Genomic DNA, 56,212 nt, shown 5'->3' with positions numbered 1-56,212 from the left:
CCCCGTCCCCCGTGCCCCCTCTCCGCCCGCTCGCCCCGTTCCCCCTTCGCCGAGATCGCACTTTCGCGGCCTTCGTCGGCGCGGTGGGGCGCCGAAGTGCGATCTCACTGCCGGGGTTGGGCGCCGAAGTGCGATCTCGGCGTGCGGCGTGCGGCGGGGACGTCGTCCCAGACACGGACCGACGTCGGGTCGCCGAGATCGCACTTTCGCGGCGTTCACCGCAGGGGTGGCGCGCCGAAGTGCGATCTCACCGTCGTGGTTGCGCGCCGGAGTGCGATCTCGGCGTGCGGCGTGCGGCGTGCGGCGGGCGCCGGAGGACGTCGTCTGCGCCAGACGTGAACCGACGCCGGGTCGCCGAGATCGCACTTTCGCGGCCTTCGTCGGCGCGTTGGCGCGCCGAAGTGCGATCTCACCGCCGGGGTGGCGCGCCGAAGTGCGATCTCACCGCCGGGGTTGCGCGCCGGAGTGCGATCTCGGCAGCGAGACACGCCGGGCGCCGAGAGCGCGCGGCAGCGACGAGCCCGCGCTACTCCGTACCCGGGTCGTGCGCGCCCATGCCGGTCAGGAGCGCCCGGAACGAGTCGAGGCGCTCGACCCCGGTCGCGCCGAGCTCCCCGGCCTGCACCCGGTCGACGATCTCCCAGTCGTGCGCCTGGTCGAGCGCGATGCCGTCGGCCGGCTCCCGGACGGGGATCGCGTGCGAGGCGAACGCCCGGAACACGTTCGCGGGGTCGACGTGCCCGAGGCCGAACGACCGGACGCCGGGGGTGTCGATGATCCAGCCGCCGTCCCGCACCTCCAGTGCGATCGACGACGACGAGGTGTGACGCCCGCGCCCGGTGACGGAGTTCACGACCCCGGTCGCTCGCGACGACCCGGTCAGCGCGTTCACGAGGGTCGACTTGCCGACGCCCGAGTGGCCCACGGTGACGGTGACCTTGTCGTCGAGGACCTCGTGCAGGGCCTCGAACGGCACGTCGTCGGCCCGGCTCGTCACGATGCGGAGGTCGAGGCAGGCGAAGTGCGCGAGGAACGGCGCCGGGTCGGCGAGGTCGGTCTTCGTGATGCAGAGGACCGGGTCGAGCCCGGCGTCGAAGGCCGCGACGAGGTACCGGTCGATGAGCCGGGTGCGGGGCTCCGGGTCGGCGGCGGCCACCACGATGAGCATCTGGTCGGCGTTCGCCACGATCACGCGCTCGACGTCGTCGGTGTCGTCGGCACTCCGGCGGAGGAGGGTCGTGCGCTCGCTCACCTTCACGATGCGCGCGAGGGAGCCGGCGTCGCCGGAGACGTCACCGGCGAGCGAGACGTGGTCGCCCGTGACGACCGACTTCTTGCCGAGCTCCCTGGCCTTCGTCGCGGTGATCACGTGCTCGTCCGGTGTCCCGGAGCCCACCAGCACGCCGAACCGGCCGCGGTCGACGTTCGTCACCCAGCCGATCGGCGCGTCGTCGTACGTCGGCCGGGTCTTCGTGCGCGGCCGGTTCCCCTTCGGGTTCGGCCGGACCCGCACGCTCGACTCGTCGAACTGCCCGTACGGCTCGTCCTCGTCCCCGTCGTCACCGTCGACGTCGTCCCACCAGCTCATGCGCTCAGTCCTCGCTCGATGCCGAAGCGGCCGCCGGTGCCGAAGCAACCGGTGCCGAACCAGCCGGCGTCGTGGCGGTCGCGACCAGGTCCGCCCACAGTTCGGGGAACTGCGGCAGGGTCTTCGCCGTCGACCCGATGTCGTCGACGGCGACGCCGTCGACGACGAGGCCCACGATCGCGCCTGCCGTCGCCATCCGGTGGTCGTCGTACGCGGCCCAGGGGCCGCCGTGCAGGGCGACCGGCTCGATCCGGAGGCCGTCGTCGAGTTCGTGCACCGCGCCTCCAGACCGGTTGACGTCCGCCGCCAGCGCGGCGAGCCGGTCCGTCTCGTGCCCACGCAGGTGGCCGATCCCGGTGATCTCCGTCGGGCTGTCGGCCAGCGCTGCGAGCGCGACCAGTGCCGGTGCGAGTTCGCCGCCGCGGCTCAGGTCCAGTTCGAGACCCGGAAGGGAGGCCCCACCCCGGATCCCGACGCCGCCGTCGAAGACGAGGGCGTCGCCTTCTCGGGCCACGGTCGCGCCCCACAGGGGGAGGAGCGTCTCGAGGTCGGCGCCGACCTGCGTCGTCGCCGTCGGCCAGGTCCGGATGCGGACGGTGCCGCCCGCGACGAGCGCGGCCACGGCGAACGGTGCGGCGTTCGACAGGTCCGGTTCGATGGTGACGTCGCGCGCGGCGATCGGCCCCGGGTGCACGACCCACTCGCCGACGGCCGGTTCGTCGACCCGCACCCCGCGGGCACGGAGGGCTGCGACGGTCATGTCGATGTGCGGCATGCTCGGCAGTCGTTCGCCGACGTGGGTGAGGTGGAGGCCCTCGTCGAAGCGCGGCGCGGAGAGCAGCAGCCCGGACACGAACTGCGACGAGGCCGAGGCGTCGATCGTCAGCGCTCCGCCGCGGACCGCGCCGGTGCCGGTGAGGGCGAACGGCATCGCGCCGTCGCCGTCGTCCGTCACGTCGACACCGAGGTCGACGAGCGCACGGATGATCGCGTCCATCGGGCGCTTCCGGGCGTAGGGGTCGCCGTCGACCGTGACCGGTCCGACCGCCAGCGCGGCGAGCGGGGGCAGGAACCGCATCACGGTGCCGGCGAGGCCGCAGTCGAGCCGGACGTCGCCGTGCATCGGGGCGGGGGTGATCCGGAGGTCCGGGCCGTACGGGTTCGGGGTCTCGCCCGGCGCCGGGACGACCTCGTCGATGCCCACGCCGAGCTGCCGGAGCCCCTCGATCATGAGCGTGGAGTCGCGGGAGTGCAGCGGCAGGTGGATCGTGGACGGGCCGTCGGCGAGGGCGGCGAGCACGAGCTCGCGGTTCGTCAGCGACTTGGACCCGGGCAGCGACACGTCGCCGCGCAGGGGACCGCGCGCGACCGGTGCGGTCCAGGGGTCGGTCCGGGGCTGGGAATGCGTCGAGGCTGCCATCGGTTCACAAGGGTACTGAACGCACCGGGAGGATCAGTGGCGACAGCAACACTCGCACGAGAGCGGACCGGCACGAGGACCGTGCTGACCGCCGTGCCGACCGTGCTCGGCCTAGACTCGACGGCGATGACGACCGACGAACCGCACGCCGCAGTACCGAACGACCTGGTCGACGAGACCGAGGCGCAGCTCGACGCGGTTGAGGAGGAACACGAGGCGCTCGACGCCGAGGACTCCGACACCGAGGGCTCCGACACCGAGGACTTGGAACCCGACGTCGACGCGGCCGAGCCCGAGTTCGTCGACGCGAAGACCGTGTCCGAGGGCGAGCTCCGGTCGCTCTTCGAGGACCAGGCCCTGCCCTTCATGGACCAGCTGTACGGCGCGGCGATGCGGATGACCCGCAACCCCGCCGACGCGTCGGACCTCGTGCAGGAGACCTTCGTCAAGGCGTTCGCCGCGTTCCGCCAGTTCAAGCAGGGCACGAACCTCAAGGCCTGGCTGTACCGGATCCTCACGAACACGTTCATCAACACGTACCGCAAGAACCAGCGGAACCCGTACCAGGGCACGATCGACGAGCTCGAGGACTGGCAGCTGGGCGGCGCGGAGAGCGTGACGCAGTCGATCTCGGCGCGCTCCGCCGAGGCCGACGCCATCGACCACCTGCCGTCCTCCGCCGTGAAGGACGCGCTCCAGGCCATCCCCGAGGACTTCCGGATGGCCGTCTACTTCGCCGATGTCGAGGGGTTCTCCTACCAGGAGATCGCCGACATCATGAAGACCCCCGTGGGGACGGTCATGAGCCGCCTCCACCGTGGTCGCCGGCTCCTCCGGGGGCTCCTGGCGGACCATGCACGTGAAACCGGCATCGTCCCGGACGCAGCGTCGACGGCGACGATGCGCGGACGTGGCCGGAAGGTTGCCGCGACCTCGGGTCGCGTCGAAGGGAAGGAAGCACGATGAGCGGCTGCGACTGCTCGAAGGCGAAGGCCGAGCTCGAGGAGTTCCTCCACGACGAGCTCCGCCACGAGGACGCCGCGGACATCCGCGAGCACATGGACGGGTGCGAGGACTGCACCACCGAACACCGGGTCGGTGTCGTGCTCATGGAGACGGTCCGTCGTGCGTGCAAGGAGACCGCTCCTGACCAGCTGCGCGGCGAGATCCTCGCCCGCATCCGGCTCGAGCAGGCAACACACTAGGCAACCCGCTGAGCGTCCTGCCAGCACGGTCGTCACACGTCCGTGCCGGTCGGTAGTGTCGCGGGCATGACCCTCTCCGTCGAGTCGATCACCAGCTGGTCCGACCCGGACGTCGCCGACGTCACCGCCCTCGTCCGCCTGCTCGGCCATGTGGTCGACGAGTCCGCGATGCGGGCCCGGCTCGAACGGCTCACGCCCGCGGCCGGTCACCGCACGTGGCTCATCCGCGGCGACGACGGTCACGCGGTCGCGGTCGCCGGCGCGCAGGTCACGTGGGCGTACGCGAGCGACGAACCGACGGCGCAGCTGCTCCTGCTGGTGGTCGACCCGTCAGCCAGGAGGCTCGGCACCGGTTCCGCACTCATCGGCACCTTCGAGACGTGGGCGGTCGAGCAGGGCGCTCGTCGCCTCAGTGCCGTCAGTGCGGCCGCGACGGACAGCGCGCACCGCTTCTACCAGAAGCGCGGGTACCACGACGCCGGGGTGCGTTACACGAAGATCGCGTAGCGCACCCCGGCGGCGTCCCGGTCTCAGCGACGTTCCGGTCTCAGCCCAGTGCCTTGGCGATGACCTCGGCGGCCTCCTGCGCGGAGCGCTTCGACGAGCCCGTCGCCGGCGCGGCACTCGCTGCCCGGGCGGAGACCGACAGCGGCCGTCCGCCGAGGTGCGGCGAGAGGTTCATGCACACGAACGGCCAGGCGCCCTGGTTCTCCGGCTCTTCCTGTGCCCAGACGACGTCCGCCTCCGGGTAGCCCTCGAGCACCTCGAGGATGCGGTCGAGCGGGAGCGGCGCGAGCTGCTCGAGCCGGACGAGGGCGACGTCGGTGACCCCGCGCTTCTCGACCTCGGCGCGCAGGTCGTGGTGGACCTTGCCCGAGTGCAGAACGACGCGGCGCACGGAGGACCTGTCGGTGATGCGGTCGTCGTCGAGGACCTCCTGGAAGGTCCCCTGCGTCAGGGCGTCCACCGAGCTCGTCGCCTGCCGGAGGCGCAGCATGGCCTTCGGGGAGAACACCACGAGCGGCTTCTGCGGCTTCGCCCACGCCTGACGACGGAGCAGGTGGAAGTACGACGCCGGGGTCGACGGCCGTGCCACCACCATGTTGTCCTCGGCGCACAGCTGCAGGTAGCGCTCGATGCGGGCGGACGAGTGATCCGGCCCCTGGCCCTCGTAGCCGTGGGGGAGCAGGAGCACGAGCCCCGATCGCTGTCCCCACTTCTGCTCGGCGGACGAGATGAACTCGTCGATGACCGTCTGGGCGCCGTTCGCGAAGTCGCCGAACTGCGCTTCCCAGAGCACGAGGGCCTCGGGGCGTTCGACCGAGTAGCCGTACTCGAACGCCATCGCCGCGTACTCGCTGAGGAGCGAGTCGTAGATGTAGAGCCGTGCCTGGTCCTCGGTGAGGTTCGCGAGCGGCAGCCACTCCTGGCCGTTGACCCGGTCGTGGAAGACCGCCTGGCGCTGCACGAACGTGCCACGGCGGGCGTCCTGGCCGGCGAGGCGGACGGGCTTGCCCTCGACGAGCAGCGAACCGATCGCCATGAGCTCGGCCATCGCCCAGTCGATGCCGCCGTTGCGCGTCATGTCGGTGCGCTTCGACAGCAGCTGCTGCAGCTTCGGGTGGATCGAGAAGCCCACCGGCGGGTTGCTGTGCGCGTCGCCGATCGCCCGGACGAGCTCCTCGGACACCGCGGTGTCGTGCACCTCGTGCTCGGAGTCGTCACGCTGCGCCGCCGGTCGCTCGAGGCCCTGCACGGCACCGTCGTCGTCGACCTGGATCACCGGGATGGTGCCGGTCTGCGCCTCGTGCGTCTCGGCGAAGGCACGCTCGAGACGGTCCTGGAAGTCGCGGTGCGCCTCGTCGTACTCCTCTTGGGTGATGTCGCCGCGGCCGACGAGGGCCTCGGTGTAGAGGGTGCGGACGGAGCGCTTCGCCTCGATGAGGTTGTACATCATCGGCTGCGTCATCGAGGGGTCGTCGCCCTCGTTGTGGCCCCGTCGGCGGTAGCAGATGAGGTCGATGACGACGTCGCGGTGGAATTCTTCTCGGTACGCGAAGGCGAGCTCCGCGACCCGGGCAACGGCTTCGGGGTCGTCGCCGTTCACGTGGAAGATCGGCGCCTGGATGGTCTTCGCGACGTCGGTCGAGTACACCGAGCTGCGGGCCGACTCCGGCGGGGTGGTGAACCCGACCTGGTTGTTGATGACGAGGTGCACGGTGCCGCCGGTGCGGTAGCCGCGCAGCTGCGACATCTGCAGCGTCTCGACCACGACGCCCTGTCCGGCCATCGCCGCGTCGCCGTGGACGAGCACGGGCAGCACGCCGAACACGCCGGGCGCCTCCCTGTCCTGCTTGGCGCGGACGATGCCCTCGAGCACGCCGTCGACGGCTTCGAGGTGCGACGGGTTCGCGGCGATCGTCACCGGGATGGCCGTGCCGTCGCTGGCGCGGAACACCCCTTCGGTGCCGACGTGGTACTTCACGTCGCCCGAGCCCTGGCCGGAGACGGCCCCGGGGAGCGACGAGCCCTCGAACTCGCGGAAGATCTGGCCGTACGTCTTGCCGGCGATGTTCGTCAGCACGTTGAGGCGACCACGGTGCGCCATGCCGATCGCGACCTCGCTGAGGCCGGAGGTGGCGGCGTGCTGGATGAGCGTGTCGAGGAACGCGATGGTGGACTCGCCGCCCTCGAGCGAGAAGCGCTTCTGGCCGACGTACTTCGTCTGCAGGAAGGTCTCGAACGCCTCGGCCTCGTTGAGCTTGCCGAGGACGCGGAGCTGCTCGTCCTTCGACGGCTTCGAGTAGGGGACCTCGATGCGCGCCTGCACCCAGCGACGCTGTTCCGGGTCCTGGATGTGCATGTACTCGATGCCGACGGTGCGGCAGTAGGCGTCACGGAGGATCCCGAGGACGTCGCGGAGCGGCGCGTTCGTGGTGCCGGCGAGACCGCCGGTGACGAACTCGCGGTCGAGGTCCCAGAAGGTCAGCCCGTGGCTCTCGATCTCGAGGTCCGGGTGGGTGCGCTGCCGGTACTCGAGCGGGTCGATGTCCGCCATCAGGTGCCCGCGGACACGGAAGCTGTTGATGAGCTCCTGCACGCGCGCGGTCTTGTTGACCCGGTGCGCCAGGTCGACGTTGATGTCGTTCGCCCACTGGATCGGCTTGTACGGGATCCGGAGCGCCGAGAAGATGCCCTCGTAGAAGCCGTGGTCGCCGGTGAGTCGCTCGTGCACCTTCTTGAGGTACTCGCCCGACCCGGCGCCCTGGATGACCCGGTGGTCGTAGGTGCTCGTCAGCGTGATCGTCTTGCCGATGCCGAGCTCGACGAGGGTCTTCGCCGCGGAGCCCTGGAACTGCGCCGGGTACTCGAGCGCGCCGGCGCCGATGATGGCGCCCTGCCCCTTGGTGAGCCGCGGGACGGAGTGCACCGTGCCGATGCCGCCCGGGTTCGTCAGCGAGATCGTCGTTCCCTGGAAGTCGGCCGGCGTGAGCTTGTTGTCGCGAGCACGCTTGACGAGGTCTTCGTAGGCGGAGAGGAACTGGCCGAAGGTCAGGGTCTCGGCGCGCTTGATGCTCGGGACGAGCAGGGAGCGCGAGCCGTCCTTCTTCGGGACGTCGATCGCGATGCCGAGGCCGACGTGCGCGGGCTGCACCACGAACGGCTTGCCGTCGCGCTCCTCGTAGAAGACGTTCTGGCTCGGGAAGTCCTTCAGCGCCTGGACCATCGCCCAGCCGATGAGGTGCGTGAACGAGATCTTGCCGCCGCGGGCACGGCGCAGGTGGTTGTTGACGACGATGCGGTTGTCGATCATCAGCTTCGCCGGGATCGTGCGCACGCTGGTCGCGGTCGGGACGGTGAGCGAGGCGTCCATGTTCGACGCCAGGGTCTTCGCCATGCCCCGGAGCGGGGTGGCGACGTCCTCGTGGGTCTCGTCGTGGTCGTCGGCCTCGTCGTTCGCCTCGGCCGGGATCGGCTGCGGGGTGGGCTGGCGCGACGTGGTCTTCGCCTGGATGGGGCCGGCCTTGGCCTCGCCCGGGACGTCACCGGTCGCGGGCTGCTGCGTCGACGACTGCTGCTGCGCGGCGGCGGGAGCTGGGGCATCGGCGGACGGAGCCGTTGCGGGAGCCGGGGTCGTGGCAGGAGCCGGAGCGTCACCAGCCTGCGTGCGGTGGTAGCTCTCGAGGACCGGCCACCAGGACTTGTCGACCGACTCCTTGTCCGCGACGAACTGCTCGTAGAGCTCGTCGACGAGCCACTCGTTCGCCCCGAATTCGCCCGCGGTCTCGTCCGTTCCGGTCAGATGGCTCGACACAGCCGATCGCCCACTCTCCGTCGATAGATGCTCGTGTGTGTCGTGCGCGGCAACCCTGCCCCGCACAGGTCCCCAGCCTAGCCGCTCGCAGATGACCGTTCGGTGTCAGGCACGACGCGAGTCGGGCCTCCAGGACAGGGGTCGGCATGTCCCGACGGACCCGCGCCGGGTCGCCCGCCGGACCCGCGCCGGGCCGCCCAGACCGGCCGCCCTGCGGAGCCGTACAGTGGGGCGCATGAGGTTCTACGAGACGCGGCCGACACACGACCTGACCTACTCCGACGTCTTCCTCGTGCCCAGCCGATCCGCGGTCACGAGCCGCTTCGACGTGGACCTCCGGGCGAACGACGGCTCCGGCGCGACGATCCCGATCGTCAGCGCCAACATGAACTCGGTGACGGGCCCGCGCCTCGCGGCGACCCTCGCCCGTCGCGGCGGCCTCGGTGTGCTGCCGCAGGACATGCACCTGCAGGACCTCGACGCGGCGATCCGCTGGGTGAAGGACCAGCCGGTCGACTTCGACACCGCCTACGACATGGGTGCGGACACCACGGTGTCCGAGGCCCTCGAGCACCTCCTGCCGGTCGCCGGCCGCGGGGTCGTCGTGCGGGACGCGTCGGGGGAGTACCTCGGCTGCGTGCCCGCCGGACGCCTCGGCACCGCCGGCCCGGACGCGACGCTCGGGGACCTGCTGCACGGCGCCTCGACGGCGATCGACGCCGAGGACGCCGGCACGCCCCGCCACGTGTACGACGTGCTCAGCGCCGCCGAGGTCGACTTCGCGCCGGTGGTGCGGCACGGCCGGGTCGTCGGCACGACCAGCCAGACGAGCGCGATCCGCTCGGACATCTACACGCCCGCCGTCGACGCCTCCGGACGGCTCCGGGTCGCCGCCGCGATCGGCATCAACGGCGACGTCGCCGCGAAGGCCCAGGCCCTCGCGGCCGCCGGGGTCGACGTGCTCGTCCTCGACACCGCGCACGGCCACCAGGAGAGCATGCTCCGTGCGCTCCGCACCGTCGCAGCGCTCGGGCTCGACATCCCGCTCGTCGCCGGGAACGTCGTCACCGCCGACGCGGTCGCGCACCTCGTCGACGCCGGCGCGAGCATCATCAAGGTCGGTGTCGGCCCCGGCGCCATGTGCACCACGCGCATGATGACCGCCGTCGGCCGCCCGCAGTTCTCCGCCGTGCTCGAGACCGCCGCGGCGGCCCGCTCGCTCGGCGCGCACGTCTGGGCGGACGGCGGCGTCCGGTACCCGCGCGACGTCGCGCTCGCGCTGGCCGCGGGTGCGTCCGCGGTGATGATCGGCTCGTGGTTCGCGGGCACGCTCGAGGCCCCGGGGCTGCTCCGCCGCGACGCCGCGGGCAAGGCCTACAAGGAGAGCTGGGGCATGGCGTCGGCGAAGGCCGTGCGGGAGCGCTTCGAACGCCTCGACCCGTACGAGCGCGCACGGAAGGCGCTCTTCGCCGAGGGGATCTCGTCGTCGACGATCTACCTCGACCCGGAGCGCCCCTCGGTCGAGGACCTGCTCGACATGATCACGACCGGTGTGCGGAGCTCGGCGACCTACGCCGGTGCGGCCTCGCTCGCCGAGTTCTCGGAGCGCGCGCTCGTCGGCATCCAGTCGGCCGCCGGCTACGAGGAGGGCAAGCCGCTCCCCGTCAGCTGGTAGCGGGCGCAGCGGCGCCGCCTGCCGGTCTTTCGGGCTCAGCGACACCTCACGCGGTCCGCGGCCCGTGACGTGTCGGTGAGCGCGAAACGAGTGGCGACCACCGACGGCCTGGAGGCGCGGTGCCAGCTGGCACCGCGCCTCCAGTCCGTACCGGGGTGCGTCACGGGCACGTGCCGCGTCAGCGACGTCGGGTCGCGTCCTCGACCTCGCCGACGAGCTCCTCGAGGATGTCCTCGAGGAACAGCACGCCGAGCGTCCGGCCCTCGGCGTCGAAGGCCCGTGCCACGTGACGACCGGCGGCCCGCATCGTCGCGAGGGCGTCCTCGAGGTCCATCTCCGTGTACAGCGAGATGAGCTGGCGGATGCGCTTCGGCGGCACCGGCTCGTCGTACTCGTCCGGGCGCAGGTCGATGACGTCCTTCACGTGCACGTAGCCCGTCGGGTCACCGTCGTCGCCGACGAGCACGTACCGCGAGAAGCCGCGCTGGGCCACCGCCCGCTCGACGTCGCCGGGGGTGGCGTCGTCGGGCAGGGTGACGAGCTCGGCCATCGGCACGGCGACGTCCTTCACCTTCTTCTCGGTGAACTCGAACGCCATCGCGAGCTTGCCGTCGTCGGTGAGGGTGCCCTCGCGGCGGGACTGCTCGACGATCGTCTGGACCTCTTCGACGGTGAACGCGCTCACCGCCTCGTCCTTCGGCTCGACGCGGAAGACCCGGAGCACGCCGTTCGCGACCTCGTTGAGCCCGACGACGACCCAGTGCAGGCCGTGGCCGATGTACCAGAGCGTCGGCACGAGGAGCAGCGCCGCACGGTCCGGCATCGAGAACGAGATGTTCTTCGGCACCATCTCGCCGAACACCACGTGCAGGAACGACACGAGCAGCAGCGTGAAGACGAACGCCACGATGCCGATGACCTCGGCGCTCCACCCGGTGAGGTGCAGCGGGACCTCGAGCAGGTGGTGGATCGCCGGCTCGGACACGTTGAGGATGAGCAGCGAGCACACCGTGATGCCGAGCTGCGTGGTCGCGAGCATCCGGGTGGCGTGCTCCATCGCCCACAGGGTCATCTGCGCGGCGCGGGAGCCCTCTTCGGCGCGGGGCTCGATCTGGGACCGGCGCGCGGAGATGACCGCGAACTCGGCGGCGACGAAGAACGCGTTGCCCATCAGCAGGACGACGAGCCAGAAGATGCCCCACCAGTCGGAGCTCATCGGATGCTGCCCTTCGTCGTGGTCTTCGTGGCCTTCGGGCCGGCCTTCGTGGCCGGGATGATGATGCCCGTGGCGGGCGAGCTGTCCTCGGTCGGCGGCGGCGCCGTCGGGGTCCAGCGGATCCGGTCGATCCGCCGCCCGTCGAGCCGCTCGACCCGGAACACGCCGTCGTCGAGGGGGACCTCGTCCCCGACGACCGGCAGCCGGCCGAGGGTCGACATGACGAACCCGCCGACGGTCTCGTACGGGCCTTCCTCCGGCACCTTCACGCCGGCACGGTCCTCGAGCTCGTCCGGACGGAGGAGCCCGGGGAACGTCAGCCAGTTGCGGGAGCGCACCACGTCGATGCGCGCGCGGTCGTGTTCGTCGGAGACCTCGCCGACGAGTTCCTCGACGAGGTCCTCGAGCGTCACGACACCCGCGGTCCCGCCGTACTCGTCGACGACGATCACCATCTGGTAGCCGCGGCCGCGGACCTCGGCGAGCAGGCTGTCGCCCGGCATCGTCTCCGGCACGCGTTCGGCGTCGGTCATGAGCGCCCCGACGGGCACCTCCGGGCGCTTCTCGCGCGGCACGGCGACGGCCTGCTTGACGTGCACGATGCCGACGACGTCGTCCGCGTCCTCCTCGATGACGGGGAAGCGGCTGAACCCGGTGCGGCGGGCGAGGGCGATGACGTCCTCCGCCGACTCGGACACGCGGATCGTCGAGACCCGTGGCCGTGGGGTCATCACGTCACTGGCGCTCAGCTCGGAGAACGAGATGGTCCGTTGCAGGAGCGTCGCGGTGTCCTGTTCGAGGGAACCCTCGGACGCGGACCGGCGGAGCAGCGAGGTGAGTTCCTCGGCACTCCGCGCACCGGACAGTTCCTCCTGCGGCTCGATGCCCATCGACCGGAGCACGGCGTTCGCGGTGCCGTTCAGCACCGCGACGGCCGGCTTGAACACGGTCGTGAAGGCCACCTGCAGCGGGACCACCAGCCGCGCGGTCTGCAGCGGCAGCGCGAGCGCGAAGTTCTTCGGCACGAGCTCGCCGAGGATCATCGACAGCAGCGTCGCGATGACGAGCGCCACGATGGACCCGACGGTCTCGACGATCGCCTCCGGCAGCCGCATCGCCAGGAACGGGGCCTCGAGCAGCGTCGCGATCGACGGCTCGAGCAGGTACCCGGTCAGCAGCGTCGTCAGGGTGATGCCGAGCTGGGCGCTGGACAGGTGCGTCGAGGTGACCTTCAACGCACCGATGACGGTCGCGAGGCCGGGCTCACCGCGGTCCCGCCGTGCCTCGACGTCGGCGCGGTCGAGGTTGACGAGCGCGAACTCGGACGCGACGAAGACACCGGTGCCGAGTGTCAGCAGGATGCCGCCGACCAGCATGACGATGTCGATCGGACTCATGATTCACCTCCCGCAGGGCGCGAGGGGGTGCAGCTCACCGAGTGAGCGGCGGATGAGTGAGGCGAAGAACTATTCGGGGGATCGTCCACAGTGCTGTCAATCGTACTGCCTGGCCCGCGACCAAGCCGAGAATCTGTACAGAAGGCGGGTCGCGCCTCCAGGCCGGCTGGTGACCGTCCTGGAGGCGCGACGTGCGTCACGCAGACCGGCTCACGCCGTGACGCGCGCGCGGTGGTACTGCTGCGGCTCGTAGTCGACGCTCACGCCGAGCTCGACCGCGGCGCGCAGCGGGAACGCCGGGTCGCGGAGGAACTCGCGACCCACCATCACGACGTCCGCCTGCCCGGTGGCGACGATCTGCTCGGCCTGGAACGCCTCCGAGATCATGCCGACCGCGACCGTCCCGAGACCGGAGTCGCGCTTGATCGCCGCGGCGAAGGGCACCTGGTAGCCGGGGCCGACCGGGATCGGTGCGCTGGCGACGTTGCCGCCGGTGGAGACGTCGGCGAGGTCGGCACCGTGCTCGGCGGCCCACCGTGCCACCCGCGTGGTCTCGTCGAGCGTGAGGCCCCCGTCGACCCAGTCGGTCGCGGAGAACCGGACGACGACGGGGAAGCCCTCGCCGACCTCGGCGCGGACGGCGTCGAGCACCTCGAGGAGTGCACGGGCGCGGTTCTCGAGCGAGCCGCCGTACGAGTCCGTGCGGTGGTTGCTCAGCGGGGAGAGGAACTGGTGCAGCAGGTAGCCGTGCGCGGCGTGGATCTCGACGAGGTCGAACCCGGCCTCGACCGAACGGCGAGCCGCGGCGGCGAAGGCCAGCGCGACGACGCGGATGTCCTCGGTCTCGAGCTCGCGGGGCTCGGCGTACCCGTCGAAGGCCACCGCGGAGGGGCCGACCGTCGACCAGCCGCCCTGGTCGGCGGGCACGGAGCCGTGGGCGTCCTCCCACGGGCGGAACGTCGACGCCTTGCGGCCGGCGTGCGCCAGCTGGATGCCGGCGGCGGCGCCCTGCGCGTGGATGAAGTCGACGATCGGCCGGAAGGCGTCACGCTGCTCGTCGTTCCAGAGCCCGAGGTCCTGCGGGCTGATCCGTCCCTCCGGTACGACGCCGGTGGCCTCGGCCACGACCGCGCCGGCACCGCCCTTGGCGAAGCCACCGAGGTGCACGAGGTGCCACGGCGTCGGGACGCCGTCCTGCGCCTCGACCGAGTACTGGCACATCGGGGAGACCCAGATGCGGTTGCGGACGGTCAGGTCACGGATGGTGATCGGTTCGAACAGGGCGTGCGTCACGCGGGCTCCTCAGGGGACGGGCACCGGCGCGGGCTGCTGGCTGAGCTCCTCGAGGAACGACCGCAGGCCTGCCGGCGACGTGTAGTGGTGGCCGACCGCCCCGATCGCTTCCGCGCCGGCGGCGTTCTCGGCCCTGTTGTCCACGAACACCATCTGACCAGGGTCGATTCCCAGACGCGCACAGGTGTCGCGGTAGATGGACGCGTCGGGCTTGAGGACGTGCTCCTCCGCGCTCACCACGACGGTCTCGAACAGCGAGCCCATCGGCGAGCGGCGGTACGGGTCGCCGAAGTCGAAACCGGCGTTCGAGAGGAGGGCGAGGCGCGTGCCGGCGTCGTGCAGCTCCTCGACGAGCGCGAGGGTCTCCGGCTCGACCTCGAACCAGCCGGTGAAGTCGATCGCCCAGAACCGGTGGATGTCGGCCACGGTCCACTGCCGACCGGTGCGTGCGGCGACGGCGCGCCAGTACGCCACGACGGACAGGTCGCCGCGGTCGAGGGCGTGCCGGAGCTCCCCGTACACGGGGAACAGCTCGTCGGCGGGGATCCCCGTGGCCTCGACCAGGGCGTCACGGGAGGCGTGCGGCGTCCGGCTGATCACCTCGCCGTAGTCGAAGACCACCACGCGACCAGGCAGGAACAGGCTCATGGGCTCCACCGTAACGTGGCGTGCGTGACCGACTTCGTCCCCTTCTCCCCGACCGACGCCGCCGCCTGGACCACCGCCCCGCACGGCGACTCCACGAAGTACCGCCGCGGGGTGCTCGGCGTCGCGACCGGCTCCGACCAGTACCCGGGCGCCGCCGTGATGGGCGTCGACGCCGCCGTGCACACCGGCGTCGGGATGGTCCGGTACGTCGGGCCGTCACGGGCGACCGACCACGTGCTCACCCGGCGGCCCGAGGTGGTCTCCGGGGTCGGGCGGGTGCAGGCCTGGCTCGTCGGGTCCGGGATCTCGGCGGGGTCGCTCGCCGCGTTGGACGACGTCACCGCGGAGGGGTTCCGGCACGCCTCCGACGACGGGGTGCCGGTGGTGGTGGACGCCGGGGCGATCCCGCTCGTCGACCTCGGGCCGCTCGCGGTGCTGACGCCGCACGCGGGGGAGCTCGCCGGCGTGTTGAGCGAGTCGCGGGAGTCCATCGAGCAGGACCCCGGCGCGGCCGCCGTGCGTGCGGCGTCGCAGACCGGGAGCGTCGTGCTCCTCAAGGGGTCGGCGACGCACGTGGCGACCCCCGACGGAGCGGTGCGGCTCGTGGCGTCGTCGGCGACGCCGTGGCTCGCGGCCGCCGGGGCCGGGGACGTCCTGGGCGGAGTGCTCGGGGCGCTCGTCGCGGCGCGGCAGGGGGCTGCAGAGGCGTCCGGTTCATCGCTGACGCCGTCCGACCTGGCGCACCTCGCTGCGGCGGCCGCGGTGGTGCACGGGGTCGCGGCGCGGCGCGGGCGCGGGGCGCGGCGTGCGGACGTCGTACGACAAGGACGGTGTCGCTCGTTGCAGACGCGGGGCCGGAAGGTGCGTGTGCATGGTGCGACCTCCCACCGGTCGATCGACGAGTGCTTCGTCGAAACATGCACGCGCAGCGGCTGCGCGTGCATGGATCGACATCGCACGAGTCGATCGACGAGTGCGGTGTCGCAGGGTGCGCGTGCATGATGCGACAGCCGCACGGTGCGACCTCGCACGGTGCGACGGACGCACGGTGCGGACCTCGCACGGTGCGGCGGGCGGGTGGACGCGACGAGACGCGGACAGGAGGCGCGGGGCGGGGTCGGCACGCGCCTCCAGGCCCGCAGATGGGAACGCTGCGGACGCGGCCGCCCCGCGGTCGCCGCTACGAGGCGGGCGTCGCGTGCACGAGGAACTCGACGGCGCCGGAGTCGTCGACCTTCACGAAGCCGAGGCTCGGGGCCTGCACGTCGTAGTCCGAGAACGTGACCGGGATCGAGCCCGAGATGTCGACGCCGTCGCCGTTGAGGCCGACCTCGAGCGTCGCGGTGACCGGCTTCGTCACGCCGTGGAGGGTGAGGTTGCCGGTCGCCTCGACCTTCGTCGTGCCGGTACCGCTCGGGACGGCGTCGGCGATGGGCTCGGTGAGCGTGAACGTCGCCGTCGGGAAGGCCGCAGCGTCCATCGCCGAGTCGCGGAAGTACGAGTCGCGCTGGGCCGAGTCGGTGGCGATGTCGGCGACCTGCACCGTGATCGTGGCCTTCGTGATGGCCGTGCCGTCGACCGTCGCGCTGCCCGTGACGCTGTCGGTGCGTCCGGTGACCGTGACGTCGGAGCCGTTGAGGACCTCGTGGACGCGGTACCCGGCCTCCGAGTCCCCGCCGACGGTCCACTCGCCGGACAGGTCGGCGTCGTCGATCGTGGAGGGTGCGCGGCTCGCGGCGACGGACGGCGTGGCCGACGCCTTCGCGTTCTCGCTGCTCGTGTAGAGGTTCGTGCCGACCACCGCCGCGACGACGCCGAGCACGACGACGGCGGCGATGACGGAGATCCAGATGACGGCCTTGCGGCGCTTGCGCGGGGTGTCGGAGGTCACGAGGGAAACGGTGACACGTCATGCTCTGGGGAGGCTGGGACTCCGCGGCTCCGCGGGGATCGGCCCCCACGGGGATCGGCCCCCGCTACGCTCGTCCGGTGCAGTGGACGGAGCGGTGGACGGAGCGGCGGTCGCGATGGCTCGAGGTCATCGGCTTCGTCGTGGCGTTCCTCGCCGTGCACGCGCTGCTCTGGTACCTGACGACGATCTCCGCGAACCTGCCGCTCGGCGACGTCACGATCACGTACAAGCGGTGGATCGAGACCGGCCGCACCGACCGGTTCTGGGTCGGGATCGACGCCGACTGGGTGTACCCGATCCTCGCGATCGTGCCCATGGCGGCCGCGGCCATCGGCGGCGTCGGGTCGATCGGCACCGGGTGGCTCCTGCTCATGATCGTGCTCGACGCCGTCGCATGCGGGTTCCTCTGGCGCTTCCGCGGGCTCGGCGTGCGTGTCGTGTGGTGGTGGCTCGCGTTCCTCCTCGCCCTCGGGCCGATCGGGCTCGGGCGGATCGACACCGTCGCCACCGTGCTCGCCCTCGTCGGCGTGGCGTTCGTCGCCACCCGGCCGGCCGTGGCCTCCGCGCTGTTCACCGCGGGCGCCTGGACGAAGGTGTGGCCCGCGGCGCTCGTCGGCGTGCTCCTCCTGCTCCGCCGCGGACACCGCCGGGGAGTGTTCGCCGGTGCGCTCGTGGTCACGGCGCTCATCGTCCTCGTCGACGTCCTCTACGGGGGAGCGGCGCACCTGTTCTCCTTCGTCGGCCAGCAGACCGGCCGCGCGCTGCAGATCGAGGCACCGGTCGCGACGCCCTTCATGTGGGCCGCGGCCGCCGGCGTCCCGGGAGCGGCGGTCTACTACAACCAGCAGATCCTGACCTTCGAGGTGTCCGGTGCCGGTACCCACGCGGCGGCCGCGGTGTCCATGCCGCTGATGGCCGTCGTGGTCGTGGCCGGGGTGCTCCTGGCGCTGTGGGCGGTCCGCCGTGGCGCCCACCGCACCGAGGCCGCGCCGCTCCTCGCCCTGCTGTTCGTCGCCGCGCTCGTCGCCACGAACAAGGTCGGGTCGCCGCAGTACATCGGGTGGTTCGCCGTGCCGATCGTGTGGGGGCTCGTGGCCGGACGGCCGAGCGCCAGGCGCTTCCTGCCGATCGCCGTGGCCGCGCTGCCGATGGCGCTGCTGACGCAGGTCATCTACCCGGGGTTCTACGACCAGGTGCTCACCGTGCAGCCGTGGGTGCTCGTGGTGCTGACGATCCGGAACGCGCTCGAGGTCGGGGTGCTGGTGTGGAGCGTCGTCGCGCTGGTGCGGCTCGGGGTGGGGCCGGGGGCGCGATCGCGGGCGGCCGCCCACGCGGGCAGCGCGGGCACCGCGGGCAGCGCGGGTACCGCGGGCACCGGCGCTGAGTCCGCCGTGCCGGCGCCGCCCGCACGGGGCAGGATGGAGCCATGATCGTCGCGTTCTCCGTCGCCCCGTCCGGTGGTCCGTCCCAGTCCGCGGACGCGTCCGTGCACGACGCCGTCGCGGCGGCCGTGCGGATCGTCCGCGAGAGCGGCCTGCCGAACCGCACCTCGTCGATGTTCACCGAGATCGAGGGGGAGTGGGACGAGGTCATGGACGTCGTCAAGCGCGCCACCGAGGCCGTCGGCGAGTACGGCACGCGGGTGTCGCTCGTGCTCAAGGCGGACATCCGCCCGGGCCACACCGGCGAGATCGACGGCAAGCTCGAGCGGCTCGAGGCAGCGCTCGGCGACTGACGGCGTGCCCCGATCTGGGGATGCTGAGGATTCGTCCGGCGTCGTGCCGGTCTCCTAGCCTCGGGAGCGGGGGATCCGGACGCATCCCAGGGGGCTTCCCCGCGGGCGTCCTCGCGGGGCGCGATGCGCACGTTCAGGAAGCACGGGTGCGGGCTGATGGTCTACGGCAACTACGAGTTCGGCAAGGACATGGGGGCGATCCGCGCCGACCAGGCGGCGTCGGCGAAGTCCCTCAAGAGCATCCAGGTCACGAGCGGCCTCAGCATGATGCTGAACGTGGCCACTGCGGCGAACACCGCGCGGGCCGCGCGCAGCGCCGAGGAACAGGTCGCGGTGCAGCGCGAGCAGCACGCCCTGCAGCAGGCGATGGCCGCGCAGACCGCGCGGCACGAGTTCTCGATGTGGCGGCAGACGCCCGAGGGTGCGGCGTTCGTCGAGTGGCAGCAGCGCGCGCTGGCCCTGGTCCCGTTCCTCCGCGGCCGTGACCGCTCCTGGCAGGCAGCGTGGGCCCGGGCGATCGGCGTGGCTCGTGCCCAGACCCCCGCTGACGAACAGCGCCGCCTCACGCAGCACCCGGCGCGGCTCCGCCAGACCCCGCTGAAGGTGCTGTCGATCGTCAGCTTCGTGCTGCTCGCGCTCCCGCTGATCGGCCTCGGCTTCGCGGCGCTGACGGCGTCGTTCTCGAACGGGCGGGCCGCGTACGAGGAGTGCCTCCGCAACGTCGGTGAGGTCCTGACGCAGGCGAACTGCGACGCGATCGAACCGGCGAACCCGTTCACGGGGCCGATCGTGTGGCTCGTGCTGCTGTTCGGCCTCGGTGTCGTGTTCGCGGTGCTCCGTGTCGTCCGGATGCGTGCCGCCCGCACGGACCGTCGGGTGACGGACGAGGGCGCCGCCCGCGTCGCCCGGTGGGGGTACGACCCGCTCGTCACGCACGGCGCCTGGTACGGCTGGCACGCGTCCGAGACGTTCGTCGGCTACGCGGACCGACTGGAGCAGCTGATCGTGAACGGCGCGACCCTGCGCCCGAGCGTCGCGCAGCTCATCCCGCTGCAGGTCCCGACGCCGTGGCAGCCGGCCGATCACCTGCCCGCTGAGGTGAACGGTGCCCTGGCGGCCATGCAGGACGAGCAGGCCTCGCTCTCCGCCGACGGGGCACCAGACGCGCTGAGCCGCTGACCGCCCGACGCGCTGAGCCGCTGACCGCCCGCCGCGTCGTCCGTCGACACGCCGGAGGCCTCCCGCCGATGTCGGTGGTCGGGTGTCTCATGGGGTGCATCGAGCCGCACGAAGTGGCTGCGAGGAGTACTCGAGACGACGAGGAGCGCGTGATGATGCACGACGGCTGGTGCCCCGACTGCGACCTTCGAACGGTCGTCATCGACACGGACGAGCAGGGCGACCGCTCCTGGGCGAGCTGCACCGAGTGCGGCGCCGGGTGGGTCCACCGTGACGAGCTCCCCGGGCTCGTCGCCGCGCCTGCCGCGCAGCCCGAGCGTCGCGCGGCCTGAGCCGGTCGAATCGATTCGTCTCCCGACTTCCGTTCGGGCTTTGGAGCGGTCTACACTGCTGAGATCGGTCGCGTGACACGGCCGGTCGTCCCCGTTCGCCGCTGAACCAGGACCGTCCTCCGTTCGTTCGACGGTGGTCGCGCACGCGACACACCGGAACGTCGACAGGTCGACGAGTCGGCATGGTCCACGCGTCGGCCCATCGACACGATGCGGGCCTGGAGGCACGGTGCGGCCACCACGCGCACCCACGGTCCCAGCCGACTCGCGTCCACCGCGAGCCGACGTCCGGAACCCGTCCCGCTCCTCCAGTCCGAGAACAGGCATCATGTCCCAGCTCACGCCTGCGCGTCGCGCGCTCGCGCTCATCGCCCTCGCCCTCGGCGGGTTCGCCATCGGTTCGACCGAGTTCGTCGCGATGGGGCTGCTCCCGAACATCGCCGAAGCGCTCCTGCCGCAGCAGTACGGCGTCGACCCGGACGCCGGGATCGCGCACGCCGGCTGGCTCGTCAGCGCCTACGCGCTCGGGGTCGTGGTCGGTGCACCGACGATCGCCGCGATGTCCGCGAAGTTCCCGCGCAAGGGCCTCATCCTCGTGCTGCTCGTCGGCTTCGTCGTGGCGACGGTCGCGAGCGCGATCCTGCCGTCGTTCGGCCTCGTGCTCGTCGCGCGCTTCGTCGCCGGTCTGCCGCACGGTGCGTACTTCGGCATCGCGTCGATCGTCGCCGGCGACATCATGGGCCCCGGCAAGCGCGGCAAGGGCATCGCGATGGTGCTGCTCGGCCTGTCGGTCGCGAACGTCATCGGCGTCCCCTCGATCACCTGGGTCGGACAGGTCGCCAGTTGGCGGATCGCGTACGGCGTCGTCGCCGTGCTCTTCGCGCTGACGTTCCTCGCCGTGCTGGCCTTCGTCCCGCGCAGCGCCCGCGACGAGCACGCCACGATCGGCCGTGAGCTCCGCGCCTTCCGCGTGCCGCAGGTCTGGATGGTGATGGGCCTCGGTGCCGTCGGGTTCGGCGGGTTCTTCGCCGTGTACTCGTACATCTCCCCGCTCGTGCAGAACGTCACCGGCCTGCCGGAGTCCTTCGTACCGCTCGTGCTGGTCGTGGTCGGCATCGGCATGGTGGTCGGTGGGGTCCTCGGCGGACACCTGGCGGACCACAGCGTCAAGCGCACCATCTACGTCGGCATGTTCGCGCTCATCGCGGCCCTGCTCGTCACCGTCCTCACCGCGCAGTGGGTGTGGGGCATCTTCCTCGGCGCGTTCCTGCTCGGGGCGACCTCGTCCGCGATCCCGCCGGCGGTGCAGTCCCGTCTGATGGACGTCGCCGGTGACGCCCGCACGATCGCGGCCGCGCTGAACCACTCGGCGTTCAACATCGGCAACTCGCTCGGCGCGGCCCTGGGCGGAGCGGTCATCGCCGCCGGGTTCGGCTTCCTCGCGCCCGGGTGGCTCGGCATCGGCCTGGCACTGCTCGGGGTGGGCATGACGACGATCAGCTACGGTGCCGAGCGCCGCAGCAGCCGTCGTGCCGCGCTCCGGTCGCCGTCGCCGAGCACCGGCCCGATCACGTCGCCGGTGCCGATCGTCTGACGCGCGTGCCGCGTGCGGTGAGCGCACCGCCTGCCGGACTGGAGGCACGTGACGGCGCCGCCACGGGCCTCCAGTCCGGTGTGGCGTGGGCTCTCCTGCACATGGTGAGCAGAAAAGGTCGGGTCCCGAGGCGGGACCCGACCTTTTCTGCTCACTGAGTGAGACGCGCGCGACGCGCTCGCCTAGAGGCCGACGGGGCTGCCGTCCTGCACGATGATGCCGTCGGTGATGGCGCGCTTCCGCAGCGCCACCTTCGTGCCGACGTCGAAGCCGGCGACGCGGTACTTCTCGCGGATGCGCTTGAGGTAGCTCTTCGCGGTCTCCTCGGAGATGCCGAGCTGGTACGCGACGCTCTTCACGGGCTCGCCACCGCCGTACAGGGCCATCACGCGACGCTCCTGGGCGCTGAGCTTCGGCACGCCGCCGACGTCACCGCTGTTGATCGCCAGGTCGAGCTCGGCCGAGACGTACTGCTCGCCGCGCTGGGCGGAGCGGATCGCCTCGACGATCATGTCGGCGTCCTCGCTCTTGACGAGGTAGCCGAGGGCACCGGACGCGAGTGCCTCACGGACCACGTTCGGCTCGGAGTACGTGCTCATCACGACGGTCTTCACCCCGGCGGTCTTGAGCGTCGAGATCTTCAGGGACACCGGGATCGAGTCCTTGAGGTCGAGGTCCAGCAGCACCACGTCGACCGGGAACGCCGGGCTCGTGAGGAGCTCGGGCCACGTCGTGACGGCCGCGACGAGGGTGATGTCGTCGGCGGCGTTCCGGATCCACTCCGTCAGCGCGCCGAGGAGCATCCTGTGGTCGTCGACGAGTGCGAGTCGGATCGGTTCCTCTGGAGTCGCCATGGTGGCGTCCTTTCTACGGGGAGTCGTGGCAGATCCTAGGCGGACGGAGCACATGACACGGGCAGGCTGGTCAGGGTGTCCGGCAGTTCGGGTGGGCCGGTTCCGTGCGACGGCTACATCGACGGATGTCGGTCGACGACGCAGTGCGCGACGACGTGGAGCGCGCCGTCCCGCACGGTGTCGGTGTACGGGCCGATGCGCTGGAGGGCGCTCCAGGCGGTCGGGCCGAGCCGACGGCGGGGAACGCCGCGCGACTCGATCACGATGGGGACGTCCATGGTCTCGTCGGTGACCGGGTGGCCGTCGGAGCCGACCGGTCCGAGGGTGACGGAGACCACCGGCGAGCCGGCCTGGGACCCGCGTCCCTCGGCCACACCGACCATCTGCCACAGCGCCTGCAGGAGTCCGTCGCGTTGCGCGGGGGAGAGGTGGCCCGCCAGGGACTGCGGATCGGCGACGCTGACCGAACGGCCGAGGTTGTCCGACTCCGTGATCGCGTGGTACAGCCAGGTCTCGCGGCGGCCCTCGATGAGGTGCAGGCGCAGCTCGGTCGCGAGCGACGCCGCGACGGACGCCGAGGCATCCGACAGGGGCAGGGGATCGCTGCCGTTGGCGACGGCGTCGAGGAGCTTCTCGGCGGCGAGGTCGAGCCGGGCGAGTTCGTCCGAGGCGAGCATGCCGACCGCGAACTGCGGCGCCTGCACGTTGCTCTGCACGAGGACGCGGTCGAGCTCCCGCTGCACGAGCTGCCGGAACCGTTGCACCACGAAGATCGCGATGGACGGCGGGACCACCACGAGTGAGAGCGTCGAGACGAGGCCCGGCAGGGTGTCGCTCGTGATCGGCGTCGAGGCGATCGACATCCCGACGAACGCGAGGCCGAGGACGGCGATGGCCGCCGCGACCTCCCGAGCGGGCCGCAGCGTGGCGACCGGGAGCAGGGCGAAGGCCGCCGCGACCGATGCCGAGGCGGTGTGCACGAGGTCGTGCTCGGGCCAGATCCCGACGAAGTCGAGCGTCACCACGCAGCCGAGGACCACGCAGATGAGGCCGAACGCGAGCCCGGTCAACCGCTCGCCGTAGTTGAGCAGGCTGAGCCCGACGCCGACGGCCGCGATGAGGTACAGCGCCCACGCCGCGGCGGGCAGCCACGGGTTGGTGAAGTCGTTCCAGCGGATGAGGAAGAAGACGATGCCGGCGACGGCCTGGATGCCGGTGAGCACCGCGGCTCCGAGCCCGAGGTACCCGGCGCCGAGGGATGCCCCCGGCTTGGCTGCCTGCCGCAGCGAACGCGCACCGGTCGAGGTGGAGGGCAGACCGCGGGCCTGTCGACGTTCGCTGCCCCGGTACCGTTCACGGGCCTCCCGGCGGGTGCGCGGAGCGGGCTGCACCGGCTCGCCGGGCAGGCCGCGGCTGATGGTGTCCTCGGGGACGCGGCTCATCGTGGCGCCTCCAGGACGACGGTCGTGCCGGAACCCGGCGCGGAGAACAGCTTCGCGTCGCCGCCGACCTCGCGGAGGCGGTTCACCACGCTCTCCTTGAACCCGAGGCGCTCGGCGCTCACCTCACCGAGCTCGAAGCCGACCCCGGAGTCGGTGACCATCGCGCGGACCATCTCGTTGTCGTGGACGATCGTGACGTGGGCCTCGCCGACACCCGCGTGACGGCGGACGTTCTCGAGGCACTCGCCGAGCGCGAGGAGGAACGCGTCGAGCACGTGCGTCGGCAGGAGGACCTGGCCGGTGCCGTGCCAGCTGACCTCCAGGCCCATGCGTCCGAAGCGCTGCTTGACCGATTCGAGGGTCTGCCCGAGGGGCGACTCCTCTTCGCGGGTGAGCGAGTAGTCGCCGGACTGCTGTGGCTGCGGGGTGGCACCGAGGCGGAGGTGGCGGAGGAGCCGGGCGTCCTCAGCGGCCTGCTCGCGCATGGCCTGCTCGGAGACGCCGACACCGGAGTGGGCGAGGAGGGTCAGGGTCGCGAGCACGGTGTCGTGCAGGAGCCGTGCACCTTGGCGACGCTGCGCCTCGGTCTCGCTGGCCTGCCGTTCGGCGCGGTGCGCGGTACCGATGCTGTAGATGCGACGGGCGACGCGGGGGATGCTCCGCGAGATCCAGATCGTCACCACCGCGATGAGGATCCAGCCCAGCAGCGCCCCGGTGACGGGCGCCGCGAGGATGCTGCCGCTCGCCCAGGTGATCGCCACGACGACGACCCCGCCGGTGGCGATCGTCAGGCCGAGGCCGACCGGGTGCCCACGCTGCGCCATGAGCGGGGCCGACAGGCTGCCGGCGGCGAGGGGGACGACCGCGGACGCGATGACCGGGCGGACGGAGTCGTCGACGCCGAACAGGAGGAGCGCGAGCGAACCGAGCCCCGCCGCCAGGATGAGCGCTGTCCACCAGATCGAGTTGTTCCACCCGAAGACCAGCAGCGCGCCGATCATGATCGCGATGCAGGCCAGCGCGCCGACCAGCGGCACGACGGGCACCGCGAGCGCGGAGATGATCCCGATGACGGAGACGAGCGCGCACACGATGCCGACGACACGGGTGGTCGACCGCAGCAAGCGGTCGCGTTCCTGTGCGATGAAGTCCATCGATGTCCTGGTTGGTGACGGGGAAACTGGTGGTGCCGGGGAAAACCGAGCCCGGTTCAGGCCGGGGCACCACGCCATCATTCCACGCGCGACACCCGTTGGGGGGTGTTCGGCGCGCGGTGCCGTACCGGATGGTTCTGCGATCGTTATTACAACTGCTATGCGAACGGGCGATCGGCCGCTCCTGCCGTCGTTTTGCGTCCCGATGGGTCGCGAACCGTCCTGGTTCCCGCCGCGCGAGCGGCGCCGTTCCCGCCGTGCCGGCGGCGCCGTTCCCGCCGCGCCAGCGGCGCCGCGCCAGCGGCGCCGCGCCAGCGGCGCCGCGACCCGCTACGCGTCGAGCAACCGCCGCAGGTGCGCCCCGACCGCCTCGTGCTCGATGAGGAACCCGTCGTGCCCGAACTCGCTCTCGATCACCGCCGCACGGTCTCCGTCGAGGGTGTGCGGCACGCCGGCAGCGATCCGGTGCTGGTCCTCGATCGGGAAGAGCCGGTCGCTCGAGATCCCGACGACGAGCGTCCGCGCGGTCACCAGGCCGAGCGCCGCCGGGACCCCGCCGCGACCGGCGCCCACGTCGTGCGAGTCCATCGCGTGCGTCAGCGTCACGTAGGAGGACGCGTCGAAGCGCCGGGTGAACTTGTTGCCGTGGAAGTCGAGGTAGCTCTCCACCGAGAACCGGCCGTCGTCGCCGAGCGGGGAGACGTCGCTCTGCCACGACCGGGCGAACCGGCTGTTGAGCTCGTCCGACGCGCGGTAGGTCATGAGCGCCATCCGCCGTGCGAGTGCGAGTCCGCGGTGCGGTCCCTCGCCGGCATCGGCCTCGTAGTAGTCGCCGCCGGCGAACGCGGGGTCCATCTGGATCGCGGCGCGCTGCAGCGAGTTCGCGGCGATCTGGTCCGCCGTGGTCTGCGGGGTCGACGCGAGGACCGCCAACCGGGTCACCCGTTCGGGCTGCGCGATCGCGAACTCGAGCGCGTGCATGCCGCCCATCGAGCCGCCGACCACCGCTGCGAAGGTGTCGATGCCGAGCCGGTCGGCGAGCTGCGTCTGCAGGGCCACCTGGTCGCGGACGGTGACGAACGGGAAGCGTGAGCCCCACTCCAGGCCGTCGGGCGACACGGACGACGGTCCGGTCGTTCCCTGGCAGCCGCCGAGCATGTTCGGGGCGATGACGAACCAGCGGTCGGTGTCGATGGCCCGGCCGGGTCCGACGACGTCGCCCCACCAGCCGGCGGTCCGGTGGCCGGGCCCCGGGAGCCCCGCGACGTGCGAGTCGCCGGTGAGGGCGTGGAACACGAGCACGGCGTTGTCCCGCGCGGCGTTGAGTTCGCCCCACGTCTCGTAGGCGACGCGGACGGTGGGGATCCGGCCGCCGCGGACCCGCTGCTCGCCGAGGGCTTCGAAGTGCCGGGAACCGGGGTGGTCACCGGGTCGCCAGGCTCCGGTGACGGGCGGCTTCCCGAGCGTGCCGAGTTCGGTGCCGGGCACGAGGGTGGACGGCACGGAGTCCTCGGGGGTCGTCTGCCAGTCCATCGGGTCCAGTCTGCCGGGAGGCGCGCCCCACGGCCGCCGTGTTACGTCACGCTCGGCGCGTCGTCGGCTCCAGGGCACGTGGTCGGGTCGGTCGGCTGGCTCCGCTCGCAACACGCAACGTCGGCGACTGCTCGCAGCGGGATACCTCTGCGGGCATCCGCCGACGTTGCGTTTTGCGGGCCGAGGCCGGGGGCCGGGCCGGGCGGAGCGGTGCCCTACGCCCGGAGACCCGCCTGGGCGACCGCACGGGCCGCGGCGAGCCCGGCCTCGAGGTCGGCCTTGAGGTCCTCGATGTTCTCGATCCCGACCGACAGCCGCACGAGCCCCGGCGTCACACCGGTGGTCAGCTGCTGCTCGGGCGTGAGCTGCGAGTGCGTGGTCGACGCCGGGTGGATCACCAGCGAGCGCACGTCACCGATGTTCGCCAGGTGCGAGAAGAGCTGCAGGTTGTCGACGAACGCCTTGCCCGCGGGCACGCCGCCCTTGAGCTCGAACGACAGCACCGCGCCGACGCCCTTCGGCGCGTACTTGTTCGCCGCCGCGTACCAGGGCGAGGTCGGCAGGCCCGCGTAGGACACCGACGCCACGTCCGGGTGACGGTCGAGCCACTCGGCGATCTCCTGCGCGTTCGACACGTGCCGCTCGATGCGGAGCGACAGCGTCTCGATGCCCTGCAGCAGCGCGAAGGCCGTGTCGGGGGAGTTCGAGGCACCGAGGTCGCGGAGCAGCTGCACGCGCGCCTTGATGATGTACGCCAGCTCGTTGCCGACGGCCTGCGCGAACACGGCGCCGTGGTACGAGGGGTCGGGCGTGTTGAACTCCGGGAAGCGCTCGGCGTGCTCGGACCAGGCGAACTTCCCGCCGTCGACGATGAGGCCGCCGATCACGGTGCCGTGACCGCCGAGGAACTTCGTCGCCGAGTGCACGACGATGTCCGCGCCGTGCTCGAGCGGACGGATGAGGTACGGCGTCGCGATGGTGTTGTCGACGATGAGCGGCACGCCGGCCTCGTGCGCGATGTCGGAGACGGTCGCGATGTCGAGGACGTTGATCCGCGGGTTGCCGATGGTCTCCGCGAAGAACAGCTTCGTGTTCGGGCGGACCGCGCGGCGCCACTCCTCGGCGTCGTCCTGGTCCTCGACGAAGGTGGTCTCGATGCCGAGCTTCGCGAGCGTGTACTTGAAGAGGTTGTACGTGCCGCCGTAGATCGACGACGAGGACACGATGTGGTCGCCCGCGCCGGCGATGTTGAGGACCGCGTAGGTCTCCGCCGCCTGGCCGCTGGCGACGAGGAGAGCTCCGGTGCCGCCCTCGAGCGCCGCGACGCGCTGCTCGACCACGTCGTTGGTGGGGTTCATGATGCGCGAGTAGATGTTGCCCGGCTGCGCCAGGGCGAACAGGTCACGCGCGTGGTCCGAGTTCTCGAAGACGTACGAGGTCGTCTTGTAGATCGGGGTCGCGCGGGCACCCGTGGTCGGGTCCGGCTGCGCGCCGGCGTGGACCTGCGTGGTCTCGAACCGCCATGCGGCGGCGTCGTTCGTGCTCATGTCGTGCTCCTGTCGGTGCGGTCGGTCGTCGGGTCGCCGTGCGCCGGCCTGGAGGAACGGCGCGCCTTCGCGTCACCGTCACCGTACGCAGGTGGCGGGCCGGGTACCAGCGCACCCGCCTCGGGACGTAACGCGCGCGCCCGACGCGAGCCGCGCCTCCAGGCCCGCTACGCCGGATCGCGGCGGAACAGCCAGTCGACCTTCGGCTCGAGCAACCAGCGCATCCCACGCCGGACGAACGGCTGCGCGAGGAACAGCACCACCGCGCAGGCGAACCCGACCATGAGCAGGACGTAGGGCCATGCCGAGTGCGGACCCGCGAGGATGCCGGACTCGCGGACCGGGTACAGCAGGAACGTGTGCAGCAGGTAGACGTACATCGTCGCGGCGCCGAACTGGGTGATCCAGACGTTCCGGCGCGGGACGAGCAGCAGGAACGACGCCGTCAGCAGCGATGCCAGGAGCATCAGGCCGAAGCGCACGGCTCCCGCCCACCAGGCGTCCTCGCCGAGGCCCGAGTACGAGTCGTCGTAGAAGAACCAGTGGTGGAGGTCGAACTCCTTGAACTGCGGGATCCAGATCGCACACGCCACCGCCCACGCCGCGAACACCACCCCGGCCGCGATACGGACCCGCACCACGATCCGTCGCGGTGCGTCGTACCACCGGTCGAACAGGCCCCACTGCTTCACCTGCCAGCCGAGCAGGAAGAACGGCAGCAGGCTGATCGCCCGGGACAGCGACAGGGTCGAGTCGACGTTGTCGAAGTAGCCGACGCCGATGCTGAACACGACCGCCCAGAACAACGGCCACCGCAGCTGTGCGAGGTACGGGAGGATCAGCTTGAAGATCCCGAGGGCGAGCAGGAACCAGAGCGTCCACGTCGGTTGGGTCGGGTTGAACTTCTTCCCACCCTCGACGAGGGCCTGCACCACGGTCCAGATCGTCTGCATGATGATGTACGGCACGACGATGTCGGTGATCGTGCGGCGCATCCGCTTCGCGGTCGGGGTGTCGGCGGACGAGAAGTACCCGCTGATCACGCCGAACGCCGGCATGTGGAACGCGTAGATGAACGTGTACAGCGCGAGCGCGTGCTCGCTCGCCGTGGTCTGTCGCTGGATCGCGTGTCCGATGACCACGAGTGTGACCGCGAGGAACCGCGCCGTGTCCCACATCGGGATACGACGCTTCGCACGACCCGGTTCGAGCTCGGTGGCGGGCGCCGAGGGCGCTGGAGGGGCGGCATCCGTCGTCATCCCCGGTCACGTTACCGGATCGTGACCTCGGGGGATCGGTACGGTGGGGTCGGCGGGCAGTCGGCCGCCGATCAACGTTCACCTCGTTCTCGTCTCCTGGAGGCATCACCACATGGCATCTCGTCGCGCAGTCGTCACCGGAGCGAGCTCGGGCATCGGGGCGGCGACCGTCCGGCTGTTCCGCTCCCGGGGCTGGGACGTCCTCGCCGTGGCCCGTCGTGCGGCGAAGCTCGAGGCGCTCGCCGCCGAGACCGGAGCCGACGTCCTCGTGGCCGACATCACCGACGGGGACGACGTCGCGGCGCTCGCCGCGCGGGTCGCGGAACTCGGCGGAGTGGACGTCCTGGTGAACAACGCCGGCGGCGCCTTCGGCTCGGCATCGGTCGAGGCGTCCGACGTCGACGACTGGCGCGCCATGTTCGAGGTGAACGTCATCGGCACGAAGCGGGTCATCGCCGCCCTCCTCCCGCAGCTGCGTCGTCGCGGGGCGATCGCCGGGAACGCCGACATCGTGACCGTCACGAGCACGGCCGGGCACGTGGCGTACGAGAACGGCGGCGGGTACAACGCCGCGAAGTTCGCCGAACACGCCATCGTCGCCGCGCTCCGGCTCGAGCTGAACGGCGAACCGCTCCGGGTCGTCGAGGTCGCCCCGGGCCTGGTGAAGACCGACGAGTTCGCGCTGACCCGGTTCCGCGGCGACGCCGAGAAGGCCGCCGCCGTGTACGACGACGTGCCGGAGCCGCTCGTGGCCGAGGACGTCGCCGAGGCCATCGTCCACTCGGTCGAGCTGCCGGCGCACGTGAACACCGACCTCGTGACGATCCGGCCGGTGGCGCAGTCGGCGCAGCACAAGCTCGCGCGCGGCACGCTCACGCCCCGCGTCTGAGCCGGTGCGGAGGCGCCCGAGTCGGCGCGCACGCGCCCGGGGGGTCCGCGCGGGTCGCGGGCGTGGGCTCCGTGCCGGTACCGTGGTCGGATGCCGATCAGCAGCGACTCCGGGTCACCCGCCCAGGCTCCCTCGACCGTGACCGTGACGAGCGGGCCCGAGGTGCTCGGATGGCTCGAGTTCGGTGACGCGGCCCGCCTGCTCGCCAAGGACGTGCTGTCCTCCGGCTTCGAGCCCGAGGTCGTCGTCGCCGTGGCCCGCGGCGGCCTGATCATCGCCGGCGCGGTCGCCTACGCGCTCGGCACCAAGGAGTGCGGCTCGATCAACGTCGAGTTCTACACCGACGTCGAGCAGCGCCTCGACGAGCCCGTGATCCTGTCGCCCGCGCTCGACGCGCCGAGCCTCGCCGGCAAGCGCGTGCTCATCGTCGACGACGTGTCCGACTCCGGCCGCACCCTCCGCCTGGTCGTCGACATCGTGCGGAACGCCGGCGCCGACGTCCGCAGTGCCTGCCTGTACTCGAAGCCCGGCACCGTGCTCGAGCCCGACCACGTGTGGCGCCGTGTCGACGGGTGGATCACCTTCCCGTGGAGCGCCCTCGCACCGGTGACGGCCGAGTCGTGAGCATCCACCTCGTCGGCGGCGGACCCTTCGCCGCCTCGGACGCCGCCGCGCCGTTCCTCGCCGAGGCCACCGCACGCTCCGCTGCCGTCGGCCGGACCGTGCCGCGGATCGCCCTGCTCTCCGTTGCCGGAGCCGCCGGGGTCGCCGGAGCCGCCGGAGTCGCCAGCAGCCCCGAGTCCACCGCGGACATCGCCGAGGTCCTCGGCGGCGCCCGCCAGGCCGAGGTCGTCGTGACGGAGATCGCCCCGGGCGAGGTCTTCAGCACCACCGTCCTCAGCGACGTCGACGCCCTGGTCGTCGGCGGCGGGGTCACCCCGCACTACCTCGACGGCGTCGCCCCGCTCGTCGACCAGATCCGTCTGCTCGTCGCCGACGGCCTGCCGTACCTCGGCTACTCGGCCGGCGCGATGATCGCCGCCGACCGGGCACTGGTCGGCGGTTGGCGCATCGGCGGCGTCGAGATCTGCCCCGAGGAGGCGTCCGAGGGGCTGGACGAGGTCGAGCTCCGCGAGGGACTCGGCCTGGTCGACCTGACCATCGACGTGCACGCCGTCCAGGCCGGCACGCTCGCCCGGCTCATCGCGAGCGCCGAGGCCGAGTTCGTGACCGCGGGCCTGGCGATCGACGAGGACACCACGCTCGTCGTCGGCGAGGGTGCGCTCGAGGTCCGTGGGACCGGCAGCGTCTGGCGTGTCGTCGCCGGCGAGGAGTCGGTCTCCGTCGCCACCATGGGCGCGTAGGCACCGACCCCGTGCAGCCGCACCCGCTCGCCGACCTGGTCGACCCGGGCTGGGCCCGCGCGCTCGCCCCGGTCGAGGACGACGTCCACCGGATGGGCGCGTGGCTGCGCGACGAGGTGGCCGCCGGCCGGCCCTACCTCCCCGCGGGGGACCACGTGCTCCGCGCCTTCGCCGACCCGTTCGACGCCGTGAAGGTGCTCGTCGTCGGGCAGGACCCGTACCCGACGCCGGGGCACCCGATCGGCCTGTCCTTCGCCGTCGACCCGCACGTGCGTCCGGTGCCCCGCAGCCTGGCGAACATCTACCGCGAGCTCGAGGCGGACCTCGGCGTGACCCCGCCCGCGCACGGGGACCTCCGTCGGTGGTCGTCGCAGGGCGTCCTGCTGCTCAACCGGGTCCTCACCGTGCGCTCCGGCGACGCGGGGAGTCACCGTGGCAAGGGGTGGGAAGCCGTCACCGACCAGGCCGTCCGGGCACTCGTCGCACGGGGGACCCCGCTCGTCGCGGTGCTCTGGGGCGCGCAGGCCGGATCGGTCCGGCCACTCCTCGGTGACACCGCGGTGGTGGCTTCGGCGCACCCGAGCCCGCTCAGCGCCTCGCGCGGGTTCTTCGGCAGTCGCCCGTTCTCGCAGGTGAACGAGCTGCTCGTCGCCCAGGGCGCGGACCCCGTGAACTGGGCACTCCCCGACGGACCCGAGCGTCCCTCGGCGGCATAGGCTCGGTCCGTGCTCGAGGAGGAATACCAGCGACGGCGCGTGCTGCCGCGACACCTGCGCGCTCCGGTGCCGTCCGAGGCCGCGTTCACGTACACGATCCGTGCGGCCGAGCCCTCGGATCTGCCCGACATCCGTGAGATCCACACGCACTACGTCCGGAACTCGTCGGTGACCTTCGACCCGTCGGCGTTCACCTTCGCCGCGTGGAAGCGCCGCTACGACGACATCCGGAAGCGGAAGCTGCCGTTCCTCGTGGCGGTGAACCCGGCCGGTCAGGTGCTCGGGTACGCCCTCGTCGACGCGTGGAACCCCCGGGACCGGTCGAACCGCGTCGTCGAGGACTCGATCTACCTCGGCGCTGCCTCGGGTGGCAAGGGCCTCGGTCGTGCGCTCATGGAGGCGCTCATCGACGAGTGCCGCTCGGCCGGCGTCCGCGAGGTCGTCGCCGTCATCGCCGACCGCCAGGCCGAGGCGTCGATCCGCCTGCACGCGCGGCTCGGCTTCGAGGAGGTCGGTCGCATGGGCAAGGTCGGCTACAAGTACGACCGCTGGCTCGGCACGGTCACGATGCGGCTGCGGTTGCGCGGCCCCCGCCTCTTCGCCCGCACCCGCGCGTAGCGTGCCGTTCCGCTCGTAGGCGGCCGTTCCGCGCGTAGGGTGCTGTTTCGCTCGTAGGAGGCAGGTTTTTCCGACCCCCTACGCGCGTTTCCGCTTCCTACGTCGGGTGCGATGGGCAGGAACGCACCCCACTGCAGGCCTGGAGGCGCGTGGCGGCCCCGCACCGCGCCTCCAGGCCGTCACCCGGTCACCGCCCACCCGCGTGGGCCGTTCCGCTCGTAGGGTGCTGTTCCGCGCATAGGAGACAGGTTTTTCCGGCCTCCTATGCGCGATTCTGCATCCCATGTCGGGCGTGATGGGCAGGAACGCGCAGGACGGGGCGGCAACCGCGGCACACCGGGGCGCCGACCCGGGGCGCGGCACACCGGGCGCGAGCCGGACGTCAGTCGGCGGGGGCCTCGGCGATGAACTCGTCCCGGGTGACGCGCACGAGCTCGGTCGTCGCTGCCGAGGCGGCGGCGACGTCGCCGGCGACGAGGGCCTCCGCGGCGGCGAGGTGCCGGGCCGCGGCGTCGTGCGTCCACCGGGTGATGGTGTCGCGCGACTCGGAGGTCCGGGTGCGCAGCAGCGCCTCGACGGTGCCCGCGAAGTGGGTGAACACCGCGTTGCCGGACGCGGTCAGGAGTGCGCGGTGGAAGCGGACGTCGGCCTCGAGGTAGGCGCGACTGTTCTCCTCCGTGCTGGCGTCGAGCATGTCCCGCGCGGCGTCGAGGACCGCGTGCGCTCCCGGGGTGCCGGAGGCCAGGGCTGCAGCGACCGGTTCGACCCCGAGCCGCAGCTCGAGCAGTTCGCGCTGCTGGACGAAGTACGAAGGCGACGCGCCCCGCCACCGGATGACCGTCGGCGCGAGCAACTCCCACGACCCGGTGCCGAGCACCTGCGTGCCGACGCGCTGCCGGGGTTCGACGAGGCCGAGTGACTGGAGGACGCGGAGGGCCTCGCGGACGACCGACCGCGACACGCCGAACTCGTCCGCGACCAGTTCAGGACGGAGGACCGACCCCGGTGCGATGGCTCCGTCGACGATGCGTTGCCCCAGCGCGTCGAGCACGTGGCCGTGCAGCCCACGACCGTGCGCGCGACCCAGTGCACGACCCAGCCCGCGGTCGTGCTGCCCGCGGTCGTGCGGTACCCGGTCGGGTGCCCCGTTCTCGCGCGGCTCGGGCGCCATCGTTCCTCCATGCAGTACGGCACGCGCGGTGGGCGTGACGTCGGGTCCATCGAATCGGCAGACTGCCTCCGAGGGCGGATGCCGCGCGGCGGATCGTCGTATAGTCTGATTAATCAGATTATTGACGGTCGGTGCGCGCAGCGCCAGACCGTCTCGACACGAAGGCGACGGAGCCGCGCGGCAGCGGCTCCAGGAAGGGGCACCGATGCCTCACGCGCTCCACTCCGACCTCGGGACTGCGTCGGGCGGTGCCCACGCGGTGACGTTCCTCGCGGCCGACGGCGGCGGCACCCAGACGGTCGACCCGTCCGGCCCCGTGGCCCAGCTCATCATCGCGGCGCTCATCGGCATCGTCGTGATCATCGTGCTCATCACGTGGCTCAAGGTGCACCCGTTCATCGCGCTGACGATCGGCGCGCTCGGCGTCGGCATCGGCGCCGGTCTCGCGCCCGACGCCTCGGTCACGAGCTTCGGCAACGGGTTCGGCGCGACGATGACGAGCGTCGGCATCCTGGTCGGTCTCGGCTCGATGTTCGGCAAGATGCTCGTCGACTCCGGGGCGGCCGACCGGGTGGTGGACACGCTCGTGCGGAAGTCGTCGAAGGCGGCGCTGCCGTGGACGATGGCGCTCATCGGTGCGCTCATCGGCCTGCCGATGTTCTTCGAGGTCGGCCTGGTGCTCCTCATCCCGATCATCGTCCTCGTCGCGAAGCGCAGCGACGTCCCGATCATGAAGATCGCCGTGCCCGCACTCGTCGGCCTCTCGACGATGCACGCCTTCGTGCCGCCGCACCCCGGTCCGCTCGTCGCGATCTCGACCGTCGGCGCGAACCTCGGCACGACCCTCGCCTTCGGCATCGTGCTCGCGATCCCCGTCATCGTCCTGGCCGGCCCGGTCTTCGCCCGCTTCGCGGCGCGCTGGGTCGACATCCCCGCCCCGGACATGTTCGGGTCGCGTGGCGGCAGCGGCTCCGGTTCCGGGGACCCCGCGCAAGACGGCCGGGAGGCGCGGCGCGGCCCCGCCACGCAGGACACGGCGTCCCTTCCCCACGGCAAGAGCGACTTCACCCGCGTCATCAGCGAACCGCGCAGCCCGTCCTTCACGGTCGCGCTGGTCGGCATCCTGCTGCCCGTCGTGCTCATGCTCGCGCAGGCGATCCGCGAGGCGACCGTGCCCGACGCCTCCGGCGCGTGGGTGAGCCTGCTCGACTTCCTCGGGTCGCCGATGATCGCCATCGGGATCGCCGCCGTCTACGCGATGGTCTTCTTCGCCATCGGCGGTGGGATGGACCGCTCGGCCGTCTCGAAGTCGCTCGAGAGCGCGCTGCCGCCCGTCGCGGGCGTGCTGCTCATCGTCGGTGCCGGCGGTGGCTTCAAGCAGGTGCTCATCGACACCGGGATCGGCGGGGTGATCGCGGACGCCGTGAAGGACTCCGGCATCTCGGTGCTGCTCGTGGCGTGGGTCGTCTCGGCGCTCGTCCGGGTGGCGACCGGTTCGGCCACCGTGGCCACCGTCACCGCGGCCGGCATCATGGCCCCGATCGCGCACGACCTGTCGTCGCCGATGACCTCGCTGCTCGTCCTGGCGATCGGCGCGGGGTCGGTGTTCCTGTCGCACGTGAACGACGCCGGGTTCTGGCTCGTGAAGGGGTACCTCAACACGACGGTCGGGCAGACGTTCAAGACCTGGACGGTGCTCGAGTGCCTCATCTCGGTGCTCGGTCTGCTCGGGGTGCTGCTCGCGGGGGTGTTCATCCATTGAGCGGCGACGACCAGCTCGACGCCCGCGTCCTCGTCGTGATGGGCGTCTCCGGATCGGGGAAGTCCACGGTGGCCGCGATGGTCGCCGAGCAGCTCGGATGGGACTTCGCCGAGGGCGACGCCATGCACCCCCAGGTGAACGTCGACAAGATGCACGCGGGCACGCCGCTGACCGACGAGGACCGCTGGCCCTGGCTCGACGTCATCGCGGCGTGGATCCGAGACCACCTCGACGGCGGGACCCCCGGGGTCGTGACGTGCTCGGCACTCAAGCGGTCCTACCGTGACGTGCTGCGGGCGCCCGGCGTGGTGTTCGTCCACGTCGCCGGCGACGGCACCCTGATCGAGGACCGGATGACGCAGCGCTCCGGCCACTTCATGCCCACGTCGCTGCTCGCATCGCAGCTCGCCACGCTCGAGCCGCCGCAGCCGGACGAAGCACACGTCACGATCGCAGCCGACCGCACCCCGCAAGAGGAGAGCGCCGAGGTCCTCGAACGTCTCGCGCTGCAGCCCATCCCGAGAGGCTGATCGGGCGGTCACCGGCAGCATGGCCGCATGGCGATCGACGACTCCCTCTCGCTCCTGATCCGCGGCTACGGGTTCGGCGCCCACCTGTGGCGTCGAACCCGGCCCGGGGCGCGCGCGGTGCCGTTCCGGCTGCTCGGCAAGCCGGCGCTCCTCGTGCGCGGCGCGCCCGGTGTGGAGTTGTTCTACGACGGCGCCCGCACGGCCAGGCACGGCGCCATGCCGGCCATCGTCCAGCGCACCCTGTTCGGCGTCGGGTCGGTGCACTCCCTCGACGGTGACGAGCACCGGCACCGCAAGGCGACCTTCATGGACGTGGCGTACGAGGACGAGCAGGTCCGGCGTCTCACGCCGCTCCTCGCCCAGGAGTGGAGCCGGGAGCTCGACGACTGGATCGGTGGCGGTCGGCGCTCGGCGTACGACGCCGGGGTCGGCGCGATCGGTCGGGCGGTGCAGCGGTGGGCGGGACTTCCCGGCACGCCGGCGGCGAAGACCCGCTGGGCGGCCCGCCTGGCGCAGGTCGTGGACGGGTTCGGCGTGCCGTACTCGCCCGAGTACCTGCTCGCGGTGCGGAACCGGCACTGGTCGGACCGGCACGCGCGGCGGCTCGTCGAGGCGGTCCGGGGCGGACGGCTCACCCCGGAACCGGGCACGGCGTTGCACGAGTGGGCATGGCACCGCGATCGCGACGGCGCATTGCTGCCGCCGAAGACGGCCGGCGTCGAGCTGCAGAACAGCTTCCGGCCCGCGATCGCCGTCGCACGGTTCGTCGCCTTCGCGGCGAAGGAGCTGCACGACCACCCGGAGTGGCGGGGACGCATCGCCGAGGAGACCGTGTCACGCCGCAGCCTGACGGACGGTCCGCTCGCGGTGGCGTTCGCGCAGGAGATCCGCCGTACGGCACCGTTCGTGCCGATGCTGCCCGCGTGGGCGACGACCGATGTCGAGCTCGACGGCGAACACCTGCCCGCCGGCGGTCGGGTGCTCCTCGACATCCTCGGCACGGACACCGACGACCGGTCCTGGAGTGATGCGGACACCTTCGACCCGAGCCGCTTCCTCGGCGTCGACGACTACGAGGCCCTCGCGACGTTCGTGCCGCACGGCGGGGCCGACGCCGCGACGGGACACCGGTGCCCGGGGGAGAAGGTCGCCATCGCTGCCCTGGCCGCGGCCGTGACAGCGCTGAGCGACCCCCGCGTCACGATCCTCGACGAGGGGCTCGAGGTCGATCGACGTCGACTGCCGACGAAGCCCGCGTCGGGCGGACGCGTCCGGTCGTCGAGTGCCGGGCGTTGCCCGTTCCACTGACGGCGACCGCCGGTGGTGGCGGCGTCAGGTGAAGCGGATCGGCGTGCCGACCGGCAGTGCCGCGAGGGTCCGGGTCATCTCCGCTGAGATCCGCACGCAGCCGTGCGAGCTGCCGGTCGGGTCCGGGTAGAAGTGCAGCGCGGTCAGGGCCGCGTTGCCGCCGTACGACGGGATGCGTGCGGAGTGCGCGCCGGTCAGGATGATCGGGTTGCCCTGGGTGTAGGTCACGCGGGTGTCGACGTACGCCGCTTCGACGTAGGTCGCGGTCGCGGTGGGTGTGGGGTCCTCGGGGGTGCCGAGCCTGGCGGCCTCGGTCGCGGTCTGCTCCCCGGCGCGGGTGATGACGGACACGGTGCTGCGGGCGACGTCGACGCGGATCATCCGGTCGGTCGTGGTGATCGTGAAGTCGGCGGCCCGGGCCCAGGCGAAGGTGGCGCTCGGGGCGTCCGGATCCCCGCCGTCGCCCGGCGTGCGGTTCCGGGCAGGCGTCGACAGGAGCAGCATGCCGCCGTCGACGGCGGGCGAGCGTCCCCACACGGCGGTCGCCGCCGGCAGGTCGATCGTCGACACCCGGTTCGAGAGCGTCGCGACGGGACGTGCGCGGGCGGTCGACTCCGCGTACAGGGGGACGAGCGGCTGCCGCGGCGTGGCGATCTGCCAGGTGTCGACTGGTTCCACGGTGGTGCCGTCGAGGAGCGCCGGGACGACGGCGTCGTGGAACGCCAGCGGCAGCGCGGCGAGCGTGGCAGTGGACGGGGCGGCGGGGACGGCGGCGAGTGTCGGTGCGGGTGTCGACGTCACGGTCGGAGTGGGCCGCTCCGCTCGGGTCGGGGCGGCATCCGGTCGGTCCGGCGTCACCCCGACGATCACGGCGGCGGCGACGGCCATCGCCGCCGCGCCTCCGACGGCGGCGGCGATCCAGTGCCTGCGTCGCATCAGCGTCCCCCTCCGTCGATCAGCGTGCGGTCCGTCAGCGTTCCGTGACGCGCCCGGCCTCGACGAGCCACTGCCGGTCGAGCGTGACGGTCTCGAGCATGCGGCGGTCGTGCGTCACGAGCAGGAGCGTGCCGTCGTAGGAGTCGAGCGCCTGCTCGAGCTGCTCGATCGCTGCGAGGTCGAGGTGGTTCGTCGGTTCGTCGAGCACGAGCACGTTCACCCCGCGGGCCTGCAGCAGGGCGAGTCCGGCGCGGGTGCGTTCCCCGGGGGAGAGCGCCCCCGCCGGACGCCCGACGTGGTCCGCCTTGAGCCCGAACTTCGCGAGCAGCGTCCGGACGTCGGCGGTCGTGTACTCGGGCACGATGGCCTCGAACGCGTCGGCGAGGGACTGCTCGCCGGTGAACGCCGCGCGTGCCTGGTCGATCTCGCCGACCGCGACGCTCGACCCGAGTGAGGCCGTGCCGGTCGTCGGGTCCTGCTTGCCGAGCAGCGCCCGGAGCAGCGTGGACTTCCCGGCGCCGTTCGGCCCGGTGATGCCGATCCGGTCGCCGCCGTCGACCTGCAGCGAGACCGGACCGAGCGTGAAGTCGCCCTGCGTGAAGGTGGCGTCGGCGAGGGTCGCGACGACGGCCGACGACCGCGGTGCGCTGCCGATCGTGAACTCGAGCTGCCACTCCTTGCGCGGCTCCTCGACCTCGTCGAGCCGCGCGATCCGGGACTCCATCTGACGGACCTTCTGCGCCTGCTTCTCGCTCGACTCGCTCGCGGCCTTGCGGCGGATCTTGTCGTTGTCCGGTGCCTTCTTCATGGCGTTCCGCACGCCCTGACTCGACCACTCCCGCTGGGTGCGGGCGCGGGAGACGAGGTCCGCCTTGGTCGAGGCGTAGTCGTCGTACGCGTCGCGCTTGTGCTGACGGGCGATCTCGCGCTCCTCGAGGTACGCGTCGTACCCGCCGCCGAACAGTCGGTTGGACGCCTGCGCGAGGTCGAGCTCGAGGACGGCGGTCACCGAGCGCGCCAGGAACTCGCGGTCGTGGCTGACCAGCACGACACCGCCGCGCAGGCCGGTCACGAAGCGCTCGAGCCGGTCGAGGCCGTCGAGGTCGAGGTCGTTCGTCGGCTCGTCCAGCAGGACGATGTCGAACCGGGAGAGCAGCAGCGCGGCGAGGCCGACGCGGGCAGCCTGCCCGCCGGACAACGCGGTCATCAGGGAGTCCGGACCGACGCCGTCGTCGTCCGCCCCGACGACGAGGCCGAGGTCGGCCAGCACGACCGGGATCCGTTCGTCGAGGTCCGCCGCGCCGGAGGCGAGCCAGCGGTCGAGCGCCGTCGAGTACGCGTCGGCCGCGGCGTCGCCCGCGCCGGGCTCACCGAGGGCGGCGGCGGCGGAGTCCATCGTCGCGGTCGCCTCCGCGCAGCCGGTGCGCCGCGCGATGTACGCACCGACCGTCTCACCGTCGATGCGCTCGTGCTCCTGGGGGAGCCACCCGACGAAGGCGTCCGTCGGGGCGAGGGACACCGTTCCGGCGAGGGGCTCGTCGACACCGGCGAGCAGGCGGAGCAGCGTGGACTTGCCCGCACCGTTCACGCCGACGACGCCGATCACGTCACCCGGGGCCACCGTGAGGTCGAGGGAGTCGAACAGCGTGCGAGCGGCGTACCCGCCGGCGAGGCCCTTGGCGACGAGCGTGGCGGTCATCCGGCAATCGTCCCACGGCCGGAGACCGTGCCGGCGCAGGGCACCCGACGGTCCTGATCAGGTCAGCGAGATGGTCCGGTCGAAGGTCCGCTTGACGGGCGGCGACGCGACCACGTCCCGGAGGGCGGACGCGCCCTCCGGTGTCGCACGCCAGGCGACGTAGGCGTCGTGGTCGGCCGAGGTCGTCCAGCGTTCGACGACGACCACGCGAGTGGGGTCGGCGTCGTCGACGATGACCTCGAGGGACTCGTTGCCCGCGAAGGCACCGGTCTGCGCGAGCGTCTCGCGGATCGCGGTCTCGACGGTCTCGGTGGGCAGGTCGCTCCGGAGCTGGAGCTCGAGCAGGACGGTCATCGACATGGTGCACCCTTCGTCATCGGTCTCCGAGCCAACCGCACGACGGGCCCCGGTGTTCCGCACCTGGTCGTGAACGGCAGACTGGTGCGATGGAACCGTGCCCGTTCTGCCGCATCATCGCCGGGGACGCTCCGGCCGCCTGGGTCGAACGCGAGGAGCACGCGGTGGCCTTCGCTCCGCTGCCGGAGTCGCTGCTCGCCCCCGGTCACACCCTCGTCGTGCCGGTGGAGCACGCCGACGACCTCCTGCGTGCCGGTCCGGTCGCCCTCGCCGCGACCTTCGCCCTGGCGCAGCGCGTCGCGCGGGCGATGCGGGGCGCCCTGGGCGCGACCGGCTCGGTGCTGCTGCAGGCCTCGGGCGCGGATGCCGGGCAGAGCGTCCGGCACCTCCATGTGCACGTCGTCCCGTGCTGGCCGGACGACGGCACCGTGCACTGGCCGGAGCCGCCCTCGGCGCACCGCTTCGTGGGGGACCCGTACGCGGCGCTCGCCGAGATGTTCGAGTGACGTGGACGGCCCTCAGCCGACGATGCGGAAGCGGACCGTGTCACCCGGCCGGAGCTGTGCGGCACGGTCCACCGCCGCCGGGGTGAGCACCGCGACGACCGGGTAGCCGCCGGTGACGGGGTGGTCGGCGAGGAACAGCACCGGGTGTCCCTCCGGCGGGACCTGGAGCGACCCGGTCTCGACGCCTTCGCTCGGCAGCTCACGGGTCACGGCGCGGACGAGGGGTTCCGCCGCCGTCGTGCGGACCCCGACGCGGTCGCTGTCCGGCGTCACGTGGTGGTCCTGCCCCGTCAACGTCGCCCGCCAGCCGGGGGCGAACCAGTCGTCGCGCGGACCCGCCGTGACGTCGAGGACGACCGGTTCGCCGGGCAGGGGGCCGAGCGGCGGTGCGACGGCGTCGACGACGGGCCACGCCGACGCGTCGTCGCCCACGGGCAGGGTGTCGCCCACCGACAGGGGAGCGGGACCGAGTCGGGCCAGGGAGTCCCACGACCGGCTGCCGAGCACCGGCTCGACCGCGAGACCACCACGGACGGCGAGGTAGGACCGGAGTCCGCTGGCCGGCAGGCCGAGCCGCAGCACGTCACCCGGGGCGAGCGTCAGCACCTCGTACGGAGCCGCACCGCGCACCCGGCCGTCCGCCGAGGTGACCTCGACGGGACAGGGCGCACCGGTGGTGGCGGTGACCAGGTGCGCGTCGGAGCGGAGCGTGACGGAGCCGAGCAGTGCCTCCAGGACGGCCGCGTCGCGGCGGTTGCCGACCAACCGGTTGGCGAGGGACGCAGCACCGCGGTCGACCGCGCCGGCGGCGCCCAGTCCCATGTCGCTCAGGCCGGGCCGACCGGTGTCCTGGACGCTCGTGCCGGGGCCGACCTGCAGGACGGTGAGGGTCCTCATGCCGGGCCCGTCTCCACGAAGCGGATGCGGGTGCCGGCGGGGGCGAGGGCCGGCGGGTCGCGGTCGAGCGACCACATGGCCACCTCGGTCCGGCCGATGAGCTGCCAGCCGCCCGGGGAGCTCCGCGGGTAGACGGCACTGAACTCGCCGGCGAGGGCGACCGCGCCGCTCGGGACGACTGTGCGGGCGGTCGCCCGGCGGGGCAGGTCGAGTGACGGCGACGAGCCGGTGAGGTAGCTGAAGCCGGGCGCGAACCCGCAGAACGCGCTCGTCCAGACCTGTCCGGTGTGCCACGCGACGAGGGCGGAACGGCTCATGCCGGTGAGCGCGGCGACGGCGTCGAGGTCCTCGCCGTCGTACGTCACGGGGACGACGAGCGGGGCGGGGTCCGCGCCGGACGGGTCGTCGTGGACCGGTGTGACGCGGTCGAGCTCCGGTCGGAGCCGAGCGGCATCGGTGCGGTCCGGGTCGAAGCGCACCAGCAGGGTCCGGGCGCCGGAGACGACCTCGGTGAGGCCCGGGACGGTTGCGGCCCGGAGTCCGGCGTGGAACGCGACGACGTCGGCGAGGCTGCCGAACGTCACGAGCACGGCGGACCGGCCAGCAGGACGGACGTCCAAGGTCACGGCGCAGCCGGCGCAGCAGGCGCAACAGGCGCAACAGGCGCGACAGGCGCGGCCGGCGCGGCCGGCGCGAACGCGGCGATCGTCACGCCCTGTTCCGTCAGCAGCGCCCGGATCGCCTGCGCCATCGCCACCGCGTCGGGGGAGTCCCCGTGCACGCAGACGGAGTCCGCCCGCACCGGCACGTCCGACCCGTCGACCGCCGTCACCACGCCGTCGGTCACCATCCGGAGCACCCGAGCAGCAACGGACGCTGCGTCGTGCAGCACCGCCCCCGGGGTGCTCCGCGAGACGAGCGAGCCGTCCGGTTCGTAGGCGCGGTCCGCGAAGACCTCGGACACCGCGCGGAGGCCGTGGCGCGAGGCGGCGAGCAGCAGTTCGGAGCCGGGCAGGGCGAGGACCGCCAGGGTCGGGTCGACGTCCGCGACCGCGCGGGTCACCGCCTCGGCCTGCACCGGGTCCGAGCACGCCGTGTTGTACAGGGCCCCGTGCGGCTTCACGTACGTCACCGCGGTCCCGGCGACGCGGGCGGTGGCGACGAGGGCGCCGAGCTGGTGCACGACCTCGGCGTAGAGCTCCTCCGGGGTGACGTGCACAGGACGGCGGCCGAAGCCCGCGAGGTCGCGGTACGCCACGTGCGCGCCGACGGCGACGCCCCGCTCGGCCGCGGTGCGGCAGGTGTCGAGCATGATCGTCGGGTCGCCGGCGTGGAAGCCGCAGGCGACGTTCGCGGAGGACACGAGGTCGAGCATCGCTCCGTCGTCGCCCATGCTCCAGGCGCCGAAGCCCTCACCGAGGTCGCTGTTGAGGTCGATCGTCGTCACGCCGCCAACCTACTATCGGGCACCCCGGGCACCCCGGGCACCCCGAGCGACCTGCTCGTCAGGATCGGTGCACCACCACCGGGCAGGCCGCGTGCTGCGCGCACTCCTGGCTGACGGAACCGACCAGCAGCCCCCGGAAACCACCCAGGCCGCGGCTGCCGAGCACGAGGAGCGCGGCGTCACGGCCGGCCTCGAGGAGGACCTCCGCAGGACGGCCCTCGACCAGTTCGGACGTGACCGTCACGTCGTCGTCGATGAGGTCCTCGGCCGCGTCGAGCGCCGAGGACGCGGTGGCGAGGGCGTCCTGCTCCGGGGACCAGTGGTCGAAGGGCGGTTCATCGCGGTTCAGGGCGGCGGGCCACTGCCAGGTCGTGACCGCGCGGACCCGGTGTCCCAGGTGGCGGGCGAGGACGACGGCGAAGCGGAGTGCACGGCCCGATTCCGGCGAGCCGTCCACACCGACGACGATCGCCCCGCCGCTCGCGCCAAGCCCGCCGCTCGCGCCAAGCCCGCCGCTCGCGCCAAGCCCGCCGCTCCCGGACTCCTCGCCACGGTCGACGAGCACCGGGCACGCGGCCTGCTGGACGCACGCAGCGCTGACGGAACCGAGGAGGAGCCCGCGGAACCCGCCGCGGCCACGGCTCCCCACGACGAGCAGTCCGGCGTCGGCCGCGGCGCCCAGCAGGACCTCTGCTGCGCCGCCCTCCACTGTCCGGGCGATCACGTCCAGGTCGGGCGACGCGCGGCGTTCGAGCAACTCGACGGCGTGCTGACGGATCTCCTCGGCGTCGTGGAGCGGCGACCACGTGTTCGCCACGGGGGCCGTGCTCCACGTCAGCGGCCACCGCCACGACGTGAGGATCTCGAGCCGCGCACCGAGCACCTCGGCGAGGGACACCGCACGGTCGAGGGCCGCCGTCGCCTGGTCCGATCCGTCGAACCCGACGACGATCCGTCTGATGTCCTCTGCCATGTCCGTGTCCGTCCTCTCGCCGGGTCCGTCAGCGTGTGCCCACGACCGCACCGGGAACGGCACGTCCACCGACCTTCCCTGAGCGGTCTGCGTGTTGTGCAGCACAGGCCTACACCCGGACCTGCGGGTTGTCCACGACCGATGCGTGCACATGGACGGAGGTCGGGAGTCTCGCCGCACCCGTATCCTGCGGCAGTGGAAGCGACACAACCCTCCGGCACGACGAAGCGCCGCGTGGAACTCCGGATCACCCGCCCGCCGCTGACCTGGTTCGCCCGGCCGACCGTCACGATCGACGGCGTCGGCCACCCGGCACAGTGGGGCATCGGCACGTGGGCGGTCCCGGACGACGGCGGGACCGTCATCGGCGTGTACCTGTACAACCGCGCGTGGCGCTTCGGATCGGCGACCCGGACGGTCACCGCCGAGCACCGCGACGAGCCGTTCGTCTACCGGGCGGGCTGGCTGCCGTTCGGCGGCGGGCGCCTGCACACGAACGACCGCTGAGGCGGACACTGGTCGCATGACGACCAAGATCACCCTCATCATCGACAACCCGGCCGACCCTGCTGCCTTCGAGCAGGCCTACCCGGCGCTCCAGGACGCCGCCGCGCAGCTCCCCGAGCTCCGCCGACTCGAGGCCGGCAAGGTGTGGCCGAAGGAGGACGGCACGCCCACGCCCGCCCACCGGACCCTCGACCTGTACTTCGACTCCTACGACGACGCGTCGGCCGCGGTGGCCGGCGCCGAGGCCGGTGCCCTCTTCGGACAGCTCGGTGCCACCGGCGCGACGTTCACCGGACTGTTCTCCGACGTCGAGCAGGCCTGAGACGCCGACGGGCCCTGACCCGTCCGGTCACGTCCGTCAGGTCAGGGGACCGACCACCTGACGGACTGGAGGCGCGGTGCGTCGCCGCCCCGCGCCTCCAGTCAGCAGTGCGCAGCCACCTGCAGAGCCCCACCCGCGTCGCGGGGGGACGGTGCCGGGACTACGCGTTCGAGCCGGAGCCGTCGTCGGTGCTGTCCGTCGACTCGCTGTCGCTCTCGGTGGACTCGCCGCTGACCGCGATCTTCGCGGGGAAGTCCGCAGCGGGAACCGAGCCGCCACCGATGATGTTCGCCGCGCGGCGGTGCTGGCTGATGGTGAAGCCGGAGTCGCCGGTGCTCGGCTTGACGAGGAACGGCACCCAGCCGGTCGTGCTCTCGCCGGAGGAGATGTAGCCGTCCTCGGTGAGGCCGGCGAAGCCCTTCTCGGCGAGCGCGGTGGCGACGTCCGAGTTGGAGTACCGGTCGAGCTTGTCCCCGTCGGCGGTGATCAGCTGCAGGTCGCTCGGCGCCCAACCGGAGGTGTACACGTTGCCCGCGTCGGCCTTGATGTGCACGGCGACGATGTGGCCGCTCTCGTAGTCGACCGCGGCCGGCAGCGGGAAGTTCGTGATGATCTGGTCGACGGTCACGGTGTTCTTCGTGACGTCGTCCGTGCTCTTCGCGGAGGCCTTCTTCGGCGTCGCGCCCTCCTTCGCGGCGGTGACCGCGGAGTCGGCGCCGGTGTTCTGCAGCAGCGGCCCGGTCATCGTCCGGGCGGCGTACTTCTTGCCCGACTCGTAGTCGGTGTGCTCCGCACGCTTCCACGTCAGGTCGGCCGACTTCGACGTGTCGAGCAGCTGCAGGGCCACCCAGCCGGTCTTCGTCGAGCCGGTCGAGACGTAGCTCGGCAGCGCGGCGTACCCCTGCGCCTCCATCGCGGCCTCGAGGCCGCCGGCGTAGAGCTGCGACGACGTAGTGTCCTGGTCGTCGGAGAGCCCGAAGTCGGACGTCGAGACCGAGTAGCCGTCCTCGGGCACGGTGACCTTGAGCTGCACGAGGACGACGTCGCCCTGCGAGCTCTTCAGCGACTTCACGTTGTCGGTCTTGAGCTTCGTCGAGACCTGCTTCACCTGCACGCGGTCGCCGAGCTGCGTGTCGGTGAGGGTGACCCCCACCTTCTTCTCGACGTCCTTGGTGAGGTCGATCTTCACGGCCGAGCCGCTCACGGGCTTCGCGTCGTCGCCGCCGGACTTCCCCTCGGCAGAACCGGAGCCGCCGCCGCTGCACGCGGTGAGCGTCAGGCCGAGGAGCACGGCGGTGGTCGCGGACATGGCAATGGTCTTGAGTTGCACGGTTCCCCCTGGATGCGCCACCCCAACGGTGGTCAGTGCGACCATTCTGCCCGAATCCACAGGCGGCGTCCGCCCGTGCGGCACCGACCCGCCCACGCACCCGTAGCGTGGCGCTCATGACCACCACCGTCCTCGTCGCCGGCGCCACCGGAGACCTCGGCGGACGCATCGTCCGCGCCCTCCGGCAGCACGACACCAGCGTCCGCGTCCTCACCCGTTCCGCCGACAACCCCGCTGCGGCCCGGCTCGCCGCCGACGACGGCGTCGAGGTGGTGGCGGCCGACTACGGCGACCACGCGGCTCTCACGGCGGCACTCGCCGGCGTCGAGGTCGTGGTGTCCGCGGTCAGCGGGACCCGCCCGGTGATCGTCGATGCGCAGCGCGCCCTGCTCGCGGCCGCGGTCGACGCCGGCGTCCGGCGGTTCATCCCGTCCGACTACGCCTCCGACTACCGATCGATCACCCCCGGGACGAACCGCAACTTCGAGCTGCGCCGCGAGTTCGCCGCCGACGTCGACGCGGCCCCGATCCGTGCGACCTCGATCCTCAACGGCGCGTTCGCCGACATGTTGACCGGGCAGGCGCCCCTCATCCTGTTCGACCGGCGACGCGTGCTCTACTGGTCGTCGGCCGACCAGCTGCTCGACTTCACCACGAAGGACGACGTCGCCCGGACCACCGCCCGCGTCGCCCTCGACCCCCGGGCACCCCGTGTCGTCGAGGTCGCGGGGGACCGGGTGACCTCGCGGAGCATCGCCGACACCATGTCGCAGCTGACCGGCACCCCGTTCCGGCTGCAATGGGCCGGCACCGCGGGCACACTCTCCACGATGGCCCGGGTCGGACGTCGGCTGTCGAAGGCGGGGGATGACGAGCCGTTCCCCGCGTGGCAGGGTATGCAGTACTTCGTCAGCATGTTCAGCGGCGAGGCCGAGCTGCGCCACGTCGACAACGACCGGTACGGCGTCGACGAGTGGACGACCGTGCGCGACGTGCTCGCGGCGCACCTCGGCAGCCGACAGGACTGAGGACACCGATGACGGACACCACGTGCCACATGTCGATCTCCCTCGACGGGTTCGTCGCCGGACCGGACCAGAGCCGCGACCAGCCCCTCGGCCTCCGCGGCGGCGAGCTGCACACGTGGCACATGCCCGGCGCCGACGTCACCGACGCGGACCGCACGGCGACCGGCTGGCTGATGCGACCGCGCGGCGCCTACGTGATGGGCCGGAACATGTTCGGGCCCGTCCGCGGCGAGTGGGACGAGGACTGGCGGGGCTGGTGGGGGAGCGAACCGCCGTACCACGCGCCCGTCTACGTGCTCACCCACCACGCGCACGAGCCGATCGAGCTCGAGGGCGGCACGACGTTCCACTTCGTCACGGACGGGTTCGACGCGGCGTACGCGCTGGCGTCCGAAGCCGCCGCGGCCGGGGTCGGCGGCGTGGACATCGCGGGCGGGGCCTCCACCGTGCGGCAGGCGCTCGTCGCGGGCGTCGTCGACGAGTTGACGATCGACATCGCGCCGGTGCTGCTCGGCTCCGGCGAGCGGATCTTCGACGCCGACGTCGCGGGCACGGCTCCGTTCGACTTCGAGCCGGTCGAGGTGCTGCACTCCCCGCTGTCGACCCACATCCGGTACCGCCGCCGGGCCTGACGACCGGTCCCGTCAGTCGGCCGGCACCTCGTCGGCGCCCGGCACCGCGACGATGCGGTTCTGGTACGCCCACACCACCGCCTGCAACCGGGAGCGCACCCCGAGCTTCGGCAGCATCCGCGCCAGGTGCGACTTCACCGTGGAGACCTCGACGACGAGCGCCGCGGCGATGTCCTCGTTCGACATCCCCTGCGCCAGCAGCATGAGGACGTCCCGCTCCCGCGCGGTCAGCACCCCGTCCACCCGGTCGCCCGTCACCGGCTGCAGGCTCCGGCGGGACACGAACTCGCGGAGGACCCGTCGGGTCAGCGACTGGTCGATCGTCCCGTTGCCCGCCGCGACCTGCCGGACGGCGTGGACGATGACGTCCGGCTCGGCGTCCTTAAGGAGGAACCCGGAGGCCCCCGCCTCGAGCGCGCCGAACACCAGGTCGTCGAGGTCGAACGTCGTCAGCATGAGCACCGGCACCGCGGGGTCGGCGTCGGGTGCGCAGAGCTCCCGAGCCACCTCGATCCCGTTCCGGACCGGCATCCGGATGTCGAGGCACGCCACGTCGGGCCGGGTGCTCCGCGCCAGGGCGAGCGCCTCGCCGCCGTCGGCGGCGACGCCGACCACCTCGATGTCGGGCTCTGCCCCGAGAAGGGCGGACACGCCCGCTCGGACGAGGGGCTGGTCGTCCGCCACCAGCACGCGGATCACCGGGCCACCCCCGGACCGGCGGCCGTCGCGTCGGACGCGGGGCGCGCCTCCCGGTCCACGACCAGCGTCACCACCCAGCCACCGGTCGCGGTGGGACCGACCTGGAGGCGCGCCCCGACCAGGTCTGCCCGCTCGCGCATGCCACGCAGTCCGTTGCCACCCGCGGGGCTGGTGCCGACCGCCGGGACGGTCGCCGCGCCGTTCTCGACGCGGATCTCCAGACGGTCCGCGTCGCGGTCGTCGAGGACGACCGTGCACGTCGCGCCGGGGGCGTGCAGGGCCACGTTGGCGAGGGCCTCCTGGACGGTCCGGTACGCGGCGAGCTGCGTCAGCGGCCCGATGCCGTCCGCCAGCGGGTGGTCGCCGGGCCGGACGTCGAGGTCGACGGCGGTCCGGAGACGGGCGCGTTCCACCAGGTCGACGATGCCGGCGACGGTCTCCACGGTGCGCTCGGCGGGGGCGTCGTCGCGGAGCAGCCCGACCAGGCGACGGAGGTCATCGAGGACGGCCGTCGACTGCTCCCGCACCTGGCGGACGCCGTCGTGGGCGCTGTCCGGGTCGGTGTCGATCTGGCGGTCGATCACCGCGGACATCAGGGCGATCCCGGACAGGTGGTGGGCGGCGATGTCGTGCAGCTCGCGGGCCATCGCGGCGCGCTCGCGGGAGACGGCGGCTTCGACGCGGGCGTCGTGCTCGCGGTCGACGGCGGACGCCTCGGCGGTGCGTGCGGTGCGGACCTCGCGGCGGGATCGGACGAGCAGGGCGACGACGAGGGGGAGTCCGACCGCGCCGACGGCCTGCAGGACGCCCTGGCCGAGGGACGCGGCGAGCCCCTGCCCGACACCCGTGCGGAACGCGCCGGACGTGATCGCCCAGGACGTGCCGCTCCCGACGACCACCAGTACTGCCGCGACCGAGAGGGGCACCCACAGTCGTGCGAGCGGGACCCGGAGGGTGGCGAGCACCACGGCGACGACCACCGGCAGCGCGGTGAGCCCGAACAGTGCGGTCGGGGCGAGGAGGGCCACGACGATCGGGATCGCGGCGACCACGAGGAGCGTCGTGCGCGGGGCCCGGCGTGCGCCGAGGAGCACCGCGGACTGGGCGAGGACGCCGAGGGCGAGGAGGTTCCACGCGGCGCCACCGAGCGCCGGGTACACCGTGCCGGTGCCGTCCGGGTCGGCGGCGTCGAGCGGGGGGAGGCCGAGCGCGAGAGCGAGGGCGACGAGGGCGGTGACGACGGCGATGCGGACGTCGACGCGTCGCGCGCCGGTGCCGGTGCGGGCGCCGTCGCGGGCGCCGGTGCGTCGCGCGCGCGGGTCAGCGGGTGCCATCGTCTGATCCTACGAGGCGCGGGTAGCCGAGGCGGCCACGGGTGGTGACGAGCAGGACCACGGCAGCCACGGTGGACACGATCGCGAGACCCTGCATCATCGTGCCGGCGGTCATCCCCGGGTACATGTCGGCCCAGAGCGTCGAGATGGTGTTGTTCACGCCGACGTGCAGGAGCATCACGACCGGCAGGCTCTCGCCGGTGCGGTTGAACACCCACGTGATGACGACGTTGAACGTGATCGTGAAGAGGGCGAAGACGAGCGGCTCCGTCCAGTGCGCGTCCGGCCACCCGCCCCAGTCGGAGAAGTACAGCGGCATGTGCCAGAGCGCCCACAACGGCCCGAGCACGGCCGCGGCACCGAGCGGACCGAACCGCTCCTGCAGACGGGGCAGGGCGAAGTCACGCCAACCCGGCTCCTCGGACAGGCCCGTCGTGAACAGCTGCACGACGAGGCCGGGGACGAGCGCCACCAGGGCCATCAGCGACGGCGCCTGCACCTGTCCGCCGGCGAACGGGAGGCCGGTGACGACGATGAGCGCCGGCACCCCGACGAGCGCGAGGGCGTACCAGTACCAGGCCACCCGCCAGCGCCAGAGCCGACCGACCCACCGCCGCAGCCCCGGACGGCCGTCGGCGATCGCGGTGACGAGGAAGGCGCCGCCGAGCGGGCCGAGGAGCGCGCCCGGCAGGACGCCGGAGAACTGCGCGGAGCCGAGGAACTCGGGGAAGTGGACGTCCCAGACGCCGAGGCCGTGCGGGGACAGGATGTACGGGATCCACGCCAGCCAGCTGAGGCCGAGCGCGAGGGTGGCGAACGAGGCGAGCGGATGCCGCGAGATCACCCCGCGGAGCCCGGTGCGCCGGGGAGTGTCGGGGCCGGCGGTGCGCCGGTGTTCGGTCTGAGTTGTCATGACATCGACGCTAGGAAGCGCAGCGCGCCGGGACGACCGGCGAACGGACGCACCCGCCGAGGTTCCTCCGAAGGATGCAAGCGTGCCGTCCGTGCCGCCGAATAGGCTCGGGAACCGTGTTCGAACTCCACCACCTCGCCGCACAGGAACTCTGGGACTGGATCCGCCGCGGCGACGCGACCGCGCTCGAGGTGACCGACCACTACCTGGCCCGCATCGAGCGCCTCGACCCGGCGCTCGGCGCCTTCGTGACCGTGACGGCGGGGGCCGCACGCGACCGGGCCGAGCACCTCGGCGACCGGGTGCCGACGTCGAGACCGTTGTGGGGCCTCCCGTCCGCCGACAAGGACCTGTACGACCGTGCCGGGGTCCCCACGCGCAACGGCACCACCTCGTTGCCCGAGCTGCCGGCACCCGCCGACCACCCGCTCGTCGCCGCGCTCGCCGCAGCCGGTGCCGTCAGCCTCGGCAAGACGGCGTCGCCGGAGTTCGGGATGTCCTCGTCGTCGGAGACCCGCTTCGGTGTGACCCGCAACCCGTACGACACGACCCGGGCGCCCGGCGGTTCGTCGAGCGGTGCCGCGGTCGCCGTCGCCGCCGGACTCCTGCCCGCCGCGGTCGGCTCCGACGGCGGCGGCTCGGTGCGGATCCCCGCCGCGGCGACCGGGCTCGTCGGGCTCAAGCCCAGCCGTGGCCGCGTGCCGTCGATGCCCGGCCGGTCCGGTGTCGGCGGGCTGAGCGTCGCCGGCCCCCTCACCCGCAACGTCGCCGACGCCGGCATGCTGCTCGACGCGCTCGTGGCACCGACCGGGCTGCCGGAACCGCACCCGTACGCGCTCGTCACGCCCGGTGTCGGCGAGGGCCCGTTCACCGCCGCGGCCGTCCGGGGCGAGGGCCGTTTCGTCGTCGGGCTGTTGGACGGGTCGCCGTGGGACGACACCGTCGACGTCGTCGTCGACCCCGCGGCCCGGGCAGCCGTCGAGACCGCCGTGCGGGTGCTCGGCGAGGTCGGTCACGGCGTCGAGGACGTCGCGATGCCCCGCGCGCCGTACGCTGCCGCCTTCCGGGTGGCGTGGGAGTCGAGTGCGGCGCGGCTGCCGATGGTGCCCGGGATCGACCTGTCGGCGCTCACGCCGCTGGTGTCCTGGTTGGTCTCCCGCGGACAGGCACTGACCGGCACGCAGGTGCTCGACGCGATGACCGCGCTCGACACGTTCTCGGCCGCGCTCATCGGCGCGTTCGACCGGTTCGACGCCGTCCTGACGCCGACGCTGGCGCTCACCCCGCGGCCGCTCGGCTGGTACGGCGACGACCCGGAGGAGGACTTCCGCCGCCAGTGCGCCTACTCGCCGTGGACGTCGATGGCGAACGTGTCGGGCCTCCCGGCGATCACGCTGCCCGTCGGCGTGACGGAGGACGGCCACCCCGACGGCGCCGGTCTGCCGATGGGCGTGCAGCTCATCGGGCGGCCCGGCGGGGAGCGCGTGCTGCTGGCGATCGGCGCGCAGCTCGAGCGACGCCTGCGGTGGCAGCGCCGGCATCCGCCGATGTGGTGAGGTGCGGGGCGGGCGGTGCGGTGCGGCGTGTGGTTCGCTCTCGTTGTGCACAGGTGTACGGCAACGCCGCAGTCGTACGACATCGGTCATGACGCAGCCGCGCGTCCGCAACGGTTGCACGCGCGGGGTTGCGACGAGGTCGTCGTCGTACGACAACGCCGTTGTCGCGCCGACCCGCCAGCCCGCTCCGACCCGCCAGCCCGCTCCGACCCGCCCGCCCGCTCCGACCCGGCAGCACCCGCGCGCCGCCGCTCCCGCCTCCCGCCACCCGCCCCGTCCGTTCTGCGCGACCCGCCCGCCGGCCTGACCCGCCGCCCGGCCCACCGCGAGTTCCGTGAGGGTGGACGGAAGGGCTCGAGATGTGTGGACTGGCCGCGGACGTACGGTTCGACGGAGGCCGAGCAGACGTCGGAGCCGTGCAGCGGATGGCGGCGTGCATGGAGGACCGCGGCCCGGACGGCGGCCGTGTGTGGGACGGGGGCTGGGCGGTCCTCGGACACCGTCGGCTCAGCGTCATCGACCTCTCGGACCGGGCCGCGCAACCGATGACCTCGGGCGTGCAGGACGTCACGATGGTCTTCAACGGCTGCGTCTACAACCACGAGGAGCTCCGACACGAGCTGGCGTCGGACTACCCGTTCCGGACGACCAGCGACAGCGAGGTGATCCTCGCCGCCTACGCCCGCTGGGGTGAGGCGTTCGTCGACCACCTCGTCGGCATGTTCGCCGTCGTCCTCGTCGACCGCACCGGCGAGCGCGTCGTCCTCGCGCGGGACCGGCTCGGCATCAAGCCGCTCTACCTGTCCCCGGTCGACGGCGGCGTGCGGATCGCGTCGACGCTGCCCGCACTCCTCGCGGCCGGGGGAGTCGACACCGCGCTGGACCCGGTCGCACTGCACCACTACTTCAGCTGGCACTCCATCGTCCCCGCACCGCGGACCATCCTGCGCGGCGTGCAGAAGCTGCCGGCCGGAACCGTCCGGGTCATCGACCGGTCCGGGACGACCGACCGCGTCTACTGGTCGCCCACCTACGAGCGCGACGAGCGTCACGCCGACTGGGACGCGCGCGACTGGGAGGACGCGATCGAGGACGCACTCCGGGTCGCGGTCCGCCGCCGTCTCGTCGCGGACGTCCCCGTCGGGGTGCTGCTGTCCGGCGGACTGGACTCGAGCCTCCTCGTCGCGCTCCTCGCCGAGGAGGGCACCGGGACCACCAGCACCTACAGCATCGGGTTCGACGACGCCGGGGGTGAGCAGGGCGACGAGTTCGCGTTCTCGGACGTCGTCGCCGACCGCTTCGCGACCGACCACACGCGTATCCACGTCCCGTCGTCCGCCCTGCCCGGTGCGCTCCTCGACTCCGTCGACGCGATGACCGAGCCGATGGCCACCCAGGACGTGGCGGCGTTCCACGTGCTCTCACAACGGGTGGCCGAGAGCCGACGCGTCGTGCAGTCCGGCCAGGGAGCGGACGAGGTCTTCGCCGGCTACGCCTACCACCGGCCCGCGGTCGACGTCCCACGCGGTCGGGCCGCCGACGTGTTCGCGCGGTCGTTCGTCGACCCGGCGGCGTCCTCGCACGCGCTGCTCGAGCCCGGCCTCCTGCCGGCGACCGACGTCAGTCACGTGTTCCTGCAGGACAGCCTCGGCGCCGCGGGCGCCGAGACCGCCCTCGACGCGGTGCTCCGCTTCGACACGCACGTCCTCATGGTGGACGACCCGGTGAAGCGGGTGGACAGCATGACGATGGCAGCGGGCCTGGAGGCGCGGGTCCCCTTCCTCGACCAGGACCTCGTCGCACTGGCGGCCGCCTGCCCGCCCGAGCTGAAGGCCGCCGACGGTGGGAAGGGGGTGCTGAAGGCGATCGGTCGCCGGCTGCTGCCGGCCGAGGTCGTGGACCGTCCGAAGGGGTACTTCCCGGTGCCCGCCGTCCGGAACCTCGACGACGACGTCTTCGCCGTCGCGCGGGACGCGCTCCTCGCGCCCGAGGCGCAGGCACGGGGACTCGTCCGGCCGGAGGCCCGCCTCGCCCTGCTCGAGGACCCGACGCGCTACCGGACCCGCGTCGGCGGCACGGTGCTCTGGCTCGTCGCCGTGCTCGAGCTCTGGCTGCAGCGACAGGGGATCCGCTGACCCGGTGCACCGCCCGCGCCGCGGCGACTCAGCGCTCCTTGACCACCCGCACCACCTCGAGGCTGCCGTCCGTCGGGTCCGGCATGACCATCCCGGCCTCGAGCCCGCTGCGGAGGTAGTCGATCACCTCGGCGGTGAGCCGTTCACCGGGCACGTACGCGGGGATCCCGGGCGGGTACGGCGTCGCCTGCTCGGCCGCGATGCGCCCTGCGGCCTCGTCGACCGGCACCAGCTCGACCTCGCCGAAGAAGGCCTCCCGCGGCGTCATCACGGACTCCAGGAGCAGGCCGGACGGCTCCGGGACCCGGACCTGCGGCGGGTGCGGCAGGTCCGGGGCGGCGGCCGCCAAGGACTCGAGCGCGTGCACGAGCCGGTCGGTGGTGAAGTCGTCGTCGGCCAGCGAGAGGTCGATCCCGACGTGCCGGTGGTCGGACGTGCCGAGGTCGAGCTGGTGGTGCTCCCGGACCCAGTCGACCGCCTGGTAGCCGTTGATGCCGAGTGCCTGGAGGTCGAGCAGCATCCGCATCGGGTCGAGCTCGTGCGACGCCTCGACGCCGAGCAGTTCGTCGTGCAGCACGTGCAGACCGTCGATCGCCTCGATGCGCTGCCGGGTGCGCTCCGCCAGCTCGATCGACGACGCGATGAGCCCGGCGCCGTCGCGCATCATGTGCCGACGCCAGCCGTCCATCCCCGCGTACACGAGCACGTTCGGGCTCGTCGTCATGAGCATGTCGGCGCAGGCCCAGAGGTGGTCGTGGTCGACGAGCTCGCCCCGCAGGTGCAGCACCGAGCCCTGCTCGAACCCGAGCCCCATCTTGTGCACGCTCGTCACGCAGACGTCGGCCCCGGCGTCCATGGCCCAGGTCGGCAGCTGCGGCGAGAACGGCAGGTGCGCACCCCACGCCTCGTCGACGATGAGCGGCTTGCCCCGGGCGTGGCAGACCTCGGCGATCCCGGCGATGTCCGCGCACGTCCCGTACGGCGTCGGGCTGACCACGAGGGCGGCGGCGGCGTCCGGGTGCGCGTCCCAGACTGCGGCGTAGTCGGCGGGCGACGGCGGGTGCGAGATGCCCTGGTCGCGGTCGAGCCGCGGTTCGACCCAGTACGGCTGCAGCCCCGAGAAGACGAGGCCGGCCGTCACGGACTTGTGGGCGTCGCGACTCAGGAGGATCCCGCCCTCCACACCCGCGACCGCCAGCATCGCGGCCTTCACGGAGAGGGAGCTGCCGCACGTCGAGAAGAACACCCGGTCGGCGCCGACGGCCTCGGCCATGAGCGCCTCCGC

52 protein-coding genes (1 of these 52 only partly in view) are annotated in these 56,212 nt (G+C 72.4%); 25 read left to right on the top strand and 27 right to left on the bottom strand.

Going from position 1 to position 56,212, the window contains the following annotated elements:
- Window positions 1-526: 526 nt before the first annotated feature.
- Window positions 527-1,588, bottom strand: coding sequence for a ribosome small subunit-dependent GTPase A (gene rsgA, locus DEJ28_RS10890; RefSeq protein ID WP_111117402.1), 1,062 nt, complete (start codon window positions 1,586-1,588; stop codon window positions 527-529).
- Between the two features lie 4 nt (window positions 1,589-1,592).
- Entirely contained in the window at window positions 1,593-3,008 is a 1,416-nt protein-coding gene (aroA, locus tag DEJ28_RS10885) for a 3-phosphoshikimate 1-carboxyvinyltransferase (protein WP_111117401.1), read from the bottom strand.
- 81 nt (window positions 3,009-3,089) lie between these two features.
- On the opposite strand from aroA, the gene DEJ28_RS10880 reads away from it, so the two are divergent.
- From DEJ28_RS10880 to DEJ28_RS10870, 3 genes are all read left to right on the top strand, one after another.
- Window positions 3,090-3,974, top strand: coding sequence for a sigma-70 family RNA polymerase sigma factor (locus DEJ28_RS10880; protein WP_181433878.1), 885 nt, complete (start codon window positions 3,090-3,092; stop codon window positions 3,972-3,974).
- Entirely contained in the window at window positions 3,971-4,213 is a 243-nt protein-coding gene (locus tag DEJ28_RS10875; RefSeq protein ID WP_071292435.1) for a zf-HC2 domain-containing protein, read from the top strand. Before DEJ28_RS10880 ends, DEJ28_RS10875 begins: the two co-directional genes overlap by 4 nt.
- 66 nt (window positions 4,214-4,279) lie before the next feature.
- On the top strand, window positions 4,280-4,720 hold the full coding sequence (locus tag DEJ28_RS10870; protein WP_111117400.1) for a GNAT family N-acetyltransferase: 441 nt from the start codon (window positions 4,280-4,282) through the stop codon (window positions 4,718-4,720).
- 40 nt (window positions 4,721-4,760) lie between these two features.
- On the opposite strand, the gene DEJ28_RS10865 is transcribed toward DEJ28_RS10870, so the two are convergent.
- Window positions 4,761-8,528: a multifunctional oxoglutarate decarboxylase/oxoglutarate dehydrogenase thiamine pyrophosphate-binding subunit/dihydrolipoyllysine-residue succinyltransferase subunit gene (locus DEJ28_RS10865; protein ID WP_181433877.1), complete on the bottom strand. Its 3,768-nt coding sequence runs from the start codon at window positions 8,526-8,528 to the stop codon at window positions 4,761-4,763.
- A 235-nt stretch (window positions 8,529-8,763) separates the two neighbouring features.
- Here DEJ28_RS10865 and guaB1 point away from each other — a divergent pair, with 235 nt between their 5' ends.
- Window positions 8,764-10,203, top strand: coding sequence for a GMP reductase (guaB1, locus tag DEJ28_RS10860; RefSeq protein WP_111117399.1), 1,440 nt, complete (start codon window positions 8,764-8,766; stop codon window positions 10,201-10,203).
- Between the two features lie 178 nt (window positions 10,204-10,381).
- On the opposite strand, the gene DEJ28_RS10855 is transcribed toward guaB1, so the two are convergent.
- From DEJ28_RS10855 to DEJ28_RS10840, 4 genes are all read right to left on the bottom strand, one after another.
- The gene (locus tag DEJ28_RS10855) at window positions 10,382-11,419 is read right to left on the bottom strand and encodes a hemolysin family protein (protein WP_111117398.1); all 1,038 of its coding nucleotides are present in this window, start codon (window positions 11,417-11,419) and stop codon (window positions 10,382-10,384) included.
- Entirely contained in the window at window positions 11,416-12,816 is a 1,401-nt protein-coding gene (locus DEJ28_RS10850) for a hemolysin family protein (RefSeq protein ID WP_111117397.1), read from the bottom strand. Before DEJ28_RS10850 ends, DEJ28_RS10855 begins: the two co-directional genes overlap by 4 nt.
- 210 nt (window positions 12,817-13,026) lie before the next feature.
- Window positions 13,027-14,109 (bottom strand): NADH:flavin oxidoreductase/NADH oxidase, encoded by a 1,083-nt coding sequence (locus DEJ28_RS10845; protein ID WP_111117396.1) that lies wholly within the window; start codon window positions 14,107-14,109, stop codon window positions 13,027-13,029.
- 9 nt (window positions 14,110-14,118) lie between these two features.
- Window positions 14,119-14,757 (bottom strand): HAD family hydrolase, encoded by a 639-nt coding sequence (locus DEJ28_RS10840; RefSeq protein ID WP_111117395.1) that lies wholly within the window; start codon window positions 14,755-14,757, stop codon window positions 14,119-14,121.
- Window positions 14,758-14,781: 24 nt separating this feature from the next.
- Between DEJ28_RS10840 and DEJ28_RS10835 the strand changes: the two genes are divergently transcribed.
- Window positions 14,782-15,759: an ADP-dependent NAD(P)H-hydrate dehydratase gene (locus DEJ28_RS10835; RefSeq protein ID WP_111117394.1), complete on the top strand. Its 978-nt coding sequence runs from the start codon at window positions 14,782-14,784 to the stop codon at window positions 15,757-15,759.
- A 178-nt stretch (window positions 15,760-15,937) separates the two neighbouring features.
- Here DEJ28_RS10835 and DEJ28_RS10830 read toward each other — a convergent pair whose 3' ends face one another.
- Entirely contained in the window at window positions 15,938-16,648 is a 711-nt protein-coding gene (locus DEJ28_RS10830; protein ID WP_181433876.1) for a YceI family protein, read from the bottom strand.
- Between the two features lie 98 nt (window positions 16,649-16,746).
- Here DEJ28_RS10830 and DEJ28_RS10825 point away from each other — a divergent pair, with 98 nt between their 5' ends.
- From DEJ28_RS10825 to DEJ28_RS10805, 5 genes are all read left to right on the top strand, one after another.
- Window positions 16,747-18,099, top strand: coding sequence for a glycosyltransferase 87 family protein (locus DEJ28_RS10825; RefSeq protein ID WP_181433875.1), 1,353 nt, complete (start codon window positions 16,747-16,749; stop codon window positions 18,097-18,099).
- A complete protein-coding gene (locus tag DEJ28_RS10820) occupies window positions 18,096-18,404 on the top strand; it encodes a thiamine-binding protein (RefSeq protein ID WP_111117392.1) in 309 nt (102 codons plus the stop codon). Before DEJ28_RS10825 ends, DEJ28_RS10820 begins: the two co-directional genes overlap by 4 nt.
- Before the next feature lie 123 nt (window positions 18,405-18,527).
- Window positions 18,528-19,583: a hypothetical protein gene (locus DEJ28_RS10815; protein ID WP_146248946.1), complete on the top strand. Its 1,056-nt coding sequence runs from the start codon at window positions 18,528-18,530 to the stop codon at window positions 19,581-19,583.
- A gap of 152 nt (window positions 19,584-19,735) precedes the next feature.
- Window positions 19,736-19,915 (top strand): hypothetical protein, encoded by a 180-nt coding sequence (locus DEJ28_RS10810; protein WP_146248945.1) that lies wholly within the window; start codon window positions 19,736-19,738, stop codon window positions 19,913-19,915.
- A 328-nt stretch (window positions 19,916-20,243) separates the two neighbouring features.
- Window positions 20,244-21,509, top strand: coding sequence for an MFS transporter (locus tag DEJ28_RS10805; protein WP_111117389.1), 1,266 nt, complete (start codon window positions 20,244-20,246; stop codon window positions 21,507-21,509).
- 182 nt (window positions 21,510-21,691) lie between these two features.
- On the opposite strand, the gene DEJ28_RS10800 is transcribed toward DEJ28_RS10805, so the two are convergent.
- The 6 genes from DEJ28_RS10800 to DEJ28_RS10775 form a co-directional block, all read right to left on the bottom strand.
- Window positions 21,692-22,363, bottom strand: coding sequence for a response regulator transcription factor (locus tag DEJ28_RS10800; RefSeq protein ID WP_111117388.1), 672 nt, complete (start codon window positions 22,361-22,363; stop codon window positions 21,692-21,694).
- 113 nt (window positions 22,364-22,476) lie between these two features.
- The gene (locus DEJ28_RS10795) at window positions 22,477-23,805 is read right to left on the bottom strand and encodes a hypothetical protein (RefSeq protein ID WP_111117387.1); all 1,329 of its coding nucleotides are present in this window, start codon (window positions 23,803-23,805) and stop codon (window positions 22,477-22,479) included.
- Window positions 23,802-24,959 (bottom strand): sensor histidine kinase, encoded by a 1,158-nt coding sequence (locus DEJ28_RS10790; RefSeq protein ID WP_111117386.1) that lies wholly within the window; start codon window positions 24,957-24,959, stop codon window positions 23,802-23,804. Before DEJ28_RS10790 ends, DEJ28_RS10795 begins: the two co-directional genes overlap by 4 nt.
- A 330-nt stretch (window positions 24,960-25,289) precedes the next feature.
- Window positions 25,290-26,492, bottom strand: a complete 1,203-nt coding sequence (gene metX, locus DEJ28_RS10785; protein ID WP_111117385.1) for a homoserine O-acetyltransferase MetX — start codon at window positions 26,490-26,492, stop codon at window positions 25,290-25,292.
- A 215-nt stretch (window positions 26,493-26,707) separates the two neighbouring features.
- Window positions 26,708-28,039, bottom strand: a complete 1,332-nt coding sequence (locus DEJ28_RS10780) for a bifunctional o-acetylhomoserine/o-acetylserine sulfhydrylase (protein WP_111117384.1) — start codon at window positions 28,037-28,039, stop codon at window positions 26,708-26,710.
- A 167-nt stretch (window positions 28,040-28,206) separates the two neighbouring features.
- Window positions 28,207-29,298, bottom strand: a complete 1,092-nt coding sequence (locus DEJ28_RS10775) for an acyltransferase family protein (protein WP_111117383.1) — start codon at window positions 29,296-29,298, stop codon at window positions 28,207-28,209.
- 112 nt (window positions 29,299-29,410) lie between these two features.
- Between DEJ28_RS10775 and DEJ28_RS10770 the strand changes: the two genes are divergently transcribed.
- From DEJ28_RS10770 to DEJ28_RS10750, 5 genes are all read left to right on the top strand, one after another.
- The gene (locus DEJ28_RS10770; protein WP_111117382.1) at window positions 29,411-30,187 is read left to right on the top strand and encodes an SDR family oxidoreductase; all 777 of its coding nucleotides are present in this window, start codon (window positions 29,411-29,413) and stop codon (window positions 30,185-30,187) included.
- 90 nt (window positions 30,188-30,277) lie between these two features.
- Window positions 30,278-30,811, top strand: a complete 534-nt coding sequence (locus DEJ28_RS10765) for a phosphoribosyltransferase (protein WP_175477478.1) — start codon at window positions 30,278-30,280, stop codon at window positions 30,809-30,811.
- Window positions 30,808-31,551 (top strand): Type 1 glutamine amidotransferase-like domain-containing protein, encoded by a 744-nt coding sequence (locus DEJ28_RS10760; RefSeq protein WP_111117407.1) that lies wholly within the window; start codon window positions 30,808-30,810, stop codon window positions 31,549-31,551. Before DEJ28_RS10765 ends, DEJ28_RS10760 begins: the two co-directional genes overlap by 4 nt.
- 11 nt (window positions 31,552-31,562) lie before the next feature.
- Entirely contained in the window at window positions 31,563-32,267 is a 705-nt protein-coding gene (locus DEJ28_RS10755; protein ID WP_111117381.1) for a uracil-DNA glycosylase, read from the top strand.
- A 9-nt stretch (window positions 32,268-32,276) separates the two neighbouring features.
- Window positions 32,277-32,885, top strand: a complete 609-nt coding sequence (locus DEJ28_RS10750; RefSeq protein WP_181433874.1) for a GNAT family N-acetyltransferase — start codon at window positions 32,277-32,279, stop codon at window positions 32,883-32,885.
- Window positions 32,886-33,267: 382 nt separating this feature from the next.
- On the opposite strand, the gene DEJ28_RS10745 is transcribed toward DEJ28_RS10750, so the two are convergent.
- Window positions 33,268-34,056, bottom strand: a complete 789-nt coding sequence (locus DEJ28_RS10745) for a FadR/GntR family transcriptional regulator (RefSeq protein WP_111117380.1) — start codon at window positions 34,054-34,056, stop codon at window positions 33,268-33,270.
- Between the two features lie 205 nt (window positions 34,057-34,261).
- Between DEJ28_RS10745 and DEJ28_RS10740 the strand changes: the two genes are divergently transcribed.
- The 3 genes from DEJ28_RS10740 to DEJ28_RS10730 are packed head-to-tail and all read left to right on the top strand — an operon-like array spanning window position 34,262 to window position 37,656.
- Complete coding sequence (locus tag DEJ28_RS10740; protein WP_258368284.1) at window positions 34,262-35,818, top strand: GntP family permease; 1,557 nt, start codon at window positions 34,262-34,264, stop codon at window positions 35,816-35,818.
- Window positions 35,815-36,348, top strand: a complete 534-nt coding sequence (locus DEJ28_RS10735; protein WP_502866927.1) for a gluconokinase — start codon at window positions 35,815-35,817, stop codon at window positions 36,346-36,348. The genes DEJ28_RS10740 and DEJ28_RS10735 overlap by 4 nt, the downstream gene beginning before the upstream one ends.
- Window positions 36,349-36,375: 27 nt before the next feature.
- Window positions 36,376-37,656, top strand: coding sequence for a cytochrome P450 (locus DEJ28_RS10730; RefSeq protein ID WP_111117379.1), 1,281 nt, complete (start codon window positions 36,376-36,378; stop codon window positions 37,654-37,656).
- 24 nt (window positions 37,657-37,680) lie between these two features.
- On the opposite strand, the gene DEJ28_RS10725 is transcribed toward DEJ28_RS10730, so the two are convergent.
- Genes DEJ28_RS10725 through DEJ28_RS10715 form a run of 3 tightly spaced genes read right to left on the bottom strand, consistent with a single transcriptional unit; the run spans window position 37,681 to window position 40,651 of the window.
- A complete protein-coding gene (locus DEJ28_RS10725) occupies window positions 37,681-38,592 on the bottom strand; it encodes a L,D-transpeptidase (protein WP_111117378.1) in 912 nt (303 codons plus the stop codon).
- Between the two features lie 34 nt (window positions 38,593-38,626).
- Window positions 38,627-40,291, bottom strand: coding sequence for an ABC-F family ATP-binding cassette domain-containing protein (locus DEJ28_RS10720; protein WP_111117377.1), 1,665 nt, complete (start codon window positions 40,289-40,291; stop codon window positions 38,627-38,629).
- A 57-nt stretch (window positions 40,292-40,348) separates the two neighbouring features.
- Window positions 40,349-40,651 carry a putative quinol monooxygenase gene (locus tag DEJ28_RS10715; protein WP_111117376.1) on the bottom strand — a complete coding sequence of 101 codons (303 nt, stop codon included), beginning with the start codon at window positions 40,649-40,651 and terminating at the stop codon, window positions 40,349-40,351.
- Between the two features lie 86 nt (window positions 40,652-40,737).
- On the opposite strand from DEJ28_RS10715, the gene DEJ28_RS10710 reads away from it, so the two are divergent.
- Window positions 40,738-41,154 (top strand): HIT family protein, encoded by a 417-nt coding sequence (locus DEJ28_RS10710; protein ID WP_111117375.1) that lies wholly within the window; start codon window positions 40,738-40,740, stop codon window positions 41,152-41,154.
- Window positions 41,155-41,166: 12 nt separating this feature from the next.
- On the opposite strand, the gene DEJ28_RS10705 is transcribed toward DEJ28_RS10710, so the two are convergent.
- The 4 genes from DEJ28_RS10705 to DEJ28_RS10690 are packed head-to-tail and all read right to left on the bottom strand — an operon-like array spanning window position 41,167 to window position 44,471.
- Complete coding sequence (locus tag DEJ28_RS10705) at window positions 41,167-42,051, bottom strand: 5-oxoprolinase subunit C family protein (RefSeq protein ID WP_111117374.1); 885 nt, start codon at window positions 42,049-42,051, stop codon at window positions 41,167-41,169.
- Complete coding sequence (locus DEJ28_RS10700) at window positions 42,048-42,677, bottom strand: 5-oxoprolinase subunit B family protein (protein WP_284180740.1); 630 nt, start codon at window positions 42,675-42,677, stop codon at window positions 42,048-42,050. The genes DEJ28_RS10705 and DEJ28_RS10700 overlap by 4 nt, the downstream gene beginning before the upstream one ends.
- Window positions 42,674-43,498: a LamB/YcsF family protein gene (locus DEJ28_RS10695; protein WP_111117372.1), complete on the bottom strand. Its 825-nt coding sequence runs from the start codon at window positions 43,496-43,498 to the stop codon at window positions 42,674-42,676. The genes DEJ28_RS10700 and DEJ28_RS10695 overlap by 4 nt, the downstream gene beginning before the upstream one ends.
- A gap of 58 nt (window positions 43,499-43,556) precedes the next feature.
- Entirely contained in the window at window positions 43,557-44,471 is a 915-nt protein-coding gene (locus tag DEJ28_RS10690) for a universal stress protein (protein WP_181433873.1), read from the bottom strand.
- 195 nt (window positions 44,472-44,666) lie between these two features.
- Between DEJ28_RS10690 and DEJ28_RS10685 the strand changes: the two genes are divergently transcribed.
- Both DEJ28_RS10685 and DEJ28_RS10680 read left to right on the top strand, forming a co-directional pair.
- The gene (locus DEJ28_RS10685; RefSeq protein ID WP_111117370.1) at window positions 44,667-44,978 is read left to right on the top strand and encodes a hypothetical protein; all 312 of its coding nucleotides are present in this window, start codon (window positions 44,667-44,669) and stop codon (window positions 44,976-44,978) included.
- 16 nt (window positions 44,979-44,994) lie between these two features.
- Window positions 44,995-45,300: an EthD family reductase gene (locus DEJ28_RS10680; protein ID WP_111117369.1), complete on the top strand. Its 306-nt coding sequence runs from the start codon at window positions 44,995-44,997 to the stop codon at window positions 45,298-45,300.
- A 160-nt stretch (window positions 45,301-45,460) separates the two neighbouring features.
- On the opposite strand, the gene DEJ28_RS10675 is transcribed toward DEJ28_RS10680, so the two are convergent.
- The gene (locus DEJ28_RS10675; protein ID WP_111117368.1) at window positions 45,461-46,609 is read right to left on the bottom strand and encodes a hypothetical protein; all 1,149 of its coding nucleotides are present in this window, start codon (window positions 46,607-46,609) and stop codon (window positions 45,461-45,463) included.
- Between the two features lie 137 nt (window positions 46,610-46,746).
- On the opposite strand from DEJ28_RS10675, the gene DEJ28_RS10670 reads away from it, so the two are divergent.
- Together DEJ28_RS10670 and DEJ28_RS10665 are read left to right on the top strand one after the other, a co-directional pair.
- Entirely contained in the window at window positions 46,747-47,658 is a 912-nt protein-coding gene (locus DEJ28_RS10670; protein WP_111117403.1) for an NmrA family NAD(P)-binding protein, read from the top strand.
- Window positions 47,659-47,666: 8 nt separating this feature from the next.
- Window positions 47,667-48,290: a dihydrofolate reductase family protein gene (locus DEJ28_RS10665; RefSeq protein ID WP_111117367.1), complete on the top strand. Its 624-nt coding sequence runs from the start codon at window positions 47,667-47,669 to the stop codon at window positions 48,288-48,290.
- A gap of 12 nt (window positions 48,291-48,302) precedes the next feature.
- Here the strand turns inward: DEJ28_RS10665 and DEJ28_RS10660 are convergent, their stop codons facing one another.
- Genes DEJ28_RS10660 through DEJ28_RS10650 form a run of 3 tightly spaced genes read right to left on the bottom strand, consistent with a single transcriptional unit; the run spans window position 48,303 to window position 51,236 of the window.
- The gene (locus DEJ28_RS10660) at window positions 48,303-48,989 is read right to left on the bottom strand and encodes a response regulator (protein WP_111117366.1); all 687 of its coding nucleotides are present in this window, start codon (window positions 48,987-48,989) and stop codon (window positions 48,303-48,305) included.
- Window positions 48,986-50,323 carry a sensor histidine kinase gene (locus tag DEJ28_RS10655; protein WP_111117365.1) on the bottom strand — a complete coding sequence of 446 codons (1,338 nt, stop codon included), beginning with the start codon at window positions 50,321-50,323 and terminating at the stop codon, window positions 48,986-48,988. Before DEJ28_RS10655 ends, DEJ28_RS10660 begins: the two co-directional genes overlap by 4 nt.
- Window positions 50,310-51,236 (bottom strand): CPBP family intramembrane glutamic endopeptidase, encoded by a 927-nt coding sequence (locus DEJ28_RS10650; protein WP_111117364.1) that lies wholly within the window; start codon window positions 51,234-51,236, stop codon window positions 50,310-50,312. The genes DEJ28_RS10655 and DEJ28_RS10650 overlap by 14 nt, the downstream gene beginning before the upstream one ends.
- Window positions 51,237-51,352: 116 nt before the next feature.
- On the opposite strand from DEJ28_RS10650, the gene DEJ28_RS10645 reads away from it, so the two are divergent.
- Together DEJ28_RS10645 and DEJ28_RS10640 are read left to right on the top strand one after the other, a co-directional pair.
- Window positions 51,353-52,792 (top strand): amidase, encoded by a 1,440-nt coding sequence (locus DEJ28_RS10645; protein WP_111117363.1) that lies wholly within the window; start codon window positions 51,353-51,355, stop codon window positions 52,790-52,792.
- Between the two features lie 359 nt (window positions 52,793-53,151).
- Window positions 53,152-54,927, top strand: coding sequence for an N-acetylglutaminylglutamine amidotransferase (locus DEJ28_RS10640; RefSeq protein ID WP_111114754.1), 1,776 nt, complete (start codon window positions 53,152-53,154; stop codon window positions 54,925-54,927).
- A 28-nt stretch (window positions 54,928-54,955) separates the two neighbouring features.
- Here the strand turns inward: DEJ28_RS10640 and DEJ28_RS10635 are convergent, their stop codons facing one another.
- Window positions 54,956-56,212, bottom strand: partial view of an aminotransferase class I/II-fold pyridoxal phosphate-dependent enzyme gene (locus DEJ28_RS10635; RefSeq protein WP_111114753.1) — the 3' portion only. It continues 219 nt past the right edge of the window; the window shows 1,257 of its 1,476 coding nt (coding positions 220-1,476); its start codon lies beyond the right edge, outside the window; its stop codon occupies window positions 54,956-54,958.

Origin of the sequence: Curtobacterium sp. MCPF17_002 (genome assembly GCF_003234115.2) — a bacterium.
Lineage (GTDB): Bacteria > Actinomycetota > Actinomycetes > Actinomycetales > Microbacteriaceae > Curtobacterium.
This window is presented reverse-complemented; position numbering and strand designations above follow the sequence as displayed.

What these genes read in the sequence shown, in the direction of transcription:
- DEJ28_RS10775 (WP_111117383.1), bottom strand. Translation starts at nt 29,298, where the DNA reads ATGACGACGGATGCCGCCCCTCCAGCGCCCTCGGCGCCCGCCACCGAG.
- DEJ28_RS10655 (WP_111117365.1), bottom strand. Translation starts at nt 50,323, where the DNA reads ATGGCACCCGCTGACCCGCGCGCGCGACGCACCGGCGCCCGCGACGGC.
- DEJ28_RS10720 (WP_111117377.1), bottom strand. Translation starts at nt 40,291, where the DNA reads ATGACCGCCACGCTCGTCGCCAAGGGCCTCGCCGGCGGGTACGCCGCT.
- DEJ28_RS10665 (WP_111117367.1), top strand. Translation starts at nt 47,667, where the DNA reads ATGACGGACACCACGTGCCACATGTCGATCTCCCTCGACGGGTTCGTC.
- DEJ28_RS10780 (WP_111117384.1), bottom strand. Translation starts at nt 28,039, where the DNA reads ATGAGCACGAACGACGCCGCCGCATGGCGGTTCGAGACCACGCAGGTC.
- metX (WP_111117385.1), bottom strand. Translation starts at nt 26,492, where the DNA reads ATGGACTGGCAGACGACCCCCGAGGACTCCGTGCCGTCCACCCTCGTG.
- DEJ28_RS10725 (WP_111117378.1), bottom strand. Translation starts at nt 38,592, where the DNA reads ATGCGACGCAGGCACTGGATCGCCGCCGCCGTCGGAGGCGCGGCGGCG.
- DEJ28_RS10870 (WP_111117400.1), top strand. Translation starts at nt 4,280, where the DNA reads ATGACCCTCTCCGTCGAGTCGATCACCAGCTGGTCCGACCCGGACGTC.
- DEJ28_RS10810 (WP_146248945.1), top strand. Translation starts at nt 19,736, where the DNA reads ATGATGCACGACGGCTGGTGCCCCGACTGCGACCTTCGAACGGTCGTC.
- DEJ28_RS10805 (WP_111117389.1), top strand. Translation starts at nt 20,244, where the DNA reads ATGTCCCAGCTCACGCCTGCGCGTCGCGCGCTCGCGCTCATCGCCCTC.
- DEJ28_RS10800 (WP_111117388.1), bottom strand. Translation starts at nt 22,363, where the DNA reads ATGGCGACTCCAGAGGAACCGATCCGACTCGCACTCGTCGACGACCAC.
- DEJ28_RS10840 (WP_111117395.1), bottom strand. Translation starts at nt 14,757, where the DNA reads ATGAGCCTGTTCCTGCCTGGTCGCGTGGTGGTCTTCGACTACGGCGAG.
- DEJ28_RS10705 (WP_111117374.1), bottom strand. Translation starts at nt 42,051, where the DNA reads ATGAGGACCCTCACCGTCCTGCAGGTCGGCCCCGGCACGAGCGTCCAG.
- DEJ28_RS10790 (WP_111117386.1), bottom strand. Translation starts at nt 24,959, where the DNA reads ATGGACTTCATCGCACAGGAACGCGACCGCTTGCTGCGGTCGACCACC.
- DEJ28_RS10770 (WP_111117382.1), top strand. Translation starts at nt 29,411, where the DNA reads ATGGCATCTCGTCGCGCAGTCGTCACCGGAGCGAGCTCGGGCATCGGG.
- DEJ28_RS10650 (WP_111117364.1), bottom strand. Translation starts at nt 51,236, where the DNA reads ATGACAACTCAGACCGAACACCGGCGCACCGCCGGCCCCGACACTCCC.
- DEJ28_RS10730 (WP_111117379.1), top strand. Translation starts at nt 36,376, where the DNA reads ATGGCGATCGACGACTCCCTCTCGCTCCTGATCCGCGGCTACGGGTTC.
- DEJ28_RS10715 (WP_111117376.1), bottom strand. Translation starts at nt 40,651, where the DNA reads ATGTCGATGACCGTCCTGCTCGAGCTCCAGCTCCGGAGCGACCTGCCC.
- DEJ28_RS10675 (WP_111117368.1), bottom strand. Translation starts at nt 46,609, where the DNA reads ATGTCCGCGACCACCGCCGTGCTCCTCGGCCTGACGCTCACCGCGTGC.
- DEJ28_RS10815 (WP_146248946.1), top strand. Translation starts at nt 18,528, where the DNA reads ATGCGCACGTTCAGGAAGCACGGGTGCGGGCTGATGGTCTACGGCAAC.
- guaB1 (WP_111117399.1), top strand. Translation starts at nt 8,764, where the DNA reads ATGAGGTTCTACGAGACGCGGCCGACACACGACCTGACCTACTCCGAC.
- DEJ28_RS10640 (WP_111114754.1), top strand. Translation starts at nt 53,152, where the DNA reads ATGTGTGGACTGGCCGCGGACGTACGGTTCGACGGAGGCCGAGCAGAC.
- DEJ28_RS10765 (WP_175477478.1), top strand. Translation starts at nt 30,278, where the DNA reads ATGCCGATCAGCAGCGACTCCGGGTCACCCGCCCAGGCTCCCTCGACC.
- DEJ28_RS10690 (WP_181433873.1), bottom strand. Translation starts at nt 44,471, where the DNA reads ATGGCAGAGGACATCAGACGGATCGTCGTCGGGTTCGACGGATCGGAC.
- DEJ28_RS10820 (WP_111117392.1), top strand. Translation starts at nt 18,096, where the DNA reads ATGATCGTCGCGTTCTCCGTCGCCCCGTCCGGTGGTCCGTCCCAGTCC.
- DEJ28_RS10710 (WP_111117375.1), top strand. Translation starts at nt 40,738, where the DNA reads ATGGAACCGTGCCCGTTCTGCCGCATCATCGCCGGGGACGCTCCGGCC.
- DEJ28_RS10740 (WP_258368284.1), top strand. Translation starts at nt 34,262, where the DNA reads ATGCCTCACGCGCTCCACTCCGACCTCGGGACTGCGTCGGGCGGTGCC.
- DEJ28_RS10670 (WP_111117403.1), top strand. Translation starts at nt 46,747, where the DNA reads ATGACCACCACCGTCCTCGTCGCCGGCGCCACCGGAGACCTCGGCGGA.
- DEJ28_RS10850 (WP_111117397.1), bottom strand. Translation starts at nt 12,816, where the DNA reads ATGAGTCCGATCGACATCGTCATGCTGGTCGGCGGCATCCTGCTGACA.
- DEJ28_RS10745 (WP_111117380.1), bottom strand. Translation starts at nt 34,056, where the DNA reads ATGGCGCCCGAGCCGCGCGAGAACGGGGCACCCGACCGGGTACCGCAC.
- DEJ28_RS10855 (WP_111117398.1), bottom strand. Translation starts at nt 11,419, where the DNA reads ATGAGCTCCGACTGGTGGGGCATCTTCTGGCTCGTCGTCCTGCTGATG.
- DEJ28_RS10680 (WP_111117369.1), top strand. Translation starts at nt 44,995, where the DNA reads ATGACGACCAAGATCACCCTCATCATCGACAACCCGGCCGACCCTGCT.
- DEJ28_RS10795 (WP_111117387.1), bottom strand. Translation starts at nt 23,805, where the DNA reads ATGAGCCGCGTCCCCGAGGACACCATCAGCCGCGGCCTGCCCGGCGAG.
- aroA (WP_111117401.1), bottom strand. Translation starts at nt 3,008, where the DNA reads ATGGCAGCCTCGACGCATTCCCAGCCCCGGACCGACCCCTGGACCGCA.
- rsgA (WP_111117402.1), bottom strand. Translation starts at nt 1,588, where the DNA reads ATGAGCTGGTGGGACGACGTCGACGGTGACGACGGGGACGAGGACGAG.
- DEJ28_RS10875 (WP_071292435.1), top strand. Translation starts at nt 3,971, where the DNA reads ATGAGCGGCTGCGACTGCTCGAAGGCGAAGGCCGAGCTCGAGGAGTTC.